The following is a 56350-nucleotide window of genomic DNA, read 5'->3' on the forward strand; positions in this document are numbered from 1 at the left end:
TTGATTTTTGGCACGCTGTTGAGTTCTCAAGGAACGGACGCTTCCTTTGTACTCACCCTCTCGGGCTTTCCTCCGGGCTTCTGTTCTGCTGTCTTGCGTTTCCGACTCTATCAGACTCTTTCGTGTCCGACTTCCTCGGTGCTTTCCAGGTCTTCGCTTTCGCGCTTTCCCTTTCCGGCGGTTCCGACTCTATCAGACTCTTTCGGGCCTGACTGCCAGTCAGCGGCCTCCCGCGAAGCGGAAGTTGTTGCTTTGCTTTCCGGGCTGTTGGGCCCTTCCGGCGAGTGAGACAGTAGCGGATTCCTTGCCCCCGAACCTAATCGGCGGCTGCGTCCTCGGACACGGATTCCTCATTCGCAAATACGCATGAAAACGAGACGACGAAGTGCGTCGTTTCGTTCGAATGTGTAGTGCGGGATGGCTGTCCGGGGACCGACCGGAGTCGGCGCTCACTTCGGACAACTCGAAGAACCTTACGGATCTGGGACACCTGTGTCAACCCCCGGCTGACCGGCCGGAGGGCGGGCCGTGCGGGGCGGGGAAACCTCACGAAACCTCACGACGTCTTCACCCCGTTCCCTCTACCCTCGACCCATGACTACGCATGCGCTCACGCTCAGCCTTCGCTGGTGGGCCGCCTGACGGCGGCCGACCTCCACGCGAGCACGCATGCGCTCACGGCCGCCGCTTCGGCGGCCGTTTCTGTTTCTCCCCTCCCGGGAGTGGCTCGGTCGCCCGACGCGGTGGCTCCGACACCACCACTCACACAAGGGAGAGCAGGACATGACGAGGGTCTTCAGCGGGATCACGCCGTCCGGACATCTGACGCTGGGCAACTACCTGGGGGCCATCCGGCAGTGGGTCGCGGCCGAGCAGCCGTCCGGGGACGCGCTGTTCTGCGTCGTGGACCTGCACGCGCTGACCACCGAGCACGATCCGGCGCGGGTGGGGCGGCTCAGCCGGCAGGCCGCGACGCTGTTCCTCGCCGCCGGGCTGGATCCGCAGCGGTGCACCCTCTTCGTGCAGAGCCACGTCGACGAGCACACCCGGCTGTCCTACCTCCTGGAGTGCACGGCCACCGACGGGGAGCTGCGGCGGATGATCCAGTACCGGGAGAAGGCGGCGAAGGCCGAGGCCTCCGGGCAGGGCGTACGTCTGTCACTGCTGACGTACCCCGTGCTGATGGCCGCCGACATCCTGGCCTACGGGGCGGACGAGGTGCCGGTGGGTGAGGACCAGCGGCAGCACGTCGAGCTGACGCGGGACCTGGCGGTGCGGTTCAACCAGCGGTACGGGCACACCTTCACCGTGCCCAAGGCCACGGTCCCGGCGGTTGCCGCGCGGGTCATGGACCTCCAGGCCCCCACCTCGAAGATGGGGAAGTCCGCCGAGAACGGCGCCGGGATCGTCTACCTGCTCGACGAGCCGGCGGTGATCACCAAGAAGGTGATGCGGGCCGTGACGGACAGCGGGGACGGCGGCGTGGTCTACGACCGGGCCGCCCGGCCCGGGGTGGCGAACCTGCTGGACGTCCTCGCCGCCTGTACGGGCGGGGAGCCGGAGAAGCTCGCCGATCAGTACGCCCAGTACGGGCCGCTGAAGCGGGACGTCGCCGAGGCGGTGGTGGAGCTGCTGCGGCCGCTGCAGGAACGGCATGCGGAGCTGGCGGCCGATCCGGGCGAGGTGGAACGGGTGCTGCGGGAAGGGGCCGGGCGGGCCCGGGCCGTGGCGCGGCCGGTGGTGGACCGGGCGTACCGGGCCATCGGGCTGCTGGCGCCTTGAAGGAGGGGCGGGGGGAGGGGGCGGACCCCCGTCCCCCCGTCCGTCTTCCGTCTCGGGTCAGCTGTTGCCGCCGGCGAGTTCGCGGCTGCGGTCGCGGGCGGCTTCGAGGGCTGCGATCAGGGCGGCGCGCACGCCGTGCTTCTCCAGCTCGACGATGGCGTTGATCGTCGTACCGGCTGGGGAGGTGACGGCCTCGCGGAGCTTGACCGGGTGCTCGCCGCTGTCGCGGAGCATCACGGCGGCGCCGATCGCGGCCTGGACGATCAGGTCGTGGGCCTGTGCGCGGGGCAGGCCGAGGAGGATGCCGGCGTCGGTCATCGCCTCGACGAGGTAGTAGAAGTACGCGGGCCCGGAGCCGGAGAGGGCGGTGGCCGCGTCCTGCTGGGACTCGGGGACGCGCAGGGTCTTGCCGACGCCGCCGAAGATCTCCTCCGTGTGGGCGAGGTGTTCGGCGGTGGCGTGGCTGCCGGCCGAGATGACGGACATGGCCTCGTCGACGAGGGCGGGGGTGTTCGTCATGACGCGGACGACGGGGGTGCCGGGGGCGAGCCGTTCCTCGAAGAAGGAGGTGGGGATGCCCGCGGCCCCGCTGATGACCAGGCGGTCGGCCGGGACGTGCGGGGCGAGCTCTTCGAGGAGCTTGCCCATGTCCTGCGGCTTGACGGTGAGGATGAGGGTGTCGGCGCGCTTGGCGGCTTCGGCGTTGGAGACGGACTCGACGCCGTAGCGGGTGCTGAGCTCCTCGGCGCGTTCGGCGCGGCGGGCGGTGACGAGGAGCTTCGAGGCGGGCCGGCCGCCGCGGATCATTCCGCTGAGCAGCGCCTCGCCGATCTTGCCGGTACCGAGGACTGCGACTGTCTGGGTCATGCCCGATTCACCTCGCCGAACTGTTGTGGCTGTTCTTGCGCCTGGGCGGCGTACACGTCCACATCCTTGCACCCGGGCCGGGAACCGGGCGGGAGTGTCCGGAGTGCGGTCAAGGGGTGCGGCGGCGGAGGGTGGCCGCGCCCAGGGCGAGTACGAGCACGGCGCAGGCGGCGACGATCACGGCGTCGCGGACGAAGTCGGCGGTCATGTCGGTGTGGGTGAGGACCTGGGTCATGCCGTCGACGGCGTAGGACATGGGCAGGACGTCCGAGATGCCCTCGAGGACCGGGTGCATGGTGCTGCGGGCCGCGAAGAGGCCGCAGAGGAGCAGTTGGGGGAAGATCACCGCCGGCATGAACTGGACGGCCTGGAACTCGGAGGCGGCGAAGGCCGAGACGAACAGGCCGAGGGCCGTGCCGAGGAGGGCGTCGAGCAGGGCGACGAGCAGGAGCAGCCAGGGCGACCCGACGACGTCGAGGCCGAGCAGCCAGAGGGCGAGGCCGGTGGCGAGGAGCGACTGGACCACGGCGACGGCGCCGAAGGCGAGGGCGTAGCCCGCGATGAGGTCGCCCTTGCCCAGCGGCATGGCGAGGAGGCGCTCGAGGGTGCCGGAGGTGCGCTCGCGGAGGGTCGCGATGGAGGTCACCAGGAACATGGTGATGAGGGGGAAGATCCCGAGGAGCGACGCGCCGATGCTGTCGAAGGTGCGGGGGCTGCCGTCGAAGACGAAGCGCAGCAGGGTCAGCATCAGGACGGGGACCAGGAGCATCAGCGCGATCGAGCGGGGGTCGTGCCGGAGCTGGCGCAGGACGCGGGCGGCGGTGGCGAGGGTGCGGGCGCCGTTCATCGCTGGGTCTCCCTTGCGAGTGCGTTGGCTTCGTCGACGAGGCGGAGGAAGCCTTCTTCGACGGTGTCGGATCCGGTACGGGTGCGCAGTGCGTCGGGGGTGTCCTGCGCGAGGATGCGGCCGTCGCGCATGAGGAGCAGGTCGTGGCAGCGCTCGGCCTCGTCCATGACGTGGGAGGAGACGAGGATCGTGGCGCCGCGGGTGGCTGCGATGTCGTGGAAGAGGTTCCACAGGTCGCGGCGCAGGACGGGGTCGAGGCCGACGGTGGGTTCGTCGAGGACGAGCAGCTCGGGGGTGCCGAGCAGGGCGACGGCGAGGGAGACGCGGCTGCGCTGGCCGCCGGAGAGGTTTCCGGCGAGGGCGCCGGCGCGGGTGGTGAGGTCGACGTCGGTGATGGCGCGGTGTACGGCGTCGGCCCGGCGGTCCGCGGCCGCGCGGCCGGGGTCGAGGATCGCGGCGAAGTAGTCGAGGTTCTGCCGGACGGTGAGGTCGTCGTAGACGGACGGCGCCTGGGTGACGTAGCCGATGCGGGAGCGGAGCTCGGGGTGGCCGGCGGGGCGGCCGAGGACGTCGAGGGTGCCGGTGACGTGGGCCTGGGTGCCGACGACGGCGCGCATGAGGGTGGACTTCCCGCAGCCGGAGGGGCCGAGGAGGCCGGTGATGCGGCCGCGGGGGACGTCGAAGGCGATGCCGTCGATGACGGTGCGCGGGGTACGGCCGGTGCCGCGGCGGACGGTGAGGGCGGTGGCCCGGATGGCAGGGTCGGGCGCCCCGGCCCCCTCGGGCGGGTTATTCATCATGTGATGAATAATGCTCCTGGCGGTGCCGGGGCGTCAATCGGCCGGGGGTGAGCGCTCGGGGCGGGCCGGGGGCACGCGGGCCCTGGGGCCCGGGAGCCTGGGCCCGCTACTTCTTGCGCTTGGGGCGGCGCGCGGCGGGATTGCCCGTGCGGGAGCTGCGGCGGCGCTCGAATTCGGTCCTGGCGCGCTCGTACTCGGTGCGGCGGAGCTTCTCGCCGGGGGCCTCGGTGAGGGAGCGCAGGAAGTACGCGATGAGGGAGCCGATGAAACCGATCGCCTTCAGGCCCTTGAGGGCGGCCTCGTCGGAGGACGGGGCGGGGCGACGGCCGAAGGACTCCCAGGTCTTGGCGAAGGCGATGGCGCTGGCGATCGCGAAGAGGACGACGACGGAGATGCTGAGGAACGGGCCGACGTCGCCGATCTCCAGGCCCTCGTAGGCGAGGCGGAGCAGGTAGGCGCCGACGGCCGCGGTGACGAGCGAGCCGACGGCCACGCCGGCGCGGCGCAGCGCGTAGCCGCCGTCGTGGTTCACCCAGGTGGTGCCGAAGAAGCGGATCGCCTCGGGCTCGGGGCCGGCGGGCGCCGCCGGGGCCGGGGCCTGCGCGGCCGGCTCGACGGGGGTGCTCTGGTCTCGCTGGTCGTCGCTCACACCAGCGATTATCCCCCGCCGGGCCGGTCCGGCCGGGTGCGTCTCACGTGTCAGACGGGCCGGGCCGGGGCCCGGGGGCCCCGGGTCCGTCAGGCGCAGCGGCCGGCGACGTAGCCGTCACTGCCCGTCTTCACGTAGGCGTCCGAGACGAACCGGCCGTTGCCGATGCAGTCCCACAGGTCGGTGGTGCCGTACGGACCGCTGACGGTCGTGCCGGGGCCCTGGCAGCGGATGGTGACGTAGCCGCCGGCGGGCAGCACGTCGACGATCGAGTAGTTGGTACCCGGACCGCTGCGGACGTTGACGCGGTAGCCGGGCGCGAGCGGGTACGTCGTCAGACCCTCGGCAGCGATCTGGATCTGGCTTGAATCGTTCTCGGCGGACATGCGGAACTCCCCCCTTGGGTGTTGCACTGCGCAACGCGCGCAGGGTAGCAAGCCCTTGGGTGCTCGCAGGGGCCATCGACTAGGCTCCGGCAGGGGTGGTGAGCGGTGCAGTCACTGTGCGCGGACTACGCGGGGTTTCCGGAGTATGCCGGGCAGTACCGGCTCGAGTCCGTGCTCGGCTCCGGCGGCATGGGTGTCGTCCACCTGGCCACCTCCAGTTCGGGGCTGAAACTCGCCGTCAAGGTCGTGCACGCGCAGCATGCGGTGGATCCCGAGTTCCGGGCGCGGTTCCGGCAGGAGGTCGCGGCGGCCCGGCAGGTGAGCGGGGCCTTCACCGCTCCCGTGGTGGATGCCGATCCCGATGCCGAACGGCCGTGGATGGCCACCCTGTTCATCGACGCCCCGACGCTCTCCGAGCGGGTACGGGAGCGGGTGCTGGACCCCGTCGAACTGACCCGGCTCGCGGCCGGGCTGGCGGAGGCCCTGCGGGACATCCACCGGGCCGGTGTCGTGCACCGGGACCTCAAGCCGAGCAACGTGCTGATGGCCCCGGACGGGGTGCGCGTCATCGACTTCGGCATCTCGCGCCCGGCCGACAGCGATCTGCGGACCGAGACGGGGAAGCTGATCGGCACGCCACCGTTCATGGCGCCCGAGCAGTTCCAGCGGCCCCGGGACGTGGGGACGGCCGCGGACGTGTTCGCGCTGGGCGCGGTGCTCGTGCACGCGGCGACGGGGCGCGGGCCGTTCGACTCCGACTCCCACTACCTCGTGGCGTACCAGGTCGTGCACGCCGAGCCCGACCTGACGGGGCTGCCCTCCCGGCTCGTCCCGATCGTGTCCCGCTGCCTGGCGAAGGATCCCGCCGAGCGGCCGACCGCCGACGCGCTGATCTCGGAGATGCGGGCCATCGCCTACCCGACGGCGGAGGACACGCAGGCCTTCATCCCCCGGCCGCGCCGGCCCGTCACGGACGAGGAGATCACGCACCGGCGGGAGCGGGAGCAGGTCGCCCCGGAGGCCGGGGGCGTCGGAAGGCGACGCCGGCCGGCGCTGCTGGGAGCGGGGCTCGGGCTGCTGCTCATGGCGGGTGCCGTCGGGGGCTATCTGCAGTTCGGGCCGGACGCCGAGGCTTCGGGCCGGGTCGGGGCTGCGGATTCCGGGGCGCCGGCGGCACCGGGGAAGAGCTTCGCGCCGTGGGCCGTGTCCCTGGTCGGGCACCCCGTGTCGTGCTCGGCCGAGGGCGGGGCCCTGTACTGCTCCGGGCAGGGGCTGGCCGCCGGGCGGCTGGACCCGGCGGACGGCTCGGTGCTCTGGACCGTACGCGCAGCCCCGCCGGACTCGGGAATGGCGACGGCGGCCGGTGTCCCCCTGCACGCCGGCGGAGTGGTCCTGGCCGTGGCGCCCGGCAGCGAGCTGCTCCGGGCACTGGATCCGGGGACGGGTGCCGAGCGCTGGCGGCGGAAGGTGCCGGGCGGCACGAGCGTGGTGACCGCGGGCCCGCACGCGCTGACGGTGACGGCCGGCGGAAGCCTCACCGCCCTCGACCCGGCGACCGGCGCCCCGCGCTGGACGAAGCAGGTCGGCGGGTCGGGCTCCGTCTGGTGGGGCGGCCCGGGGCAGGCGGGCGCGCCCGCGCTCTACGTGTCGACGCCGGAAGCCGACGGCAGGTCGTCCCGGGTCGCCGAGGTGGACCCGGCGACCGGGGCCGCTCGCTGGCAGGTCCGGAGCGCCGGAAGGCTCCGGCCGGTCGGCACGGCGGGCGGTGCCCTGTACCTGCTGGAGAACGACGCCGGTACCAGGACGGGCGGGATCGTACGGGTGGACGGCGGGACCCATGCGGTGCACCGGTTGCGGCTGACGACTCCGCTCGACGAGGTGGACGCGTCGGTGGGCCCGGACGGCACGGTGTACGTCTTCGAGGTGAGGGGCGGTCTCGTCGCCGTCGGCGCCGACAAGGAGCAGTGGCGTCTGGAGACCGGTGTCGCCGCCGCCTCCAGGCCGGTGTTCGCGGACGGGCGGCTGTTCCTGACCGCGTCGGACGGGAGGCTCCTGGCCGTCGACGCGAAGGCGGGGCAGCTGGTGGGGCAGACGAAGGCGCGGATGGGCGGCGGCGGAGGCGGCGTCAGTGCGACGCTCCCCGCGCCCGTGGTGACCGGGGGGCGGGTTTGTGCGTCTGCGCCCGACGGGACCGTGTTCGCCGTGGATGCGGCGAACCCCGCCGGGTGGTGATGCGCCCGGCGGGGTTCGGAGGGGGTGCGGCGGGTCAGCCCAGGCGGGTGACGTCGCGGACCGCGCCCTTGTCGGCGCTGGTGGCCATCGCGGCGTACGCGCGCAGGGCCGCCGAGACCGTGCGGTCGCGGTCCTTCGGGGCGTAGACGCCGCCCAGGGCCTCGTGGCGGGCCGCCAGCGTGGCCTCGTCCACCAGGAGCTCGATCGAGCGGTTCGGGATGTCGATGCGGATCCGGTCGCCGTCCTCCACGACCGCGATGGTGCCGCCCGAGGCCGCCTCCGGGGAGGCGTGGCCGATGGAGAGGCCGGAGGTGCCGCCGGAGAAGCGGCCGTCCGTCACCAGCGCGCAAACCTTGCCGAGGCCGCGGCCCTTGAGGAAGGAGGTCGGGTAGAGCATCTCCTGCATGCCGGGGCCGCCGCGCGGGCCCTCGTAGCGGATGACGACGACGTCGCCCGCCTTGATCTCCTTGCGGAGGATCTTGTCGACGGCCTCGTCCTGCGACTCGCAGACGACCGCCGGGCCCTCGAACGTCCAGATCGACTCGTCGACGCCGGCCGTCTTGACCACGCAGCCGTCGACGGCGAGGTTGCCCTTGAGGACGGCCAGGCCGCCGTCCTTGGAGTACGCGTGCTGGACGGAGCGGATGCAGCCGCCCTCGGCGTCGAGGTCGAGGCTCTCCCAGCGCTCGGACTGGGAGAAGGCGGTGGCGGAGCGGACGCAGCCGGGGGCGGCGTGCCACAGCTCCATGGCCTCCTCGGAGGCGGTGCCGGAGCGGGCGTCCCACTTCGCCAGCCAGTCCTCCAGGTTGGCGGAGTGGACGGAGGTGACGTCCTTGTTCAGGAGGCCGCCGCGGTGCAGCTCGCCGAGGATGGCGGGGATGCCGCCGGCCCGGTGGATGTCCTCCATGTAGTACGTGCCGCCGGGCGCCACGTTCGGCGCGACCTTCGCCAGGCAGGGGACGCGGCGCGAGACGGCGTCGATGTCCTTGAGGTCGTAGTCCAGACCGGCTTCCTGGGCCGCGGCCAGCAGGTGCAGGATCGTGTTCGTGGAGCCGCCCATGGCGATGTCGAGGGCCATGGCGTTCTCGAAGGCCTCGCGGGAGGCGATGTTGCGGGGCAGGACGGAGGCGTCGTCCTGCTCGTAGTACCGCTTGGTGATCTCGACGACCGTACGGCCGGCCTCCTCGTACAGGGCGCGGCGGGCGGTGTGCGTGGCGAGCGTCGAGCCGTTGCCGGGGAGGGCCAGGCCGATGGCCTCGGCGAGGCAGTTCATCGAGTTGGCGGTGAACATGCCGGAACAGCTGCCGCAGGTGGGACAGGCGTTCTCCTCGATGCGCAGCACGTCCTCGTCGGAGACGTTCTCGTTCGCCGCGTCGACCATGGCGTCGATCAGGTCGAGCTTGCGGACGGTGCCGTCCACCAGCGTCGCCTGGCCGGCCTCCATCGGGCCGCCGGAGACGAACACGACCGGGATGTTGAGGCGCATGGCGGCCATCAGCATGCCGGGGGTGATCTTGTCGCAGTTCGAGATGCAGATCAGGGCGTCGGCGCAGTGCGCCTCGACCATGTACTCCACGCTGTCCGCGATCAGGTCGCGGGAGGGCAGGGAGTAGAGCATGCCGGCGTGGCCCATGGCGATGCCGTCGTCGACCGCGATGGTGTTGAACTCGCGCGGGATGGCACCGGCGGCGCGGATGGCGTCGGAGACGATGCGCCCGACCGGCGCCAGGTGCGTGTGCCCGGGGACGAACTCGGTGAACGAGTTGGCGACCGCGATGATCGGCTTGCCGATGTCCTCGCTCGCTACGCCCGAAGCACGCATTAGGGCGCGTGCGCCCGCCATGTTGCGGCCGTGGGTGACGGTGCGGGACCTCAGCTCGGGCATGGTTCACTCCCCATGAGTGCGGCTGTACGGTCAGCCGCGACTGCGGATATGGCTCAGCTACGAGGCTACGCCCCCTGCTCGCGATCCGGACTGCGCGTCCGGATCCCGGGACGAGAGGGTCACTCTTCGGGCAGGTTCACGCCTCGGTCAGGTACCGCTGCAGCGTCGGCGCCACCAGGGCCACGATGGCCTCCGGATCCGCCGAGGCCAGCGGCTCGACCCGCACCACGTACCGCAGGATCGCGATGCCGACCATGTGGGAGGCGGCCAGCTCCGCCCGGAAGGTCGGATCGGGTACGTCGAGCGCGACGGCGACCCGCTCCAGCACCCGGCGCAGCACCAGCCCGCGCAGCACCTTCGCGGCGGCTTCGTGGGTGAGCGCGGAGCGGATGACGGCGAGCAGCGGGACCCGCGTGACCGGGTTCTCCCACACCCCCAGGAAGTAGCGGGCGAGCCGCTCCCCGATGCCCTCCGGCCCCTCGCCCAGGATCGCGGGGACCACCAGGGCGGGCTCCATGCTCACCTCGATGGCGGCGGCGAAGAGGTCTTCCTTGCTGCCGAAGTAGTGGTGCACCAGGGCCGGGTCCACGCCGGCCACCTTGGCGATGCCGCGCACGGACGTCTTGTCGTACCCGCGTTCCGCGAACACCTCCCGGGCGGCGAGCCGGATGCGCTCCTGGGTGCCCGGACCGTCGTCCGCCTCGTCCTGCCGCGGGCGGCCGGGGCCGCGCCGCCGCTTCACCGGTTCGCTCACGGCCGCCGGGCCTCGTGCCGCCGGTGCTGGGTCGCGAGGTGCAGCCGGGTGAAGGCGAGCGCTTCGGCGAGGTCGGCCTCCCGCTCCGCCGAGGACATGGCCCGCCGCGTGTTCACCTCGATGACCACGTGCCCGTCGAACGACGTCCTGGCCAGCCGCTCGAGCAGCTCCGCGCAGGGCTGCGTACCGCGCCCCGGGACCAGGTGCTCGTCCTTCGCCGAACCGTTTCCGTCGGCGAGGTGCACGTGGGCCAGCCGGTCGCCCATCCGGTCGATCATCGCGGTGGCGTCGGTCCGCGCCGTGGCCGTGTGGGAAAGGTCGACGGTGAAATGCCGGTAGTCGTCCTTCGTCACGTCCCACTCGGGGGCGTAGGCGAGCATCTCGCGGTCCCGGTACCGCCACGGGTACATGTTCTCGACGGCGAACCGCACATCGGTCTCGTCGGCCATCCGCCAGATCCCGGCCACGAACTCCCGCGCGTACTGCCGCTGCCACCGGAAGGGCGGATGCACCACCACGGTCGACGCCCCCAGCCGCTCGGCGGCGGCCCGGGCCCGCTGGAGCTTCGTCCACGGATCCGTCGACCACACCCGCTGCGTGATCAGCAGGCACGGGGCGTGCACCGCCAGAATCGGCACCTGATGCTGCTCGGACAGCCGCCGCAGGGCGTCCACGTCCTGGCTGACCGGGTCCGTCCAGACCATCACCTCTACGCCGTCGTAGCCGAGGCGCGCGGCGATCTCGAAGGCGGTCGCCGTCGACTCCGGATAGACGGAGGCCGTGGAAAGGGCGACTTTCGCGGTCGGGACACGGACTGGTTCTGCCACGGAGACAGCGTAAGGGGCGGGCGCGGTGCCTTCCCTCCCCCCGGGGGCCCGGCGCGTACGGTGGAAGTACGGCCGAGGCATGGCCTGCGGCTGCTGCTTGATCCCGCACAGGAGGGAAAAGCAATGCCCGAGCACAGGGTCGGCACCCAGGAGGAATTCGACGAAGCCCGCCGGGAACTGCTCGTGGAGGAGAAGAAACTCACGCGCCAAGGCGACGAGCTCGCCCGCAAGCGCCGGGAGCTCCCCTGGGTCCCGGTCGAGAAGGACTACCTCTTCGAGACCGCCCGGGGCACCAAGCAGCTCGCGGACCTCTTCGACGGCCGCTCGCAACTCCTGGTCTACCACTTCATGTTCGGGCCGCCCTACGAGGCCGGCTGCCCGGTCTGCTCCTCGATCGCCGACACCCTCGACCCCAACGCGGTCCACCTCCGGGCCCGTGACGTCACCCTGATCTGCTCTTCCCGCGCCCCCGTCGACAAACTCCTCGCCTACCGCGACCGGATGGGCTGGAGCTTCGACTGGGTCTCCGCCGGCGGCAGCGACTTCCACCGCGACCTCGGATTCCAGTACACCGAGGAGGAGCTGCGACCGTTCCTCGAGGGCGAGATCCCGCCGACGGTGCACCAGATGGCGACCGCGACCGGCACCGACGTGCTGGGTTACGTCACCGAAGCCCCCGGAATGAGCTGCTACGCCCTGTCGGACGGCAGCGTCCACCGCACCTACACCACCACCGCGCGCGGCCTCGAACCCGCCATGGCCTACTACGGCCTCCTCGACCGTACCCCGCTGGGCCGCCACGAGGACGGCGAACAGACCCACTGGCTGCGCCGCCACGACGAGTACGGCGGCCAGGCCTGACGGACCTGACGGACCTGACGGACCTGACGGGCCTGACGGGCCTGACGGGCCTGACGGACCTGACGGGCCTGACGGACCTGACGGACGCTCGGGGCATCGGCGGGACTGGACCGGGGGCGAACGGTCCCGTGCGGCGGGGTGGGGCGGTGGGCGGGGTCCGAGTCGGCCGGAATCAGAGAGGGCTTGGGGCTTTCCCGTCAGTCCCATAGTCCTTCCGTGTCGAAACGGCCTGTCAAGGGCGCTCCTCCTTCGTCGTCGCGTCGCTTCGCGACGGCCTTCGGCCGCCCTTGACAGGCCGTCCCGCCCCGGAAAGACAAGGACTGCCGGGAAACCCCCAAAAGAACGGGCCGGGGGAGACGACGACAAACGGCCATCTCAGCGATGTCCAGCCCTGCTCCGGCCCCCACCCTCCCCTCGGGCCCTCCCAGGCCACCATCCGCACCGGGCAGTCGGCCACCCACCCCCAAACCTCGACCACAGGACCCCCAGCCCCGACAGGCGCGTCAAATCGCTACGCGCTCCTCATTTCTCGGCGTCTGCGGCCCGTCCGGGGCTGGTATCGCCCCAGATCGCTACGCGCTCCTCGATGACGGCGTCCGACCGCCGTCCTGGGCAGAAACAGCGGTCATGCCGAGCTGTACTCACGTCAGGCGGCCGGGCAGCCGAAAAGAGGAGTCAGATTGCCCCAATTGGGAGGATTTGGGGGTCGGTTCGTGGCGAGGCTTTCGCTCTGACCCGGATACAGCTCAGACAGTCCGAGGTTTCACGCCTTTCAGCCCCTCCGGCAGGCTGTTTCAACCCCCGCGGCCGTCCCCGTTACCCCTCCACCTGCCCGATCCGCCCGATCCGCCCGATCAGCCCCAGACGAGCCGCGGACGCCTTCGGCGAGAAGCGCGTAGCGATCTGTCGCGGCTCATGACCGGCCCCAGACGGGCCGCGGACGCCTTCGGCGAGAAGCGCGTAGCGATCTCACGCGCCCCCGCCGAAGCCGGGGCGGACATCCCTGACACGGGCGTCTCTCGTCTTCTGACCCGTCCCGTTCCCTTGGGGGTTTCCCGGCAGTCCTTTGTCTTTCCGGGGCGGGACGGTCGGTCAAGGGCGGCCGAAGGCCGTCGCGAAGCGACACGACCGAAGGGAGTGCCCTTGAGGGACCGGCCCGACACGGAAGGACGATGGGACTGACGGGAGACCCCCAGGCCTCTCTGATTCCGAGAGGCTCGACCCCCTCACCCTCGGCCCCGCCCCGCAGGACTACCCGGGCGCTCCCCCCGACGCCGAGGGGGCGGGTGGGCAACCACCGGCCCAGAGCGGGGTGCCAGGGGGGGTGAAGGCCCCGCACGCGCATGAACCTGTACACACCCCGCCCCACACCCGCGCCCCCTAAGCCCCCCTAAGCCCCCTAAGCCCCCGCCTCCGGCGTAGGCAGGTGGTCCAGGCGGCGCAGGATGACGCCCTCCCGCAGGGCCCACGGGCAGATTTCCAGGGCGTCCACGCCGAACAGGTCCATCGCGCCCTCCGCGACCAGCGCGCCCGCCAGGAGCTGGTTCGCCCGGCCTTCCGAGACGCCCGGGAGGGCCGCGCGCTGGGCCGTGGTCATCGCGGCCAGGCGCGGGACCCACTCCTCCAGGGACTTGCGGGTGAGGTCGCGCTGGACGTACAGGCCCTCCGCCGAGCGGGCCGCGCCCGTGATGCGGGCCAGCTGCTTGAAGGTCTTCGAGGTCGCCACGACGTGGTCCGGCGCGCCGAAGCGGCTGAACTCGCCGACCGTCCGGGCGATCTCCGCGCGCACGTGCCTGCGCAGGGAGCGGATGTCCAGCGGGTCCGGCGGGTCGCCGGGGAGCCAGCCCGCCGTGAGGCGGCCCGCGCCCAGCGGGAGGGAGACGGCGGCGTCCGGGTCCTCGTCGATGCCGAACGCGATCTCCAGGGAGCCGCCGCCGATGTCGAGGACCAGCAGCTTCCCCGCCGACCAGCCGAACCAGCGGCGTGCCGCGAGGAAGGTCAGCCGGGCCTCGTCGTCGCCGCTGAGCACGGGGAGCTCGATGCCGACCTCGGCCTTGACCCGCGCCAGGACCTCGTCCGCGTTCGTGGCCTCGCGCACGGCGCTGGTCGCGAACGGGAGGACGTCCTCGCAGCCCTTGTCCTCGGCAGCCTGCACCGCATCCGCCAGGACGGCGATCAGACGCTCTATGCCCTCGGGAGTGACGGCGCCACCCTCGTCGAGCAGCTCCGCCAGCCGCATCTCCACCTTGTGCGAATGCGCGGGCAGGGGGCGCGCGCCGGGGTGCGCGTCCACCACCAGCAGGTGGACCGTATTCGAACCCACATCCAGGACACCGAGTCTCATAGGGGGAAACGCTACTGCGGCGAACGCTCAGGGGTCTCCTAAGGGGCGTTTACGCTTGGGTTTGTGCCAAATATGAAGAAGGCCGACAAGACCCGGTCGAAGAAGGACGCGGGCAAGGGCAAGGCCAAGAGCAGCCCCAGCAGCAAGCACCAGACCGTAGCGGTCACCGACGCGGACGAGAAGGGCCTGGACTTCCCCCGGGCCTGGGTGGAGTTCCCCGACCCCGCCGATCCGGAACAGGTCTTCCGGTGCGACCTGACCTGGCTGACCTCCCGCTGGACCTGCATCTTCGGCAGCGGCTGCCAGGGCATCCAGGCGGGCCGGGCCGACGACGGCTGCTGCACGCTGGGCGCGCACTTCTCCGACGACGACGACGAGAAGCGGGTCGCCGAGCACGTGGCGCGGCTGACGCCGGAGCTGTGGCAGTTCCACGACGTCGGCAGCGAGACGGGCTGGACGCAGTTCGACGACGACGGGGAGAAGCAGACCCGCCGCTGGGACGGCGCCTGCATCTTCCTGAACCGGCCCGGTTTCGCGGCCGGGGCCGGCTGCTCGCTGCACATCCTCGCGCTGCGGGAGGGCAAGGAGCCGCTGGAGACCAAGCCGGACGTGTGCTGGCAGCTGCCGATCCGCCGTACGTACGACTGGATCGACCGGCCGGACGACACCCGCGTGCTCCAGGTGTCCATCGGCGAGTACGACCGCCGCGGCTGGGGCCCCGGCGGCCACGACCTGCACTGGTGGTGCACGTCGGCCACCTCGGCGCACGGCGCGGGCAAGCCGGTGTACGAGTCGTACAAGGCGGAGCTGACCGAGCTGATGGGCAAGGAGGGGTACGCGGCCCTGGTGGAGCTGTGCGAGGCGCGGCTTGCCTCGCTGCTGCCGATGGCTCCGCACCCGGCGGACCCCGCCTAGGCGGAGCGGCCGCTCACGGCGCCCCGACCGGCACCCACCCACCGGCGCCCACTCACCCGGCGCCCACCACCCCGCCCCCGCGCCCGCTCGCGCCCCCGCTCACGGCCCCGGTGCCGGTCCCGGGGAGGCCGTTGCGCCCGGCCCCGGCCCGGTCGCCGTCGGCTCGGGCGTCGGGGTCGGGGATCCCGGCGGGCTCTCGGACGGCGTCGGGGTCTCGGGCGGCGTCGGGGTCGGGGTGGGCGTCGGCCGCGGGGTCTCGGACTGCGCGGGGGTCGGCGTCGGCGTCGGGGTGGGCTGCGGCGCCGGGCGGCCCCGGCCCTGGATGGAGACCACGGTGCCGCCCGGGTCCACGCCCACCCGGGCCCTCCAGGCGCCCACGGGCTGGGCCTCCGGGTCCACGGCGATGGTCAGGGTGACCGATTCTCCTGGGGCCAGCGTGCCCGCCGTACGGCTCGCGCGCAGCCAGGGCGCGTCGGACCACAGCCGCCAGTCCACCGGGGCGCCCCCGGCGGCGGTGAGGGTGAGCACGGTGGTGCTGCCGTGCGAGGACGCGGCCACGGTGAGCCGCCCGGCGGTCCCGGCCCGGTCCACCGGGGGGCCGCTGCTGATCACCTCGACGGAGACGTCGGGGTCCGCGCTGCCCGGGGCGAAGCCGGATTCGCCGGTGGTGGCGGCGGTGTTCCCGGCGTTCTCGTACGCGGCCAGCGGGTGGCCGTCGGTACGGGCCGTCGGCAGTTCCGACTCGCTCGCGGAGATGCGGGCGGAGGTGCCGCCGATGGGCTCGGCCGTGCTGGGCGCCCCCCGGTAGGCCGCCCACAGCGCCAGCACCGGGGCCGCGACGACGGTGGCGACGACGGTGGTGGTCACGGCGCGGGCGCGCAGCCGGTCGCGGCGGGCGGCGCGGTCCTTGGGGTCCATCGGGAAGCCGGTCCGGTCGAAGCGCGGGCCCGGGCCGCGGCTGCGGCCGCTGCGGCCGGCGCTGAGCATCGCGGCGTGGACGGCGGTGCGGGGTGCCGGGACGAGCGGGAGGCCGACCGGGTCGATGCCGCCGGAGCCGGGCCAGGGGGCGCCCGCGCCCACGCGTTCGGCGACGCGGCGGCAGCGCGGGCAGTCGTCGACGTGGCGTACGAGTTCGGCGCGCAGGCTGCTGGAGAGGAGCACTCCCCCACCACCGAGCCCACCACCGAGGCCGCCCCCGGACCCGCTCCCGGACCCGCCGTACCCACCGCGGTACGAGCCCGCTCCCCCGGCCCCGCCGGCCCCGGCGTCGTCGCCGGTGAGGCGGGAGACCGCCGGGCAGTTGCCGGTTTCGACGACGGCGAGGGCGGCGCGGGTGCGTTCCACCTCGCAGGCGGCGCCGGTCAGCAGTTCGCGGGCGGCGGCGGGGGGCGTACCCAGGACGGCGGCGAGTTCGCTGACGCCGAGGCGGTGGCGGACGGCGAGTTCGAGGGCCTCGCGCTGTTCGGGTGTGGTGCCGGCGGCCTCGGGCCAGGCGAGCCGGGCCAGCTCGGTACGCCGGTAGGCGCTGACGTCAAGGGGGCGGTGAGCGGGCGTCGCGGGGTCCGGGCCCCCGTCACCACCCGGCGCACGGCCTTGCCGAGTGTGCTCCGGCGCGCGCCGGGCGGAATGCGCGCCCTGCCGCGTGCGCCGTTGCTCCGCGAGCCTGCGCAGGCAGCCCCAGCGGGCGAGGGCGTACAGCCAGGCCCGCCGGTCCCCCTCGTGGGGACAGCGGCCGGGGTGCCGCTCGGCCACGGCGAGGACGTCGCCGAGCACGTCGGTGGCGGTGTCGTGGTCGCACAGCACCGACAGGCAGTACGTGAACAGGCCGTCCAGGTAGGGCTCGTGCCGGAAGGCGGGCGGCTGCTCCGCGTCGAGAGGGGCGCGCCCGTGCGCCCGGTGTGCGCCGGTGCGCGGTGAGGGGTGTGCCTGGTGGCTGCTGTTCACCTGGCGACCGTAGGCGGCATGCCCGTGACGCCCTGGAAGCCTTCAGCACATTTAGCCCTTATGGGTGAACAGATCGGTACGGCACTGACAGCGGCCCTGACGGCTCCGGGCGCGCCCCCTGGACGGCCGCCCGGTCCCGCACCCGGGGCCCCGGTGTCGGCGCCGGGGGCTACCGTTGCGGCATGGCTGCCCGTACATCTCGTTCATCCGCCAAGGACCGGCCGTCCTACCGCTGCTCCGAGTGCGGCTGGACGACCGCGAAATGGCTCGGCCGGTGCCCCGAATGCCAGGCGTGGGGCACCGTCGAGGAGATGGGCGCGCCCGCCGTGCGGACCACCGCCGCCGGGCGGGTGTCGGCGGCCGCGCTGCCGATCGCGCAGGTCGATGGGCGGACGGCGGCCGCGCGCAGCACCGGCGTGGACGAGCTGGACCGCGTCCTCGGCGGCGGGCTCGTGCCGGGCGCCGTCGTGCTGCTCGCCGGGGAGCCGGGCGTCGGGAAGTCGACGCTGCTGCTGGACGTCGCGGCGAAGGCGGCGAGCGACGAGCACCGCACGCTGTACGTCACGGGCGAGGAGTCGGCGAGCCAGGTGCGGCTGCGCGCCGACCGGATCAATGCGCTGAGCGACCACCTGTACCTGGCGGCCGAGACCGATCTGTCCGCCGTGCTCGGGCACCTGGACGCGGTGAAGCCCTCCCTCCTCGTCCTGGACTCCGTACAGACCGTCGCCTCGCCCGAGATCGACGGCGCGCCCGGCGGGATGGCGCAGGTCCGCGAGGTGGCCGGCGCGCTGATCAGGGCCTCCAAGGAGCGCGCCATGTCCACGCTCCTCGTCGGCCACGTGACCAAGGAGGGGGCCATCGCCGGTCCCCGGCTGCTGGAGCACCTGGTCGATGTGGTGCTGAGCTTCGAGGGCGACCGGCACGCCCGGCTCCGGCTCGTGCGCGGGGTCAAGAACCGGTACGGCGCCACCGACGAGGTGGGCTGCTTCGAACTGCACGACGAGGGGATCACCGGGCTCGCCGACCCGAGCGGGCTGTTCCTGACCCGGCGCGCCGAGGCCGTTCCCGGTACCTGCCTGACGGTGACCCTGGAGGGCAAGCGCCCGCTGGTCGCCGAGGTGCAGGCGCTGACGGTGGATTCGCAGATCCCCTCCCCGCGGCGCACCACCTCGGGTCTGGAGACCTCGCGCGTCTCGATGATGCTGGCGGTGCTGGAGCAGCGCGGCCGGATCACGGCGCTCGGCAAGCGCGACATCTACAGCGCGACGGTGGGCGGGGTGAAGCTCACCGAACCGGCCGCCGACCTGGCGATCGCGCTCGCCCTGGCCTCCGCCGCCAGCGACGTCCCGCTCCCGAAGAACCTGGTGGCCATCGGGGAGGTCGGGCTGGCGGGCGAGGTGCGGCGCGTGACCGGCGTGCAGCGGCGGCTCGCGGAGGCGCACCGGCTCGGGTTCACGCACGCACTGGTGCCGGCCGATCCGGGGAAGGTGCCGGCCGGGATGAAGGTGATCGAGGTCGCCGACATGGGCGATGCGCTGCGGGTCCTGCCGCGCGGCAGGTCCCGTACGCCGGCGAAGGAGCGGGCCGCGGACTGAGGCACCGCCCGGCCACCGCTGACCGGCCAGCACCCGGCCACCACTACCCGCCACCGCCCGGCCACCGGCGCCCTGTCCCGTACGGACCCCCTGGTCAGGGCATCCGTACGGGGCCCCGCGGGGCCCTACCTGGCCAAGCCACGGCGGGCCCGCAGCGCGCGCCGGTAGACTTCTGGATGGTCCGCCCGGCCGGAGGCAGGCGGCGCAACCCGCGACCGGAGGAGTGCAGTGGCAGCCAAGGACGGGGCAGCAGCACCCGGGAAGTCCGGCGCGAGCTCCAAGCACGAGGCGTTGATGCGCGCCTCGCTGAGCGCGGTCGCCCCTGGTCAGCCGCTGCGTGACGGCCTCGAACGGATCGTCCGCGGCAACACCGGCGGGCTCATCGTCCTCGGCATGGACAAGACCGTCGACGCGATGTGCACCGGCGGTTTCGTCCTGGACGTGGAGTTCACCGCGACCCGGCTGCGCGAGCTGTGCAAGCTCGACGGCGCGCTCATCCTCGACAAGGACATCACCAAGATCCTGCGGGCCGGCGTGCAGCTGGTGCCGGACGCGTCGATCCCGACGGAGGAGACGGGCACCCGTCACCGGACCGCGGACCGCGTCTCGAAGCAGTGCGGTTTCCCCGTGGTGTCGGTCTCCCAGTCCATGCGGCTGATCGCGCTGTACGTGGACGGCGAGCGGCGCGTCCTGGAGGAGTCCGGGGCGATCCTGTCCCGCGCGAACCAGGCGCTGGCCACGCTGGAGCGGTACAAGCTCCGCCTCGACGAGGTCGCGGGCACGCTGTCGGCGCTGGAGATCGAGGACCTGGTCACGGTCCGCGACGTGACGGCGGTCGCGCAGCGGCTGGAAATGGTCCGCCGGATCGCGACCGAGATCGCCGAGTACGTGGTCGAACTGGGCACGGACGGGCGACTGCTGTCGCTCCAGCTGGACGAGCTGACGGTCGGTATCGAGCAGGAGCGGGAGCTGGTCATCCGGGACTACGTGCCGGAGCCGACGGCGAAGCGTTCCCGCACGGTGGACGAGGCGCTGTCCGAGCTGGACTCGCTGACGCACGCGGAGCTGCTGGAACTGCCGATCGTGGCGCGGGCGCTGGGTTACACCGGCTCGCCGGAGACCCTGGACTCGGCGGTGTCCCCGCGGGGCTACCGGCTGCTGGCGAAGATCCCCCGGCTGCCGGGGGCCATCATCGAGCGGCTGGTCGAGCACTTCGGCGGGCTGCAGAAGCTGCTGGCGGCCTCGGTGGACGACCTGCAGACGGTCGACGGCGTCGGCGAGGCGCGGGCGCGGAGTGTCCGCGAGGGGCTGTCCCGCCTGGCGGAGTCGTCCATCCTCGAGCGGTACGTCTAACCCTCCCGCCGCGGCCGCCTCCGCTTCGGCTTGCCCGCCGCTGCCGGAGCTACGCCCCGCACCCCGCGCCTCGGGCGCCGGAGGGCTGGATCGGCCATGCCTGTTCGGCCGCGCCGCTGCCGGGGCTCCGCCCGGCACAACCCAGCCCCTCCGGCGTTTGAGGAGCGGGTCCGGGCAGAGCCCGGGAAGCGGAGCCGCAGGCGGGTTCGGACAGCAGGGCCACGGGGTGCCCGGGGGCGGAGCCCCGGGGGCGGGGTACCGGGGGCGGGGTACCGGGGCGACGGCCCAGGGGTTGCGGGGTCCGGGCCGAGGCCCGGCGGGGTTAGTCCTGCTTCAGGACGAAGGAGGTTCGGGCCACCGGCATGCCCGGCGCCTTGACCTCGACCACGTACGTGTCCGGCACCGCAGACCCCGCCGGAGGCGAAGCGCACTGGTCGGGCGCGCTGAAGCGCCGGTCCCACTCCAGCGGCTGCTTCGTCTCGCCTCCCGCCGGGACCCGGAAGTACGCGTTGCCCGCGCCCGTCGGGCAGTCCGCCGAGGACCAGACCGCCTTGCTCGTGGTCGCCTGAAGGATGGTCAGGACCGCCTGCTTCGGGCCGAGATCGACCTTGCAGGTGCTGCCGGAGATGTTGCGGGTGACGAGTTCGAGGCGGGGCTTCTCGTTCGCCTCGTACTCGTTCTTCACGCTCTTGACCTCCCACTGCAGCGCACCCGGCGCGCACGTGATGAGCGGGGAGTCCGCCGGTACGGCCGCCGAGCCGCCGGAACCGGAAGCTCCGCCGGCGCCCTTGCCGGCGCCCGGGTCCCCGTTCTTGCCCGAGCCGCCCGTGCCGCCCGAACCGCCGCCCGTGCCGCCCTCGGAGCCTGCGGAGCCGCCGCCGGAGGACTCCGTACGGCCGCCCGGGGCGGTGCCGATCGCGGGTCCCGTGCCGGAGGGGCCGGGGGTGATGGTGGTGACGGTGTCGGGGCCCTTCTGGCCCTTGCCGTTCGTACTCGTCCTGCCCCCACCGGAACTGACGGTCCATACGGCGAGGAGCGCGAGGAGCGCGACGACGGACGCCAGCACAGCCCTCCGTCGCCAGTAGATGGAGGAGGGGAGCGGCCCGACCGGATTGCGCAGAGATCCCACGAACGGAACCTTACGAGAGTTCGCGGCCTGATCAGTGCCCCACATGCCGCGCGACAGGCTCGATTTGCCGATGATCATCCTGCGGGAGGAATCCCGGTGGGCCGGAATCGGCCAAGCATCTGACGCCGGGCTCACCTCCCCGTCGGTACCGTCCGTCACCATGGACAGCTCGGACCTCTACCGCCACATCACCGACTTCGCCCACTCCAGCCCCACCTGGATGCAGTCGGCGTTCGAGGTCTGGACCGAGTACGGACTCCTCCTCTTCGGGCTCCTCTTCATATCCGTCTGGTGGCGTTCGCGCGGGCGCACGGGCGGCCCCCGCCCGGTGGCGCTCGCCGTGCTCGCGCCACTGGCCACCGCGGTCGCGTACGTCGCCTCGGAGGCCCTGAAGTCGGCCGTGGACGAGGAACGTCCCTGCCGCGCCGTCGCCGGGGCTGCGGCTCCGCTCATCACGTGCCCCGCGCCCGGGGACTGGTCCTTCCCGAGCAACCACGCCGCCCTCGCCGGCGCCGCCGCGGTCGCGCTGGCCCTCGCCGTGCCCCGGCTGGCGCTCCTGACCGTGCCGCTCGCCCTGCTGATGGCCTTCTCCCGCGTCTACGTCGGCGTGCACTATCCGCACGACGTGGCGGTCGGGCTGCTCGTGGGCGGTTCGCTGGCCGCCGCCTTCGTCCTCGGACTCGCCGGTCCCGCCGGTGCGGTCGTCGCCGCCATGCGGGCGAGCCGGCTCCGCGCCGCTGTCTGGTTCACCGGTCCGGGCCCGGCGGCCTAGCCCGAAACGTGCCAGGATGCCGTCTGCCATGACTGCTTCCGCTTCCGCACCCCGCGCCGCATCCCAGACCGCCCCCCACGCGCTGCACTCCCCCGTCATCGCGTGGTTCGACGAGAACGCCCGCGACCTGCCCTGGCGCCGCCCCGAGGCCGGCCCCTGGGGGGTGATGGTCAGCGAGTTCATGCTCCAGCAGACCCCCGTCAGCCGGGTCCTGCCGGTCTACGAGCAGTGGATCGCCCGCTGGCCGCGCCCCGCCGACCTGGCCGCCGAGGCTCCCGGCGAGGCCGTACGGGCCTGGGGGCGGCTCGGCTACCCGCGCCGGGCCCTGCGGCTGCACGGCGCGGCCGTCGCGATAACGGAGCGGCACGGCGGCGACGTGCCGAGCGAGCACGCGCAGCTCCTCGCGCTGCCCGGGATCGGCGAGTACACGGCGGCCGCCGTGGCCTCCTTCGCGTACGGGCAGCGGCACGCCGTGCTCGACACGAACGTGCGGCGGGTCTTCGCGCGCACCGCCACCGGGGTCGAGTACCCGCCGAACGCGACCACGGCCGCCGAGCGGCGCCTGGCCCGGGAGCTGCTCCCGGAGGACGAGGAGACCGCGGCCCGCTGGGCGGCGGCCTCGATGGAGCTCGGCGCGCTGGTGTGCACGGCCAAGAACCCGGACTGCGCCCGCTGCCCGGTGGCCGGCCTGTGCGCCTGGCGGCTCGCCGGGAAGCCGGCGCACGAGGGACCGCCGCGGCGCGGGCAGACGTACGCGGGAACGGACCGGCAGGTGCGCGGCAGGCTGCTGGCCGTGCTCCGGGAGGCGGTCGGGCCCGTACCGCAGGCCGTGCTCGACACGGTCTGGGACGAGCCGGTGCAGCGGGCCCGGGCGTTGGACGGGCTGGTGTCGGACGGGCTGGTGGAGCCCCTCGCGGGATCCCTGTACCGGCTGCCGATGACGTGAGGCCGGCGGGCGGATGTGACGTGAGGCCGGCGGCCGGATGACCGCCGGGTGACCGCCGGGTGACGTGGTGGCGACGGGATCCGAAGGCCCGTCAACAGCCCGCCGCCACCACATTGGTAGCTGACTCAACCATTCCGTTTCTGCCGTGAAACCCCAGCTCACAGCCGCTGTTACACAACCTATGGGTGTCCGTGCGCCCACCGAGGTCTGGACCGCACAGTGCCGTGACAACCCGTCCGTACCTTCGGATCCGTAAGACAGCGGATGAGCGGGCGGACGGCAGCGGAGGCGGTTGAGATGGCGCACGGCGATGTACTCGAATTCGAAGAGTACGTACGCACCCGGCAGGACGCCCTGCTGCGCAGTGCCCGGCGCCTCGTCCCGGACCCGACGGACGCGCAGGACCTCCTGCAGACCGCGCTCGTCCGCACCTACGGCCGCTGGGACGGCATCGCGGACAAGTCGCTGGCCGACGCCTACCTCCGCCGGGTCATGATCAACACCCGTACCGAGTGGTGGCGCGCCCGCAAGCTGGAAGAGGTCCCCACCGAGCAGCTGCCCGACGCCTCCGTCGAGGACGGCTCCGACCAGCGCGCCGACCGCGCGCTGCTCATGGACATCCTCAAGGTGCTCGCGCCCAAACAGCGCAGCGTGGTCGTGCTGCGACACTGGGAGCAGATGAGCACCGAGGAGACCGCTGCCGCGCTCGGGATGTCTGCCGGTACGGTGAAGAGCACACTGCACCGCGCGCTGGCCCGTCTCCGCCAGGAACTGGAGAGCCGGGATCTGGACATGCGCGCGCTGGAGCGCGGTGACCACACCATCCGGTACGAGGGGCGTGAGCGGTGCGCGGCCTGAACGGCCACAACAGGGGTCCGACGGGCTTGCCCGGGAGTTCTCTGGTCCTGATGTCGGCGGGGGCGATCGTCCTCGTCGGCACTGCCGTGTTCGCGGTCGGCTGCTCCACCGGAGGCACCGGCCTGCGCGACGGCGGCCCCGCCCGCAGTGACGCCGTGGCCAAGGCCGGCACGGCGGAGCCCGCGGCGTCCACCTCGCCCACGGCGCCCGAGGCCTCCTCGTCCAGGGACGTGGAGGACCCCTCCTCGCCGTCCGCCGCCCCGTTCGGCCAGGCCCTGAAGAAGGTCGACCCCGTCAAGCTGCTGATGGCGGACCCCAAGGTCAGCGCCGCGGTCAAGCGGGACCTCAAGCCCTGCTCGGCCAACGAGTACCCGGTGGACGTGAGCTACGGGAAGGTCACCGGGAGCCCGGTCGTCGACATCGTCGTGAACGTCCTTTCCTGCGCCGATGCGCTCGGCCGCGGCTCGTACGTGTACCGCTCCGAGGGCGGCAAGTACGAGAATGTGTTCTCGGACGAGCAGCCGCCCCTGTACGCGGAGATCGACCGGGGCGACCTGGTGGTCACGAAGCAGGTGTACGCGAAGAGCGACGCGCTCGCGTATCCGTCGGGGGAGGACGTGATCACGTACCACTGGAACGGGCAGAAGTTCACCGAGCAGGACCGGGTCCACTCGGAGTACAGCAACGTGGTCGACGGCGGGGCCCAGCCTGCCCCGGCACAGACCCAGAAGAACTGAGGCGAGGCTTCCGCATGGCCGAGACCCATGTCCTGTTCGTCGAGGACGACGACGTCATCCGTGAGGCCACGACCCTGGCGCTGGAGCGCGACGGGTTCATGGTCACGGCCATGCCCGACGGGCTGTCCGGCCTGGAGTCCTTCCGGGCCAACCGGCCCGACATCGCCCTGCTCGACGTGATGGTCCCCGGCATGGACGGCGTGAGCCTGTGCCGCCGCATCCGCGACGAGTCCACCGTCCCCGTGATCATGCTGTCGGCGCGCGCCGACTCCATCGACGTGGTGCTGGGCCTGGAGGCGGGCGCCGACGACTACGTCACCAAGCCCTTCGACGGGTCCGTGCTCGTCGCCCGCATCCGCGCCGTGCTGCGCCGCTTCGACCACTCCGGCGGCGACCGGAACGGCGGGCCGGCCAACGATGCCGACGGCCCGGACGGGGAGCGCGGGGTGCTGTCCTTCGGTGACCTGGAGGTCGACACCGAGGGCATGGAGGTGCGGAAGGCGGGCGCCCCGGTGGCCCTGACCCCCACCGAGATGCGGCTGCTGCTGGAGTTCTCCTCCGCGCCCGGCACCGTGCTGTCGCGCGACCGCCTGCTGGAGCGGGTCTGGGACTACGACTGGGGCGGCGACACCCGCGTCGTCGACGTCCACGTCCAGCGGCTGCGCACCAAGATCGGGCAGGACCGGATCGAGACGGTCCGGGGCTTCGGATACAAACTCAAGGCATGAGACGGTTCACCCTCCGGACGGGGATCCGCTGGAAGATCACCCTCGCCATCGCGGCCGTCGGCGCGCTCACCGCCGTCGCACTGAGCCTCGTGGTGCACAGTGCTGCCCGGGTTTCGATGCTGGAGAGCGCCCGTGAGGTGCAGCTGGACCGCGTCCAGTTCATCTCCCGCAACACCGACTCGGGGCGCCGGCCCATGATGGGCGCCAAGGTCAACGACCCCGAGCTGCCCGCGCAGTTGCGCGAGAAGGCGCGGTCCGGGCGGCGCGGCACCTTCGTGCAGGAGAACCCGCACGGGCTGCCGGAGGTGTGGGCGGCCGTACCGCTCGGGAACGGGCAGGTGCTGTCGCTGCACACGCAGTTCCGGGAGAGCGCCAACATGGTGCGCGACCTGGACCGGGCCCTCGTCGTCGGCTCCCTCGCCGTGGTCATCGGCGGCTCGGCGCTCGGCGTGCTCATCGGCGGGCAGATCTCGCGCAGGCTGCGCAAGGCCGCGGCGGCCGCGCAGCGGGTCGCGCACGGGGACCCGGAGGTGCGGGTGCGGGACGCGGTCGGGGGCGTCGTACGCGACGAGACCGACGACCTCGCGCGGGCCGTCGATGCCATGGCCGATGCGCTCCAGCAGCGGCTGGAGGCCGAGCGGCGGGTCACCGCGGACATCGCGCACGAGCTGCGCACCCCGGTGACGGGCCTGCTCACGGCGGCGGAACTACTGCCTCCGGGACGGCCGACGGAGCTGGTGCGGGACCGGGCGCAGGCGCTGCGCGCGCTCGTCGAGGACGTACTGGAGGTGGCCCGGCTGGACAGTGCGTCCGAGCGGGCCGAGCTCCAGGACGTGGCGCTGGGCGAGTTCGTGAGCCGCCGGGTGAAGGCGCTGATGCCGGAGGCTTCGGTGCGGGTGGTCGCGGACGAGATCGTCAGCACCGACCCGCGCCGGCTCGAGCGGATCCTGGGGAACCTGCTGGCCAACGCCGCCCGTTACGGGCAGCCGCCGATCCAGGTCGACGTGGAGGGCCGGGTCGTCCGGGTCCGCGACCACGGGCCGGGCTTCCCGGAGGCCCTCCTGCGCGAGGGCCCGAGCCGGTTCCGCACGGGTTCGACGGACCGGGCGGGGGTCGGCCACGGTCTCGGGCTGACCATCGCGGAGGGGCAGGCGCGGGTCCTGGGCGCGCGGCTGACGTTCCGCAACGTGGCGGGCTCGGCCGGCAGTCCGCCCGGGTCGGCGGCGGGGGCGGTGGCCGTCCTGTGGCTCCCGGAACACGCCCCGACGGCGACGGGCAGCTTCCCGGTGATCCAGCTCCCGTAGGGCGCCGCGGCGCCGCGGGACGGCTGCGCCGCGCCCCTGGCCCCGCCGGCCCGGCCGCGCCCCCAGCCCGTCCGGCGTTTGAGGACCGGGGTCCGGGGCGGAGCCCCCCACGCGGCGGAGACGCAGATTCGGTACGCCGGGAAGGGGCGGGGCGGGGGAAGGCCCCGCGCAGCGGCCCGTACGCGCAGGGGCCGCCGGGGCCGGGTGCGGGGGGCTGCGGGAAGCACCGGCGCCACCCCGGCGCGGTGCCACGGCGGCGTCGGAATCCGGCCGTGGTGCCCTGGCACTACGCCCGTACGGGTCAGTGACTTAGCATCCCAGGCATGACCGACGGCACGAATCCTCCCAGCAACCCGCAGCCCGAGCCCGCCCCGGGGAGCGGCGGTTACGGGTTCCCGCCGGGGCCCCCCGCGCCAGGCGGCTACGGGTTCCCGCCCGCGCAGCCCGGTGGTTACGGGTTCCCGCCCGCGCAGGGCGGTGGCTACGGCTACCCGCCGCCGGGCGGGGGATTCGGTGCCGCGCAGCCGTTCTCGCCGGAGCCGGGCGGCGGCGCCGGCGGTCAGTGGCCCGCGGGGCCCGACGAGTTGCACGTGGCCTCCGGGTCGCAGCCGGACTGGGACGCGATGGCGGACCGGGCCGCCGCGGAGCGGCGGCGGAAGCGGCTGTGGATGCTGGGCGGCGGCGTGACCGTACTGGCGCTGCTGGCCGGCGGGGGAACGTTCCTGCTGCTGAACCGCGGCGGCGACGACGGCAAGAAGGACGTGGTCTCGGACCAGCCCTCCGCGTCCGCCTCCGCCGATCCGAGCGGCCCCGCGGACAACTCGCCCACCGTCGCGGGTGATCCGTCCACCCTCCGCGACGGCGGCGGCAAGGCCGACGTCAAGCTGGGTCCCGACGCGGCGATCGGCCCTTACGGCAAGCGGTTCGAGCTCCGCCTGAAGGGCAACGAGAACTCGTACGGGCAGACGGCCGCGCAGATCGTGGACACGTCCAAGAGCTTCACCCTCGCGGTCCGCGCCTACAACTCCGCGACGAAGGGCCCGCGGATGGCCATGAGCCAGGGCGACGGGGACTCGTTCTCGTTCGAGCTGGGTCTGGACGAGGTGAACGGCAAGCAGGCCTGGGTGTTCCGCGTGCAGACGGGCGACAAGGGCGACGCGTCGACCGTCAAGACCATCGCGGCCGAGGGGGTCAAGACCCTCAAGGAGTCGACCGTGCTGACCGCGTCCTACGACGCGGAGAAGAAGACGATCACGCTCTACGTGGAGGGCAAGAAGGCCGCCGAGACCCAGGTCCCCGGCATCTGGCAGGGCAGTGGCCCCCTCCAGCTGGGACGGGCCCGGCACGCGAAGGGCTGGGCCGCCCCCTGGCAGGGGACCATGGTCAACATACGGACCTACAGCATGGCCTTCACGCCCGAGCAGGCGTCCACGTACAACGCGGGCAAGACCGACGCGGCGGTCAAGAAGACCATGTCCCACTCATGGCTGACCGGCTGATCAGAGGGTGACGCCCGCGTTGCGCAGGAAGGCCACCGGGTTCACGGCCGAGCCGTAGTTCGGCGTGGTGCGGATCTCGAAGTGCAGGTGCGGGCCGCTGGAGTTGCCGGTGTTGCCGGACAGGGCGATCCGCTGGCCCTTGGCGACCTTCTGGCCGATCTTGACCTGGATCTTCGAGAGGTGCGCGTACTGCGAGTACGTGTTGTTGCCGTGCTTGATCACGATGGCGTTGCCGTAGGCCGGGCCGTCGCCGCCGCCGTTGGGGCCGGCCTTGACGACGGTGCCCGCCGCGGCGGCGTCGACCGGGGTGCCGGACGGGACGGCGAAGTCCTGGCCGGAGTGCTTGTGGGCCCACATGCCGCCGGCCTGGGCGAAGGTCGCGGACAGCGTGTACTTCGCGACGGGCTTCTCCCACGCGGCCTTGCTGGTCTGCGTCGTGTCGGCGAACGCGGCGCCCGTCCCGGCTCCCAGGGCCAGCACGGCGCCGAGAGCGGTGGCGGTGACGGCGGTACGGGTACGACGGGTGTTGACGCGCTTCGCGAACATGAATGAGACCTCCGGGGCCGGGGACAAGGGCTGACTTCTCGCCGCTACGGGCATGAAGTGACCCGGCACGATGAAGTGCGTACCGGGCTGGCCCGACATTGGTAACCCGAGCTCCCGAACTTCCCCAAACCTCCCCATTACTACCCGGTCTCGTAGCGGACGCGGGGATCTCCGGCCTGTTGACGCCGTCCCGGCTGGGGGGATGGCGGGACAAAACGGGCGCCAAAATCTACGAGAGTTCCTAGTAGGTCCGATTTGCCCTGTGCGGCTTGTCACCGGGGAGGGACCTTCGACTGGCCGGTCCGGGACCTGCGGAGTGCAACGCGTCACTAGGCTCCGACGTCGTGGACTTATCGATGGTGGGAATCCGTCTGGCGTCGGGGGCCGTCACCCCGCTGATCAAGAAGCTCTTCCGCACGGAAGGTCCGGGCGCGGGCCTGGTGGACGATCCACCCCGGCTCACGCCGCGGGTCGCCCTCCACGAGAAGGGCACCCTGGACGCGGACGCCCTGCACGCCCTCGCCGAGGAACTGGTGGCCCGGGCCGTCCGGGCCCCCGGCGACCTCCGCCTCCCGCCCGACGAGCGGGCCGGCGTGGCCACGGCCCTCGCGGGCACCCTGCACGCGCTGGGCGACATCACGATGGACGACGTACTGGCCGTCCGCCTCGACCCGGCGGCCCTCGCCCGGCGGCTGCGGGCGGCCGCGCCGTACCTGGGGCTGTCGCGGGACGCCGAGCTGTTCTACGGGGCCCTGCTGGAGGTGACCTGCCTGCACGTCCTGCACTTCTTCACGACGCGGGACACCTTCGTCGCGGCCACCCTGGTCGAGCAGACGCGCATGCTCGACCGGATCACCCGGGCCCTGGAGAACCCGGCGCCCCCGCCCTCCGGCGACGACGCCGCGTTCGAGCGGGACTACCTGCGGTACGTCCTGCGGGCGCACGGCACGCTCACCCTGTACGGCGTCGACCTGGCCCACGACAGGGCGCGGTGGCCGCTGGACGTGGCCTACATCAGCCTGGAGGCCACCGCCCCGACCGCCCTCGGCCCGGAGGACGTCCGCAGCAACCCGCAGCGGCCCCGCGACGTCCCCGGCCACCCCGGGGCCGCCGACGAGGTGCTCACCCGCACCCCCTGCGCCCTGCTCCGCGGCGAGGCCGGGTCGGGCAAGACCACGCTGGTCCAGTGGCTGGCCGTCTCCGCGGCCCGGGGCGGCCAGGACGGGCGGATCCCCTTCGTGCTGCCCCTGCGGACCCTGGTCCGGGGCGGCGAGCGGCTCCCGCAGCTGAAGGAGTTCCTCACGGCCGTGGGCTCCCCGCTGGCCGGGGAGCAGCCACCGGGCTGGGAGGGCAGGGTCCTGAGGGCCCGCCGCGGGCTGCTGCTCGTCGACGGCCTCGACGAGGTCCCCGAGGCCGACCGGGCCCGGGCCCGGGAGTGGCTGGAGGGGCTGATCGGCGCCTACCCGGGCAACCGCTGGCTGGTCACCTCCCGGCCGTCGGCCGTACGGCAGGACTGGCTCTCGGCCGCCGGCTTCCAGGAGCTGGTCCTCTCCCCCATGAACCGCACCGAGGTGGCGGCGTTCGTGGAGCGCTGGCACGAGGCGGCCCGGATCGGGGACCCCGTCTGGGACGACGACCTCGACGACCGCCGCGACCAGCTGCTGGACTCCGTGCGCACCAAGCCGGACCTGGCCCGGCTGGCGACGAACCCGCTGCTGTGCGGGCTGATCTGCGCCCTGCACCGGGAACGGCGGGGGTTCCTGCCCTCGGGCCGCAAGGAGCTGTACACGGCCGCCCTGTCGATGCTGCTGCACCGCCGCGACCACGAGCGGCAGCTGCTGATGCCGGAGCTCGCCGAGGAGCCGCAGCTCCAGCTGCTGCAGCGGCTCGCGTACTGGCTGATCCGCAACGGCCGCACCGAGATGGACCAGGACCGGGCCAGGGCCCTGATCGAGGGGGCGCTGCCCTCCGTCCCGGAGGCGGCGCGGGTGCTGGGCGATGCCCGGGCCGTCTTCAAGCACTTCCTGGACCGGACCGGGCTGCTGCGCGCTCCGACTGCGGAGACCGTCGAGTTCGTCCACCGCACCTTCCAGGACTTCCTCGGGGCCCGGGCGGCCCTGGACGAGCACGGTCTCGGGGAGCTGGCCTCGCACGCCGGGGACGACCAGTGGGCCGACGTCATCCGCATGGCGGTGGCCCAGGGCCGCCCCCGGGAGCGGAGGGATCTGATCCGCACCCTGCTGGCCCAGGGCTCCGAGCGGGCGCTGCTGCTCGCCCTGGCCTCCCTGGAGTTCGCGGCGGAGCTGGACCCCGCGCTGCGGGCGGACGTGGAGGCGCAGGCCGCCCGCCTCGTGCCGCCGTCCGACGTCTCCACCGCCCGGGTCCTGGGCCGGATCGGCCCGCTGGTCCTCGACCTGCTGCCGGGGCCCCGGGAGGCGGCCACGGAGACGGAGGCCCACCTCGCCGTGGTCACCGCCGGCGCGGTCGCCTCCGACCTCGCCATCCCGTTCCTGGCCCGCTACTGCGACCATCCCTCGGCGACCGTGCGCGAGACGCTGGTGCAGCTGTGGCCCAGGTTCGAGATCGACCGGTACGTCGCCGAGGTCATCTCCCACATCGATCCCCCGCCGCAGCAGATCATCGTGACCTCCGAGGCCCAGCTGGAGGCTCTCGGCGCGTTCACCCCCCGCGGGCTGTGGGTGACGGGCGACCTCTCGCACCGGGCGCTGACCGACTGCCTGCGGCGGGTCCGGGTCGAGCGGCTGACCGTCTTCGAGAACGGCGTGCTGACGGATGTGGACTTCCTGCGCGGACAGAGCGCGCTGAAGTCGGTCGGCATCTCCCGGTGCGACGCGCTGCTCGATCTCGGCGGGCTCGAAGGACTCCCCGTGGAGGAAGCCCTGATAGCCCTGGCCGACGCCCCGCCCGTGGGCGCCGTGACGCGCAGCTGGCGCAACCTGCGCTACCTCACCCTGGACGGCGTGTACGCCGAGTGGTCCCTCGACGACCTCGCCCCCGGGGTGTCGCTGCACTCTCTGCGGCTCGCGCAGCCCACCCCGTCCCTGGAGCTCCTGGTCCGCCACGAGGAGCTGCGGAGCCTGTCCCTGGCCCATGCCCCGGACCGGGCCGGCTGGGAGGCGATCGGGCGCCTGAAGCAGGTGGAGCACCTGGAGCTGCCGGCCTCCGTCCGCGAGGACATCCCGGATTCGGTACGGATGCCCTCGGTGCGGGACCTCGTACTGACCTCCCCGGGTCCGCAGCGGCTCGCCGGGCACCGCGACTGGGTCGCCCGCCACTTCCCCCGCGCCAACCTCGGCTGACCACGGGCACGGAAGGACGGAAACGCGGAAACGCAGAAAAGGGGCGGCCCCGGAACCTTCCGGTCCCGGGGCCGCCCCTTGGTACTGCTCTCGCGTTACGCGCCCTTCGACAGGTCCGGGCCGGAGCCCGTGGCCTCGATCGGGGGGAGGTCCGGCAGAGCCGACTTCTCCTCGCCGCGGAAGGTGAACTTGGCTTCCTCGCCCTCACCCTCCTTGCCGACGACCACGATGTGGCCGGGACGCAGCTCGCCGAAGAGGATCTTCTCCGACAGCACGTCCTCGATCTCGCGCTGGATGGTCCGGCGCAGCGGACGGGCACCCAGGATCGGGTCGTAGCCGCGCTTGGCGAGCAGGAGCTTCGCGTCACCGCTCAGCTCGATGCCCATGTCGCGGTCCTTGAGGCGCTCGTCGACCTTGGCGATCATCAGGTCGACGATCTGGATGATGTCTTCCTCGGTGAGCTGGTGGAAGACGACCGTGTCGTCGACACGGTTCAGGAACTCGGGCCGGAAGTGCTGCTTGAGCTCTTCGTTGACCTTCGCCTTCATCCGCTCGTAGCCGGTCTTCGTGTCGCCCTGGGCCGCGAAGCCCAGGTTGAAGCCCTTCGAGATGTCCCGGGTACCCAGGTTGGTCGTCATGATGATGACCGTGTTCTTGAAGTCCACGACCCGGCCCTGGGAGTCGGTCAGGCGACCGTCCTCCAGGATCTGGAGAAGGGAATTGAAGATATCCGGGTGGGCCTTCTCGACCTCGTCGAAGAGGACGACGGAGAACGGCTTCCGGCGCACCTTCTCGGTGAGCTGGCCGCCCTCTTCGTAGCCCACGTAACCGGGGGGCGAACCGAAGAGACGGGAAACCGTGTGCTTCTCGCTGAACTCCGACATGTCGAGGGAGATCAGCGCGTCCTCGTCGCCGAAGAGGAATTCGGCGAGCGTCTTGGAGAGCTCGGTCTTACCGACACCGGACGGGCCGGCGAAGATGAACGAGCCACCCGGGCGCTTCGGGTCCTTCAGACCCGCACGGGTACGGCGGATCGCCTGGGAGAGCGCCTTGATGGCGTCCTTCTGGCCGATGACGCGGCGGTGGAGCTCGTCCTCCATGCGGAGCAGTCGCGAGGACTCCTCCTCGGTGAGCTTGAAGACGGGAATGCCGGTCGCGGTCGCGAGGACCTCGGCGATGAGCTCGCCGTCGACCTCGGCGACGACGTCCATGTCGCCGGCCTTCCATTCCTTCTCGCGCTTGGTCTTCGCCGCCAGCAGCTGCTTCTCCTTGTCACGGAGAGAAGCCGCCTTCTCGAAGTCCTGGGAGTCGATGGCCGACTCCTTGTCGCGGCGCACGGCCGCGATCTTCTCGTCGAACTCGCGGAGGTCCGGCGGCGCGGTCATCCGGCGGATGCGCATCCGGGAGCCGGCCTCGTCGATCAGGTCGATCGCCTTGTCCGGGAGGAAGCGGTCCGAGATGTACCGGTCGGCCAGCGTCGCCGCCTGGACGAGGGCCTCGTCCGTGATGGAGACGCGGTGGTGGGCCTCGTAGCGGTCGCGCAGGCCCTTGAGGATCTCGATCGTGTGGGGGAGGGAAGGCTCCGCCACCTGGATCGGCTGGAAGCGGCGCTCGAGGGCCGCGTCCTTCTCGAGGTGCTTGCGGTACTCGTCCAGCGTCGTGGCACCGATGGTCTGGAGCTCACCACGGGCCAGCATGGGCTTGAGGATGCTGGCGGCGTCGATCGCGCCCTCGGCGGCACCCGCACCCACGAGGGTGTGGAGCTCGTCGATGAACAGGATGATGTCGCCGCGGGTGCGGATCTCCTTGAGCACCTTCTTCAGGCGCTCTTCGAAGTCACCGCGGTAGCGGGAACCGGCGACCAGGGCACCCAGGTCGAGCGTGTAGAGGTGCTTGTCCTTGAGGGTCTCGGGGACCTCGCCCTTGACGATCGCCTGGGCCAGGCCCTCGACGACGGCGGTCTTGCCGACGCCGGGCTCGCCGATGAGGACGGGGTTGTTCTTCGTCCGGCGGGACAGCACCTGCATGACCCGCTCGATCTCCTTCTCGCGCCCGATGACCGGGTCGAGCTTGGATTCGCGGGCAGCCTGGGTGAGGTTGCGGCCGAACTGGTCGAGGACCAGCGAGGTCGAGGGCGTGCCCTCGGCCGGGCCGCCTGCCGTGGCCGACTCCTTGCCGCCCCCGGTGTAACCGGAGAGCAGCTGGATGACCTGCTGCCGGACTCGGTTGAGATCGGCGCCCAGCTTCACGAGGACCTGGGCGGCGACGCCCTCGCCCTCGCGGATCAGGCCGAGCAGGATGTGCTCGGTGCCGATGTAGTTGTGGCCGAGCTGGAGGGCCTCGCGGAGCGACAGCTCCAGGACCTTCTTCGCCCGCGGGGTGAAGGGGATGTGGCCGGACGGGGCCTGCTGCCCCTGACCGATGATCTCCTCGACCTGCTGGCGAACAGCCTCGAGCGAAATCCCGAGGCTCTCCAGGGCCTTAGCGGCGACACCCTCACCCTCGTGGATCAGACCCAGAAGGATGTGCTCGGTGCCGATGTAGTTGTGGTTGAGCATCCGGGCTTCTTCCTGAGCCAGGACGACAACCCGCCGCGCGCGGTCGGTGAACCTCTCGAACATCGTTTATCGCTCCTCAGAGCGGTCGGGCAGTTCGGGGTCGGTCCCCGCCCTGTCCTTCCGCATGCTAGTCCCGTGGGGCGGGACAGCTCATTCCAACTGCCGACATCCGTCCACGGCTCACCCCCACGTCGGTGAGGAAAACCGGCTGTTAGAGCCGACTACTGCTCCAACTCGATGGTGCGAGACGATGTTCCCGCAGGCCAGGCAGATACCCGTCATGCGTGTACGCCGATGGCGAACGGAAGCCGTTCAAATCAGCGTGTCGCCCCGATCCACTAGGAATGTCTTACCCGTAAGGACTGACACTCCATGCCACTGGCACCGGTTCCCTCCGCTAAGGGCGAACACGGTTCCGTCCCGAATGCGGGACTCCGGCCTCATGGATGTTTACGTTCCGCATCACCGCGAGTGCAGTGTGTCACGCCGACCGTAACCCGGGGCGGTTTCGGGAGTTGCTCCGGACATGGCCGCAACTGTCCCGCAGACCGCCGTGCCGACCCCCGTGCCGAACGCCCCGCAGGCCGCCGCCCAGGCCGTCCCGGGGCCGCGGATGCCATCCGGGGAGGAGACGTGCGCGGGCTGGTACGAGCGGGTGCTCGGCTGGACCGTCCTGGGCACCGCGCCCGCCCGGCTCGCCACGGGGACCCGGTTCGACGCCCTGGAGCTGCCGTCCGATGCGGGGGCGGCGCTGCTGCGCAGGCCGGTGCCCACGGGTCCGGTCGCGCTGGCGGGGCACCGGATGTACTTCCTGGTGGCCGCGGGGGGCGCGGAGGAGCTGGACGGGCTGCTCGACTGGCTGGAGTGGGGCGGGGTCGCCCTGGATCTCGCGGCCCTGGGTACGGATGGCCGGATGACCGCCCCGGCTCCCCCGGGGACGCCCCTGGGGAAAAGCCCTCGGGGGGCCGCCGTGTGGCTGCGACCCCCCGAGCAGGGGTGTGAGGCACTGCTGCCGGCCCTGCCCGGTCCGGGGCGGGCCGCCGGGCCCGCTCGCGGGCCCGATCTCGTACGTCTGGTGGCGGCGGCGGCGACGGAATGCCACCGGGCGCGCCTGAGGCGGCGTACGCCCCTACGGGAAGCCGCGGGTCAGCGGTTCTCGTAGGCCTCGCGGATGTCGGCCGGGACGCGGCCGCGGTCGTTGACGTTCAGCCCCTGGGCCTTGGCCCAGGCGCGGATCTCGGCGGTGTCCGTGCTGCCGGCCGTCGCGGCGGCGCGGGCCTTGGCGCCACGGGCCGCGGTGGCCCGGCCACCGGTACGGCGGCCGCCCTTGGTGTACGGGTCGAGCAGGCCGCGGAGCTTTTCAGCGTTGGCGGTGGTGAGGTCGATCTCGTAGGTCTTGCCATCCAGAGCGAACGTCACAGTCTCGTCCGCCTCGCCACCGTCGAGGTCGTCGACAAGAAGGACCTGAACCTTCTGTGCCACCGGGATTTCCTTTCATCGAAAAGCAGTACGCGGAAAGGAAACCGCTTTTGCCTGGAAAACACAAACCCCCGGGGAGAGGTTCAGGACCGCAACGAGGCGGGAAACGTGCGCGATTCGGACATAGGCCACAGGCGGGCGGCGCACGGGAAAAACCGCGGTGATCGTTCAGAGGTGCAGAAGCATCCGACTGTTGCCCAAGGTGTTCGGCTTCACTCGTTCGAGACCGAGGAACTCGGCGACACCCTCGTCATAGGAACGAAGCAGCTCCATGTAGACATCCGTCTCGACCGGCGTCTCGCCGATCTCGACGAACCCGTGCTTGCGGAAGAAGTCCACTTCGAAGGTCAGGCAGAAAACCCGGCTCACGCCGACGTCGCGGGCCGTGCGCAACAACTGCTCCAGTACGCGATGGCCGACGCCGGCGCCCTTCAACTCCCGGTCCACCGCGAGAGTGCGCACTTCGGCGAGGTCTTCCCACATCACGTGGAGAGCGCCGCAGCCGACGACCTGGGCGTCCGAGACGCGTTCCGCGACCCAGAACTCCTGGATGTCCTCGTAAAGGACGACCGGCGCTTTGTCGAGGAGGATCCGCTGCTGCACGTACTGGTCCAGCAGGCGGCGCACCGCGCGGACATCACCGGTGCGGGCACGGCGGATCGTCACTGTTTCTGCATGCGCGGCGGATGCGGCGGAAAACTCTCCCATGCGACGGGACGCTATCGCCCCGGCTCCCCCGGCCGCTCGCCGGAGTCCCCTTCGGCTTCGGGTGCTGCGGCGGTCTCGTCGTCGTGCTGGACGATGCGCACGGCGTCGCGGAGGGCTTCGCGCTGTTCCGCCGACATCATGCCGAAGAAGGCCACGAGCGCGGCGGCCGGGTTGTCGCTCGTGGACCAGGCTTCGTTCATCAGTGCGGCCGAGTAGGCGGCGCGGGTGGAGACCGCCGTATATCGATAGGCGCGGCCTTCGGCTTCCCGGCGGACCCAGCCCTTCTGATGAAGATTGTCCATAACGGTCATGACCGTGGTGTAGGCGATGGACCGTTCCTGCTGGAGGTCTTCCAGTACTTCCCGAACGGTGACCGGGCGGTTCCACTGCCACACCCGCGTCATGACGGCGTCTTCGAGTTCTCCCAAGGGGCGAGGCACAACAGCACGATAGTGCGGCTTGTGCGGAATTGCCCGACTATTCGGGGAGCAACGCGCAAGAAAGTCGGGCGCACGGCCGGTGGGGCCGTACGCCCGTCGCCCCTCGGGGGAGCCCTACTTCTGCTGCTGGGCGGCTGCGGCGCGGGAGATCACCGCGTCGACCGCGGCGTCCTCCTTGGCCTTGTTCGCGCCGCCCTGGGTCTTCACGATCGTCCTGACGAGGGCGATGAAGAACGCGGCCATCACGGCGGGGGGCACGAGCGCGGAGACGTAGTCCATGCGGACAGCGTAGCCAGTGCTGCGGCCGGAAAGGTCTGCCGGGTCGCGGTGTCCGGTGCGGTGCATCGCAAGGCGGAGGGCCACGTCTCGTACTGGACGTACGTGCGTGGTCCGACAACGCGGCGAGGTGCCGTGCCGGGCGCCGTGACCCGGTGAACCCGTCCGGTCACAGCACTAGCCGGCGGCGCGGTCGGCCGCCGGGGGCGGGGTGGGCTTGCGCCGTGGCGGGAAGACCTCGCCGGGCGTCGGGATCGGCTTCTCCGGCCGCGCGGGCTCCTTCGGCCGGGGCTCGGGGGAAGGCCGCTGGTCCTGGCCCCCGGCCAGCGCCAGCAGCCGGGTGCGGGGGGCCGGGGCCGTCGACAGCCGGCGCCGTACGGAGCGCTCCGCGATGCCCTGCGCCCGGGCCAGCAGCGCCGCGGCGACCGGGTTGGCCCGCAGGGCGCGCAGGGCGGCGAGGTCGTCGGGGACCGGCTCGTAGCCGCCCGCCAGGGCGTCCTGGAGCAGTTCCAGGTACCCGGGGAGGCTGCCGGGCAGAGCGCCCCGGTAGCGGGCCAGGTCCGCCAGGAGGAACGCTCTGAGCCGGCCCGCCTCCTGCACCGCATCGTCCACCGACTGCGCGAGGCGCAGGCAGTCCTGGACCTCCGGGGCCGTGAGGGGGGCCGTGGAGGGCTGGAGGGCGTGGGCGAGCGAGCGCCTGAGCACGAGCAGTTCGGCAGCGCTGAACGCCATGCCGCCGCGGGATCCGTAGGGCGTGGGCATGGGCCGAAGATACGCGCTAATCGGACAAAATCCCCTCAAGCGGGAGGGGTGCGGCGCGGCGGTTCTAGCCGTTTTCCTTCACCGCGCGGAGGAAATCGGCCCAGGCGGCCTGGGTCGTGGCGAGCACCAGGTGGGCCGGGTCGGCGCGGTCCGCGACGCGGACGAGGGAGCCGGGGGTGGCGGAGACGTAGACGCAGGCGTCCCCTTCGCCGCAGAACGAGGACTTCTGCCAGGTGCTTGCCGCGGGCTGCACGGTCATGGTGTCTCCTCCGGTCCCGGGAATTCCCATCGGAGGGACGGTAACCCCGTGGCCGGAGTTCGCCGGTCGTTTTCGCGGAATTCGGTGATTCGTGTGCGGGGCGGGGTGGGCGGGTGTACCTCTGCGCGGAGCCGGCCCCGCCCCGCCCCTTCTCCGTTTCCCGGGCCTCCGCCCCGGACCCCGAGGCGCGGACGCCCTACAGCCGGGCCGTGAAGTCCGCGACCGCCTCGGCCACGTCCGCCGCCGTCCAGGACAGGCCCGGGGCGGCGATCGTGAGCTCCGTCGCCGAGATGCCGGGGACGGCCGTCGGGGACCACTGGCGGAACAGGACCCGGCCCGTCTCCTCCGCCGTGCGCAGGCCCGTCTCCGTCAGGTGCGCGGATTCGAAGGGCAGGCAGACCTGGAACTGGTGGGTGTGCGGGACCTCCGGGTGGACCCGGGACCAGGCGATGCCCGAAGCGGCCAGCGCCGGGCCCAGGGCGCCCGCCACCAGGCGGGCGTGGCGCACGTACTCCGGCAGCCGGGGCAGCTCGCGCTCCAGGCCCCTCAGCGCGGACAGAGCCGCCGGGAACTGGCGGAAGACGCGGCCGCCGTACCGGTGGCGCCAGACCCTGGTCTCCTCGACGAAGTCCGCCGCTCCCGCCAGGCAGGCCCCGCTGAGCCCGCCGAGGGACTTGTAGAAGGACACGTACACCGAGTCGGCCAGGGCGGCGATCTCCGGGAGCGGGCGGCCGAAGTGGACCGTGGACTCCCAGAGCCGGGCCCCGTCGAAGTGGACCACGGCCTCCCGTTCGCGGGCGGCCTCCACCACGTCCTCCAGCTCCTCCCAGGTGGGCAGGAGGAAACCCGCGTCGCGCAGGGGCAGCTCCAGCATCAGCGTGCCGAAGGGCTCCGGATGGGAGGCGACCTCCGCGGCCGTGGGGTGGCGGGGGTCCGCCGTCGGGTGGACCACCCGCAGACCGGAGACGGCCGACAGGGCCTCCTCCTCCCACCGCTCCGGGTGGCTCATCGGGTGCAGGGCCACCACCGGGTTCCCGGTGCGGCCCGCCCAGCAGCGCAGGGCGATCTGCTGGGCCATGGTGCCGGAGGGGAAGAACGCCGCGTCCTCGGTGCCGAGGAGCTCCGCGACCCGGCGCTCCAGGGCTGCGACCACCCCGTCGCCGTAGAGGTCCGCCTGCTCGTCCGGGTCGTGGGGGGCGTCCGTCAGCTGCGCCAGCAGCCCGCCCAGGGTGGCCTCGCGCGGGCTCCGGGCCAGCGTGCGCTCCGCCGCCCGCCAGGCCGCCACCAGCCGCCGCTCGTACTCCGTGTCCCCGCTCTGATCGGTCATGGGCCCGATCATCGCCGACCGGGCGGCCCGGTCCCCAGGGGCCGGTGCCGGGCGCCGTGAGGCGGTGAAGCTTTCCGGTCAGGGCACTAGCATGGCGGCGTATCGTCCGGTACCCCCCGCGGACTGGAACGGAAGGCCCTTCCCGCGTGAATCCATCACAGCAGCCGCGCCCTGCCCGGCTCGCCGTCGGCGTCGTCGGAGCCGGCCGGGTCGGCCCCGCGCTGGCCCGTGCGCTCCAGCAGGCCGGGCACCGGCCCGTCGCCGTGTCCGGAGTCTCCGACGCGTCCGTCCGCCGGGCCGCCCGGATGCTGCCCGACGTGCCGCTCGTACCGCCCGCACAGGTGCTGGAGCTGGCCGACCTGGTGCTGCTCACCGTGCCCGACGACGCGCTGCCGGGCCTCGTGCAGGGGCTGGCCGAGACGGGCGCGGTCCGGCCCGGACAGCTCCTCGTGCACACCTCCGGCCGGTACGGGACCTCCGTGCTCGACCCGGCCCGCCGGGCGGGGGCGCTGCCGCTGGCCCTGCACCCCGCGATGACCTTCACCGGCACCGAGGTCGACGTGCAGCGCCTGGCCGGCTGCTCGTTCGGCGTCACCGCCCCCGAGGAGCTGCGGCTCGCGGCGGAGGCCCTGGTCATCGAGATGGGCGGGGAGCCCGAGTGGATCGCGGAGGAGAACCGACCGCTCTACCACGCGGCTCTGGCCCTCGGCGCGAACCACCTGGTCACCCTGGTCGCCCAGTCGATGGAGCTGCTGGCCAAGGCCGGGGTCGAGCACCCCGACCGGATGCTCGGCCCGCTGCTCGGCGCGGCCCTGGACAACGCGCTGCGCTCCGGGGACGCCGCCCTGACCGGGCCGGTGGCCCGCGGCGACGCCGGTACGGTCGCCGCGCACGTCTCGGAGCTGCGCAGGCACGCGCCGGGCACGGTCGCCGGGTACCTGGCGATGGCCCGTACGACCGCGGACCGGGCCCTCGCCCACGGTCTGCTCAAGCCCGAACTCGCCGAGGACCTGCTCGGCGTACTCGCCGACGCGGAGCCGGAAGGGGACAGCGCCCCATGAGCGAACTGCTGCTCGACACCGCCGAGGAGCTCCGGAAGCTCCCGCGCAACGGCCGCCGGGCCGTGGTGATGACCATGGGCGCCCTGCACGAGGGCCACGCCACCCTGATCCGCGCCGCCCGCGAACTGGCCGGGCCGCAGGGGCAGGTCGTCGTCACCGTCTTCGTCAACCCCCTGCAGTTCGGGGCGGGCGAGGACCTGGACCGCTACCCGCGCACCCTCGACGCCGACCTCGCGATCGCCGAAGGGGCGGGCGCCGACGCGGTGTTCGCGCCCGCCGTCGACGAGGTGTACCCGGGCGGCGACCCGCAGGTGCGGATCAGCGCCGGTCCGATGGGCGGGCGCCTCGAAGGGAGCACCCGTCCGGGGCACTTCGACGGGATGCTGACCGTCGTCGCCAAGCTGCTCCACCTGACCGCTCCCGACCTGGCGCTCTTCGGTCAGAAGGACGCGCAGCAACTGGCCCTGATCCGGCGGATGGTGACGGACCTGAACTTCCCGGTGGAGGTGGTCGGCGTACCGACCGTCCGCGAGGACGACGGGCTCGCCCTGTCGTCCCGCAACCGCTACCTCTCCCCCGTCGAGCGGCACACCGCCCTGGCCCTGTCCCGCGCCCTGTTCGCGGGGCAGGACCGGCTCGCCGCGCAGGCGGCGCTGCGGGCCCGCGCCGAGGCCGCCCCGGCCAGCGACGAGCGGGCCACGGCCCTGGCCCGGCTGGGCGAGATCCGCGCCTCCGCCGACGCGCACGCCGTCTCGGCGGCGGGCGACGCCGGGCTGCCGGACGCGGTACGGGCCGCCGCGCGGCACGTCCTGGAGGAGGCGGGCCGGCACGAGCCGCCCCTCGTCCTGGACTACCTGGCCCTGGTGGACCCGCGGGACTTCACCGACGTCGGGCCCGATTTCACCGGGCAGGCCGTGCTGGCCGTCGCGGCGAAGGTGGGCGCCACCAGGCTGATCGACAACATCCCATTGGAGTTCGGAGCACACACGTGAGCACCCCAGGCAGAGCCGTCCCGTCGGGCGGCGCAGAAGCGGGCGCGGGGACCGGCGCGGACACGGGCGCGGGCACCGGCATACGGCTGCACGCGCCGGCCCCCGGCTGGGCCGTCGACGCCGACGTCGTGGTCGTCGGTTCGGGCGTCGCGGGGCTGACCGCGGCGCTGCGCTGCGCCGCGGCGGGCCGCCGTACGGTCGTGGTCACCAAGGCCCGGCTCGACGACGGGTCCACCCGCTGGGCCCAGGGCGGCATCGCCGCGGCCCTCGGCGAGGGGGACACCCCCGAGCAGCACCTCGACGACACGCTGGTCGCGGGCGCGGGGCTGTGCGACGAGGACGCCGTACGGCTGCTCGTCACCGAGGGGCCGGGCGCGGTGCGCCGGCTGATCGCGGCGGGCGCCGTCTTCGACACCTCCGCGCAGACCGGGGAGATAGAGCTGACCCGGGAGGGCGGCCACCACCGGCGCCGGATCGCGCACGCGGGCGGCGACGCCACCGGCGCGGAGATCTCCCGGGCGCTCGTCGAGGCCGTGCACGCGGCCGGCATAGAGACGGTCGAGAACGCACTCGTCCTGGACCTGCTCCAGGACGCGGAGGGCCGGACGGCCGGGGTGACCCTGCACGTCATGGGCGAGGGCCAGCACGACGGCGTCGGCGCCGTCCACGCGCCCGCCGTGATCCTCGCGACCGGCGGCATGGGCCAGGTCTTCTCCGCGACGACCAACCCGTCGGTGTCCACGGGTGACGGGGTGGCGCTCGCCCTGCGGGCCGGGGCCGAGGTCTCCGACCTGGAGTTCGTGCAGTTCCACCCGACGGTGCTGTTCCTCGGCCCGGACGCCGAGGGCCAGCAGCCGCTCGTCTCGGAGGCGGTCCGTGGCGAGGGCGCGTACCTCGTCGACGCGGACGGCGTGCGGTTCATGGTCGGCCAGCACGAGCTGGCCGAGCTGGCGCCGCGCGACATCGTCGCCAAGGGCATCACGCGCCGCATGCTGGAGCAGGGCGCCCAGCACATGTACCTGGACGCCCGGCACTTCGGCGCCGAGATGTGGGAGCAGCGCTTCCCCACCATCCTGGCCGCCTGCCGCTCGCACGGCATCGACCCGGTGACCGAGCCGATCCCCGTCGCACCCGCCGCGCACTACGCGTCCGGGGGCGTACGGACCGACCTGCACGGCCGGACCACCGTCCCCGGCCTGTACGCCTGCGGCGAGGTCGCCTGCACGGGCGTGCACGGGGCGAACCGGCTGGCCTCCAACTCCCTGCTGGAGGGGCTGGTCTTCGCCGAGCGCATCGCCGAGGACATCACCCGGCACGCCCCCTCGGGCAGCGGCCCGGGCGTCCCGGTCCCCGCGACGGGGCCGCTGCAGCCCGCCGAGGCCCGCTACGAGATCCAGCGGATCATGACGGAGGGCGCGGGCGTGCTGCGCTCCGCCGAGTCGCTGCGCACGGCGGCCGAGTCCCTCGAAGCGCTGTACGCGACCGCGCTGGGCGAGCTCGAGGCGCACGGCAAGACCGCCGAACCGGGTGTGGACACCTGGGAGGCCACGAACCTGCTGTGCGTGGCGCGGGTGCTGGTCGCCGCCGCCGAGCGGCGGGTGGAGACCCGCGGCTGCCACTGGCGCGAGGACCACCCCGACCGGGACGACGCCGCCTGGCGCCGCCACCTCGTGGTGCGGCTGTCCCGGGCCGAGCGGCGGGCCCTGGTCGTCACCCCCACCGACTCCGCGGACTTCCCGTCCGTGCGGGTCCCCCTGAACACCGCGAACACCGCCGATACCGCGAACACCGCGAACCCCCCGAGCCTGGAGCAGTGACCGTGAGCACCCCCGAACTTCCCCTGATCGACCAGAACGACGGCGGCTGCGGCGACGACTGCGCCTGCGGCGACGGCGAGGAGACCGGCCTGGACCCGGCGCTGGCCCAGCTGCTGGTGGACGCGGGCCTCGACCCCATCGAGGTCGAGGACATCGCCCACATGGCGCTCTCCGAGGACCTCGACGGCGGCGTCGACGTGACCACCGTGGCCACCGTCCCCGAGGACGCCGAGGCCGTCGCCGACTTCGTCGCCCGCGAGAACGGCGTCGTGGCGGGGCTGCGCATCGCCGAGGCCGTGTTCTCCGTGGTCTGCACGGAGGCCTTCGAGGTGGAGCGGCACGCGGAGGACGGCGACTCCGTCGAGGCCGGGCAGCTGCTGCTGTCCGTCCGCTCCCGCACCCGCGACCTGCTGACGGCGGAGCGCAGCGCGCTGAACATCCTGTGCCGCCTCTCGGGCATCGCGACCGCCACCCGCCGCTGGGCGGACGTCCTCGACGGCACGTCGGCGAAGGTCCGCGACACCCGCAAGACCACCCCCGGGCTGCGCGCCCTGGAGAAGTACGCGGTGCGCTGCGGCGGCGGCGTCAACCACCGCATGTCGCTGTCGGACGCGGCGCTGGTGAAGGACAACCACGTGGTGGCCGCCGGCGGCGTCGCCCAGGCCTTCAAGGCAGTGCGGGAGGCCTTCCCGGAGGTCCCGATCGAGGTCGAGGTCGACAACCTGGAGCAGATCGGCGAGGTCCTGGAGGCGGGCGCGGACCTGATCCTGCTGGACAACTTCACGGTGGACCAGACCGCCGAGGCCGTGGCCCTGGTCGCGGGCCGCGCGGTGCTGGAGTCCTCGGGCCGCCTGACGCTGGACACCGCCCGGGCGTACGCCGAGACCGGCGTGGACTACCTGGCGGTCGGCGGGCTGACCCACTCCTCGCCGATCCTGGACATCGGCCTCGACCTGCGCGCGGCGGTGTAACCGGTGCTCCTCACCATCGACGTAGGCAACACCCACACGGTCCTGGGCCTGTTCGACGGTGACGAGATCGTCGAGCACTGGCGCATCTCGACCGACCCGCGGCGCACGGCCGACGAGATGGCCGTGCTGATGCAGGGCCTGATGGGCATGCACCCGATGCTCGGCAGCGAGCTGGGCGACGGGATCCACGGCATCGCGATCTGCTCGACGGTGCCGGCGGTCCTGCACGAGCTCCGCGAAGTGACCCGCCGCTACTACGGCGACGTGCCCGCGGTGATCGTGGAGCCCGGCACGAAGACGGGCGTGCCGATCCTGATGGACAACCCGAAGGAGGTCGGCGCGGACCGCATCGTGAACGCGGTCGCGGTCGTCGAGCTCTACGGGGGCCCGGCGATCGTGGTCGACCTCGGTACGGCGACCACGTTCGACGCGGTGTCCGCGAAGGGCGAGTACGTGGGCGGGGTGATCTCCCCCGGCATCGAGATCTCGATGGAGGCGCTCGGCGTCCGCGGCGCACAGCTCCGCAAGATCGAACTGGCCCGGCCGCGGAACGTGGTCGGCAAGTCCACGGTCGAGGCGATGCAGTCGGGCGTGGTCTACGGCTTCGCGGGGCAGGTCGACGGGATCGTGACCCGGATGGCCAGGGAACTGGCCGGGCCGTCGGGCAACCCGGACGACGTGCGGGTGATCGCCACGGGCGGTCTGGCGCCGATCGTCCTCGGGGAGTCCTCGGTGATCGACGACCACGAGCCGTGGCTGACGCTGATCGGTCTCCGCCTGGTGTACGAACGCAACGCGCCGAGCTTCGCCTGAGCCGGCGCCCCCGCGGGGCCGGGCCGCCGGGCCGCTGCGGGGCTCGGACGGGGCCCGGGCCTGGCTGCCGGCCGCGGTCCGGGCTCAGCTCGTCGGCCGCGGCCGGGTGAGGAGTCTGCGGACCGCCGCCCGCCAGGGGTGCCCTGCCGGGCGGCCGTCCAGGACGGCCTGGAACTGCTCGTACGTGCGGGCGGCGCGGACGACGGCGACGTCGTCGCGGCCGGGCGGGGGCGGCGGGGGGTCACCGTGCTGTGACGCCCGGTAGGTGTCGATGAGGTACTGCTCGATGGCGGTCATCCCTCCACCCTGCGCCTGCCGGGGCCGACCCGCACGACGATTGACGCCCGTCGTCAATCGGGGCGTCGTCGGCGTGGCCGCTGCGCGGGGCCTCTCCCCCACCCCGCCCCTTCCCGAACCGGGGCTCCGCCCCGGACCCCCGCTCCTCGAACGCCGGAGGGGCTGGAACATCCAGCCCCTCCGGCGGGCAAACCCGGCCTCGCCGGCGTTTGAGGCGCGGGGTCCGGGGGCGGAGCCCCCGCAGCGGCGGCGCGGGCGAACCACCCGGCCGGACCCGCCGCGCTGCGGCAGCACCGCCGGGCCGCCGGGGAGAATGGGCCGATGAGCGTCACCATCGACATCGCAGGCCTCCCCGCGGAGCGGATCTCCTTCTCGCCCTCGCCCCTCGCAGAGCTCTGCATGGCGCTGCACGCGCTCTCCCAGCCCGCCCATCACCCCGCCCTCGCCTCCTGGACCACCGCCACCACCGCCGCGCTCGATCCGGGCCTCGCGGACCGGCTGCTGGAGGCGGACTTCATGTGGCGCAGTTCCTTCTCGGACGTCTTCATGCCGTTCGCCGGCGTCCCCGGCGGGACCGGGCTGCCCGCCGCGACCCTGGCCGAGGAGCTCGACGTACTCGACCGGCTCGACGACGAGCGGTTCGTGATGGCCGCCCTGGAGCACTGCTGGCTCGCGCTGTACGACGAGGGCCTGCCCTCCCCGCTCACGGACTCCCGGGCCCGGGCCAGGGCCCTGGAGACGGCCGCCGCCCGCGGCCCCCGCCCGCTGGACTTCTCGCTGCGCCTGCTGGACGACCCGGCCGGGGTGCGGGTGTGGGTGCGACGGCTCCTGGAGGACTGCGACGAGGCCTTCTTCGCCGAGACCTGGCGTCGGGTCGAGCCCGGCCAGAGCGCGGACGCCCGGCGCAAGACCGAGGTGCTGCGCCACAAGGGGCTGCCGGCCGCGCTGAAGGAGGTCTCGTCGGCGCTGAGCGTGGACGAGGGCCTCACCACCATCACCGCCGACAAGATGGTCAACGGTTCGGCCACCGCCACCGATCGGCGAATAGGCCCCGGGCTGGTCTTCGTACCGACCAACTTCGGCTGGCCGCACCTGCTCGTGCTGCACGCACCGGGCTGGCGTCCGGTGGTCCACTACCCGCTCGGCACCCCCGGACCGGTCTCCGCTCCGGGCTCGGTGGAGCTGCTCGAGCGGCGGATGGAGGCTCTGGCCCATCCGATGCGCAGGAGACTGTGCCGGAGCCTGGCGCGGGCCCCGTACACGACCAGCGAGTTGGCGGCCGTGTGCGGCATCACCGCGCCGGAGGTGTCGCGGCACCTTTCCGTCCTGAAAAAGGCGGGTCTGCTGCATACGCGCCGTCAAGGCCGGTACGCCCAGCATCAGTTGGATCTGGCAGCCGTGGCGCGCATCGGTACGGACTTCATCGAGGGGATCCTCCGCTAGGGCTCCCATCAGGACTCGAAGCGGGACCGGTCGCCGATATACGGAATTCATAAACCGGAATCAGTGAAAACTCTGGCGAGAGTGACCCGTTGCTGCTTAACGTGCGTCCACCGCTCCTCCCTGCTCGCACTTATGCCGTGGAAGGACCCTGCATGCCCTCACGCCGTATAGCCGCAGCAACCGCCGCCCTGGCCGCTGCGGCCCTCGTCTCCCCGCTGGTGCTCGCCGGTCCGGCCGGTGCCACGAGCCCCGCGAGCGATGCCGCCAGGGGTGACGCACTGGCCAGGAAACTGGTGAAGGACTCGACGGGCAAAGGTGCCTACAACCACCTGAAGGTGCTCCAGTCGATCGCCGACTACAACAACGGGACCCGGGTGGCCGGTTCCAAGGGCCACGAGCAGTCCGCGAAGTACATCGAAGCCGTGATGAAGGCGGCCGGGTACAAGGTCACGAAGAACGAGTTCGACTTCGTGTACGTCGAGGCCATCGCCGAGAAGCTCACGGTGAACGGCGCGAATGCGCACGACGTCCCGATCCACCTGATGACGTACACCACGAGCACCCCGGCGGGCGGTGTGACCGCCCAGGTCGCCGCCGCCCCGGTCGACGCGGACGGGACGAACGGCTGCGAGCCGGGCGACTTCGCCGCCGGCGCCTTCACCGGCAAGATCGCCCTGATCAAGCGCGGCGGCTGCACCTTCGCGGCGAAGCAGGCCAACGCGGCGGCGGCGGGCGCGGTCGGCGCGGTCATATACAACAACACCGAGGGCGCCCTGAACGGCACCCTCGGCGACCCGAACGTGGGCAAGGTCCCGACCGGCGGCATCACCCAGGCCGAGGGCCAGAAGCTCGCCGCCGAGGTCGCGGCCGGGCCGGTCGAGGTCACCCTCGACATCCGGCAGCTGCGCGAGAACCGCAAGACGTACAACGTCATCGCGGAGACCCAGGGCGGCGACGCGGACAACACCGTCTTCCTCGGCGCGCACCTCGACTCGGTCGCGGCCGGCCCGGGCATCAACGACAACGGTTCCGGCTCGGCCGGCATCCTCCAGGTCGCACAGCGCCTCGCGAGCAGCCAGAACAAGATCAAGAACAAGGTCAAGTTCGCCTGGTGGTCGGCGGAGGAGTTCGGCCTGCTCGGCTCGGAGGCGTACGTCGACGGGCTGACGGAGGCGCAGAAGAAGCAGATCAAGCTCTACCTGAACTTCGACATGATCGCCTCGCCGAACTCCGCGTACTTCGTCTACGACGGCGACGACTCGGACAAGACCGGCGCGGGCCCCGGCCCGGAGGGCTCCGCCCAGCTGGAGAAGGGGATCACCGACTTCCTCGACTCCAACAACATCCCCCACGAGGGCACGGACTTCTCCGGGCGCTCGGACTACGGCCCCTTCATCGCGGTGGGCATCCCGTCCGGCGGTACGTTCACGGGCGCCGAGGGCATCATGACGGCCGAGCAGGCCGCCAAGTTCGGCGGCAAGGCGGGCGTCGCCTACGACGAGAACTACCACGCCAAGGGTGACACCCTCGCGAACATCGACCAGAAGGCGCTCGACATCAACGTCGACGTCATCGCGAACGCGGTCGGCCACTACGCCTTCGACCTGGCGCCCCTGTCGAAGCCGGTCGTCTCCGTGCCGAGCACCGGCACGGGCAGCGGCGGCGGCCTGCACGCGGGCCACGACGACGTCGTCGAGTAGGAGCGGCTGACAGAGCAGTGAACGAGGGGCCGGCATCCCGCCAGGGATGCCGGCCCTCCCTCATGTCATGCCCCGGGCCACGGCTCGACGCCGCCCGCCGGCTGGACCAGCCAGCCGAAGTCGCCCAGCCCGCCGCGGGCGGTCAGTTCCGCGGCCTCGCCCGCGGAGGCCAGGGCACGGACGTAGCCGGCCGGATCCGTGGAGGCCAGGGCCAGCGGGGGGCGGGCTCCCGAGACGCCGAGGTCGGTCAGCGCCTCGCGCTGGGTCAGCAGTACCGCGCCGGGGCCCGCGCAGGAGTCCAGGGCCACGTGGGCGGTGACGTCGCAGCTGCCGTCCGGGACGGGCCGGACCTCCCGGCCCGCACGAAAGCCCGTCAGGGTCCCGTACGGGGGCCTCGCCTCCCGGGTGTGGGCGTAGTCCACCGCCACCGCCAGGCCCCGCTCCACGGTGGCCGCGGCGGCCGCCCAGGCCTCGTCGCGGGCCCGCCCGATCTCCGCCCGGCCGGTCCGCTCCGCGCCGGGCCACCAGCGCTCCAGCCAGGCCCGGTCGGCGGCGTCGAGGGGGCCGCCCGGGGACTCCGTACCGTCGCCCGCGACCAGGACGTAGCGCCCGTCCTCGGCGATCTCCAGCGGGACGTTGTCCAGCCACTCGTTGGCGAAGAGGAGGCCCGCCGTCCGCTCGGGCGGCCGCGCCACCCACCGGATCCGCGGGTCGAGCCCGGCCGGCCGCTCCGCGCGCTCCACCGCGTACGGCCGCACCCGGGCGGCCACCCCGGCGGGCAGCGCGGCGAGGACCCCGGCCACCAGCTCGCCCCGGCCGGCCGCCATGTCGACGAGGTCCAGCTCCCGCGGGTGCCCGAGCTGCGCGTCCACCCGCAGCAGCAGCCGGGCCACGGCCCCCGCGTACAGCCCCGAGGCGTGCACGGAGGTGCGGAAGTGGCCGGCCGGACCCGGCCCGCCGGGACGCACGTAGAAGCCCCCGGGGCCGTACAGCGCGGTCTCCATCGCGGTCCGCCACCGGACCGGATCCTCGACTTCAGGCTGAGTGCTCATCGGGAAAAGGTTAAGTTCACCGTCCACCTTGGGGAGTACGCCCCCCTCGCGAGGTTCGCACCTCTGGTTGACTCCAGCACCTGTCGCCGTTCCCTACTCTGGGTTACGTGCAGCGCCTCTACGACTTCCTCCGCAGACACCCGACGGGCGTCGACAGCTTCTGGGCTGTCCTCCTCTTCGGGGCCTCGATGCTGGACGTGGCGGTCGACGGCTCCGTGAGCTCACCCATGAAGTTCGCGACCGTCCCCGCGGTGCTCGCACTGAGCACCGTCGTGGCACTGCGCCGCAAGTGGACGCAGGCGATGTTCTGGCTCGCCCTGGGCGCCGGGGTCTACCAGCTGGTCCTGGGCGTCACCGCGGGGCTCTGGGACCTCGCCATGTTCGTCATCCTCTTCACGGTCGCCGCGAGCGACGTCCCCCGGTGGGTCTCCCGCACCGCCCTGGGCTGGGGCGTGGCGGCGGCCCCGCTCTACTTCGTGCGGTTCGGGGTGGACAAGGGGGCGAACGACGTCGACAACGTCCTCTTCGCCGTCTTCATGATCGTCCCCTTCGTTCTCGCCTGGGTGCTGGGCGACTCCCTGCGCACCCGCCGGGCCTATTACGCCCAGCTCATCGAGCGCAACCAGCGGCTGGAGAAGGAGCGCGAGGCCCAGTCGAAGGTGGCGGTGGCCGCCGAGCGCGCCCGGATCGCCCGCGAGCTGCACGACGTGGTCGCGCACAACGTCTCGGTGATGGTGGTCCAGGCCGACGGAGCGGCGTACGTCATGGACGTCGCCCCCGAGCAGGCCAAGGAGGCCCTCCAGACGATCTCCGGGACGGGCCGCCAGGCACTGGCCGAGATGCGCCGGCTGCTGGGCGTCCTGCGCACGGGCGAGCCGCAGGAGTCCGAGGACTACGTGCCGCAGCCGGACGTCGAGCAGATCGAGGTCCTGGTCGAGCAGGTGCGGGCGGCCGGGCTCGCGGTGGACTTCGAGGTCGAGGGCGCACCGCGGCGGCTGCCGAGCGGCGTGGAACTGACGGCGTACCGGATCGTGCAGGAGGCGCTGACGAACACGCGCAAGCACGGCGGCCCGGACGCGAAGGCGAGCGTGCGGCTGGTCTACTTCGACGACGGGCTCGGCCTGCTCGTCGAGGACGACGGGCGCGGCGCGGCGCACGAGTTGTACGAGGACGGCGGCGCCGACGGCGCCGGGCACGGGCTGATCGGCATGCGCGAACGGATCGGTATGGTCGGCGGAACCCTGGACGCGGGGCCGCGGCCGGGCGGAGGCTTCCGGATCAGCGCACTGCTCCCACTGAAGAAGCAATGACGAGGACGAGGTAACCGATGTCCATCCGCGTGATGCTGGTAGACGACCAGGTGCTGCTGCGCACCGGTTTCCGGATGGTGCTGGCCGCACAGCCGGACATGGAGGTCGTCGCCGAGGCGGGCGACGGCCTGGAGGCCCTGGAGGTGCTGCGGGCCACGAAGGTGGACGTGGTGCTGATGGACGTCCGCATGCCCAGGCTCGACGGGGTCGAGGCGACGCGGCGGATCTGCGAGCCGGAGGAGCACCCGAAGGTCATCATCCTGACCACCTTCGACCTGGACGAGTACGCCTTCTCGGGGCTGAAGGCCGGGGCGAGCGGCTTCATGCTGAAGGACGTCCCGCCGGCCGAGCTGCTCGCGGCGATCCGCTCGGTGCACAGCGGGGACGCGGTGGTCGCCCCGTCCACGACGCGACGGCTGCTGGACCGGTTCGCGCCGATGCTGCCGACGACCACGCAGGAGCCGCAGAACAAGGAGGTCGAGCGGCTGACGGAGCGCGAGCGCGAGGTCATGCTGCTGGTGGCGCAGGGGCTGTCGAACGGTGAGATCGCGGGCCGTCTCGTCCTGTCGGAGGCCACGGTGAAGACGCACGTGGGCCGGATCCTGACGAAGCTGAACCTGCGCGACCGCGTGCAGGTGGTGGTCCTTGCGTACGAGACGGGCCTGGTCCGCGCGGGCGGCGGCGGCGCCGCGTAGGGCTCCTGTACGGGTCTCCCCGCCCGGGCCGTCCGGGCGCCGGGCGGGGAGGACGGGCGGGTCAGCGCGTGATGAACTCGCAGCCGCCCACGACGACGTCGAGCGAGGCGCTGTCGGCCACCAGGATGTCGAAGCCGGTGCCGCATTCGACCCGGTCGTAGCCGCCGTTGCGGCTGACGATGGTGTCGTTGCCGCCCCTTCCGCTGAAGGTGGTGGCCGACGGCGCGGAGTTCCAGCCGTCGCGGTCGGTGAGCCGGTCGTTGCCGTCGCCGCCGATGATCGTGTCCTGGCCCTCTCCGCCGTCGATGTCGCTCGGGATCGAGCTCTTGTTCTCGGCCCGGTCGTCCCGGTCGCCGAGGGACGCCTGGATCCGGGTCACACCGGTGCCGCAGCGCACGGAGTGGGTCGTCACCTGCTGGCAGCCGGGGCCGGCGGTGAGCGTGCTCGCCGAATCCGTGACGAGGAGGTAGCCGGGCGCGGTGTCGAACGTGACGTTGTTGACCTCCCCCGCGAGGGCGGAGAAGAGCACGGTGCTGCCGTTGCGGATCACGTAGGACGGGGACGCGGACGCGGGGGCTGCGAGCGCCATCGACAGGGCGAACGCGGTCAGGGCGGGGGCGGCGATGCGGAGGTACGGGTTCATGGGTGTGCATTCCCTCTGGGTTGCGGGTCGCCGGATCGGGTCGAGGATCCGTCGCCCCGTTCGCTACCCGAAGTCACCGATGAGTCCGTGTGATCATCGGAGAGTTACCTCCTGTGCCACGCGCAACCCCCCGTCCGGCCCCGGCCGCCTTACGTCATCCAGCGGTCCGGGCGGGCCGAGGCGCGGGAGGTCCGGGCGCGGGCGGCCTGGGCGGCCAGCAGCCCGGCGGCCTCGTCCGCCGCGCGCAGCCGGGCCGTGACCGTGCCGTTCGCGCCGGTGTCCACGTGGACGTCGGCGAGGCCGCGGGCGCGTTCCCAGGGGCCCTGGGTCAGCCGGACGCTCTGCACCTTGGCGTGCGGGACGATGTCCGTACGCCGGCACAGTCGGCCGTGCCGGGCGGCGAACACGTCCGGGGAGACGGCCAGGGCGTACCCCTTCCACCACACCGGCACGACCCAGCGGGCGGCCGCCCGCGGCGAGCCGTCGAAGGAGAGCTCCGCCAGGTCCACCCCCGGCAGGATGCGCGCGATCACGGCGTGGGCGGCGTCCCGCGGGGCCACGGGTACCAGCAGCCCGTTCTTCGAGCCGGCCACGGCCAGCTCCACGCGGACCCAGCCGCGCCGCCGCCACAGCAGCGGCTCGACGATCCGTACGCTCTGGACGCGCCCGGGCGGGACCGTCTCGTGGGCCCGGTCCAGCAGTCCGTGGTCCAGGCGCAGCCCGTCCGGGGATTCGGCGACCGTCCAGTCGTAGTCGGTGAGGAACCGGCCCGCGCTGCCCTGCCAGACCGCGCCGGCCATCGGGAGCAGGACGACGAGGGACGCCCAGGGGCTGGGGCTGAACGTGAACACGAGCACCAGCGCGGTGAGCCCGCCGACCAGCGTCGCCGAGAAGCCGAGGCTCAGGACGAGGGAGAGCACGAGCTCGCGCGGCCGGACCCGCAGCAGCTCCCGCTCGGGGGCCTCTCCGAGCCGAACCGCCTCCTCGGGGGCGAAGCCGGCGGCCCGGGCGAGGAGTTCGGCGCGCAGGGCGACGGCCTCCTTCTCCCCGAGGAAGGCCAGCTCGTCCTTGTCCTCGGTGCCGATCACGTCGAGCCGCAGGGAGGCGACGCCGGTCAGCCGGGCGAGCAGCGGCCGGGTGACGTCGACCGCCTGGATCCGGTCGAGCCGGATGTGCGCGGTGCGGCGGAAGAGCAGCCCGCTGCGGATGCGCAGCTCGGTGTCGGTGATGGCGTAGTGGGTGAACCACCAGCTCAGCAGCCCGTACACACCGAAGACCAGGACCAGGCCGAGCACGCCCGTCACCCGGAGCAGGGCGGACAGCTCACCGATCCACTCCTGTGCGCGCTCGCCCTGCTGGGCTATCACGCCGACGGTCGCCGCGATCGGCACCCAGGCCCGCCGCAGCGGGGTGAACGGGTGCAGCCGCCTGCCTGCGGCGGGCCCGGCGGTGGGGGCGGGGGGCTGTGGGGGCTCGTTCGCCGGGCCGGAGGTCACAGGCCCGCCGACCTTGCCTCGCCGAGCTCCGTCAGGCGGTCCCGCAGCCGTTCCGCCTCGGCCGGGGCCAGGCCCGGGATCTTGGCGTCGGTGGCCGCGGCCGCCGTGTGCAGCTGTACCGAGGCCAGCCCGAAGCGCCGCTCCAGCGGGCCCGAGGTCACCTCGACCAGCTGCATCCGCCCGTACGGGACCACGGTCTCCTCCCGCCACAGCACCCCCCGGCTGATCAGCAGGTCGTCCGCGCGCTCCGCGTACCGCCAGGACCGCCAGTTCCGGCCCAGCAGCACCCACCCCCAGACCGCGGCGGCCACCCACACCAGCGCGAGGCCCGCCCATGCCGGGCCCGCGAGCAGGCCCAGCAGGACACCCGTCGCCACGGCGAAGAGCACCGTCCAGACCGCCAGCAGCACCCGCCGCAGTACGAGCAGCCCACCCGGCAGTCCCACCCACCCGGGCGACGCCGTCTCACCCACTGTCCCCGTATCCATGCCCACACCCTAGGGCTGAGACAATGCCCGCATGACGGAGACCACGGTCGGTATCGGCGGCGCGGCGGAAAGCACCGACATGGTGCTCAACATCGGGCCCCAGCACCCTTCCACGCACGGTGTGCTGCGCCTGCGCCTCGTCCTGGACGGGGAGCGGATCGTCAGCGCCGACCCCGTCGTCGGCTACATGCACCGCGGCGCCGAGAAGCTCTTCGAGGCCCGCGACTACCGGCAGATCGTGATGCTCGCGAACCGCCACGACTGGCTGTCCGCGTTCTCCAACGAGCTCGGCGTGGTCATGGCCGTCGAGCGGATGCTGGGCATGGAGGTCCCCGAGCGCGCGGTGTGGATGCGCACGCTGCTGGCCGAGCTGAACCGGGTGCTGAACCACCTGATGTTCCTCGGCTCCTACCCCCTCGAGCTGGGCGGGATCACCCCGATCTTCCACGCGTTCCGCGAGCGCGAGGAGCTCCAGGCCGTCATGGAGGAGATCTCCGGCGGCCGCATGCACTACATGTTCAACCGCGTCGGCGGCCTCAAGGAGGACCTCCCGGCCGGCTGGCTGGGCCGCGCCCGCGAGGCCATCGCCGACGTCCGCACCCGCATGGACGTCTACGACAAGCTGGTCCACGGCAACGAGATCTTCCGCGGCCGCACGCGCGGCGTCGGCGTCCTGTCCCGGGAGGCGGTGCACGCGTACGGGGTCTCCGGCCCGATCGCCCGCGCCTCCGGCGTCGACTTCGACCTGCGCCGCGACGAGCCGTACCTGGCCTACGGCGAGCTCCAGGACGTCCTGAAGGTGGTCACCCGCACCGAGGGCGACTGCCTGGCCCGTTTCGAGGTGCTGCTCGACCAGACCCACAACGCCCTCGACCTGGCCGTGGCCTGCCTGGACCGGATGGCCGAGCTGCCGCCCGGCCCGATCAACCAGCGCCTGCCGAAGGTGCTGAAGGCGCCCGAGGGCGAGACGTACGCCTGGACCGAGAACCCCCTCGGGATCAACGGCTACTACCTGGTCTCGAAGGGCGAGAAGACCCCGTACCGGCTGAAGCTGCGCAGCGCCTCCTACAACAACATCCAGGCCCTGTCGGTGCTGCTGCCCGGGCAGCTCGTCGCGGACATGGTGTCGATCCTCGGCTCCCTGTTCTTCGTCGTCGGCGACATCGACAAGTAGCCCTGAAACAGGGGAAATCGGCGCGCACCTGGAGCGGGTCGCCTACGACGACAAGACCCCCTGGAGGGGGAGGGCCCGGGCTGGAGCTTCCTCAGCCTTCGGCATGCACGCGCCCCGGGTCGACCGGGCGCACGCGGTGTGGCTCGCCTCTCAGCAAGCAAAAGTAGACATATAAGCGGACTTTAAGGGGTGTTGGGCGCCTAGGCTGGGCCGATGACCAATGGCACCTTCGCCGGCTACCTTCGGCGACTCGGCATCACCGGCCAGCACGCGCCGTCCGTGGAGGGGCTGTTCGCCCTCCAGCGCGCCCACCTCGAGCGCGTCGCGTACGAGAACATCGACATCCAGCTGGGCCGGCCGCCCGGCATCGACCCCGAGCTGTCGGCCCGCCGGTTCGGCGCCGGGCGAGGCGGCTACTGCTTCCACCTCAACGGCGGTTTCGCCGCCCTGCTGGAGTCCCTCGGCTACGACGTCACCCTGCACGTCGGCGGGGTGGACGAGGACCCTGCCGCGCGGGCGGCGAACGGGAACCACCTCGCGCTGACCGTACGCGTCGACGGCGAGGCCTACTTCGTCGACGCCGGGCTGGGCGACGGCCCGCACGAACCGCTGCCGCTGCGCGAGGGCACGTACGAGCAGGGCGGGTTCGCCTACCGCATGGAGCCGCTCGACGGGCCGGAGCCGGGCTGGACCTACCACAACCCCGGTG

General features: G+C 72.7%; 51 protein-coding genes (1 of these 51 cut by a window edge). 26 read left to right on the top strand and 25 right to left on the bottom strand.

What is annotated here, in order from left to right:
• The first annotated feature begins 783 nt into the window (after positions 1 to 783).
• Positions 784 to 1782, top strand: a complete 999-nt coding sequence (trpS, locus tag ACIGFK_RS10460) for a tryptophan--tRNA ligase (protein ID WP_386473623.1) — start codon at positions 784 to 786, stop codon at positions 1780 to 1782.
• A gap of 57 nt (positions 1783 to 1839) precedes the next feature.
• On the opposite strand, the gene proC is transcribed toward trpS, so the two are convergent.
• From proC to ACIGFK_RS10485, 5 genes are all read right to left on the bottom strand, one after another.
• Complete coding sequence (proC, locus tag ACIGFK_RS10465) at positions 1840 to 2649, bottom strand: pyrroline-5-carboxylate reductase (protein WP_376661315.1); 810 nt, start codon at positions 2647 to 2649, stop codon at positions 1840 to 1842.
• Between the two features lie 109 nt (positions 2650 to 2758).
• A complete protein-coding gene (locus ACIGFK_RS10470) occupies positions 2759 to 3496 on the bottom strand; it encodes an ABC transporter permease (protein WP_376661316.1) in 738 nt (245 codons plus the stop codon).
• On the bottom strand, positions 3493 to 4296 hold the full coding sequence (locus ACIGFK_RS10475) for an ABC transporter ATP-binding protein (protein WP_376661317.1): 804 nt from the start codon (positions 4294 to 4296) through the stop codon (positions 3493 to 3495). The genes ACIGFK_RS10470 and ACIGFK_RS10475 overlap by 4 nt, the downstream gene beginning before the upstream one ends.
• 106 nt (positions 4297 to 4402) lie before the next feature.
• Positions 4403 to 4945: a hypothetical protein gene (locus tag ACIGFK_RS10480; RefSeq protein ID WP_376661318.1), complete on the bottom strand. Its 543-nt coding sequence runs from the start codon at positions 4943 to 4945 to the stop codon at positions 4403 to 4405.
• A gap of 89 nt (positions 4946 to 5034) precedes the next feature.
• Positions 5035 to 5331 carry a peptidase gene (locus ACIGFK_RS10485; RefSeq protein ID WP_376661319.1) on the bottom strand — a complete coding sequence of 99 codons (297 nt, stop codon included), beginning with the start codon at positions 5329 to 5331 and terminating at the stop codon, positions 5035 to 5037.
• 105 nt (positions 5332 to 5436) lie between these two features.
• Between ACIGFK_RS10485 and ACIGFK_RS10490 the strand changes: the two genes are divergently transcribed.
• A complete protein-coding gene (locus ACIGFK_RS10490; RefSeq protein ID WP_376661320.1) occupies positions 5437 to 7563 on the top strand; it encodes a serine/threonine-protein kinase in 2127 nt (708 codons plus the stop codon).
• Positions 7564 to 7597: 34 nt separating this feature from the next.
• Here ACIGFK_RS10490 and ilvD read toward each other — a convergent pair whose 3' ends face one another.
• From ilvD to ACIGFK_RS10505, 3 genes are all read right to left on the bottom strand, one after another.
• The gene (ilvD, locus tag ACIGFK_RS10495; RefSeq protein WP_376661321.1) at positions 7598 to 9448 is read right to left on the bottom strand and encodes a dihydroxy-acid dehydratase; all 1851 of its coding nucleotides are present in this window, start codon (positions 9446 to 9448) and stop codon (positions 7598 to 7600) included.
• A 136-nt stretch (positions 9449 to 9584) separates the two neighbouring features.
• A complete protein-coding gene (locus ACIGFK_RS10500) occupies positions 9585 to 10202 on the bottom strand; it encodes a TetR family transcriptional regulator (RefSeq protein WP_376661322.1) in 618 nt (205 codons plus the stop codon).
• Positions 10199 to 11029, bottom strand: a complete 831-nt coding sequence (locus ACIGFK_RS10505; RefSeq protein WP_376661323.1) for a sugar phosphate isomerase/epimerase family protein — start codon at positions 11027 to 11029, stop codon at positions 10199 to 10201. Before ACIGFK_RS10505 ends, ACIGFK_RS10500 begins: the two co-directional genes overlap by 4 nt.
• A gap of 123 nt (positions 11030 to 11152) precedes the next feature.
• Here ACIGFK_RS10505 and ACIGFK_RS10510 point away from each other — a divergent pair, with 123 nt between their 5' ends.
• Entirely contained in the window at positions 11153 to 11890 is a 738-nt protein-coding gene (locus ACIGFK_RS10510) for a DUF899 domain-containing protein (protein WP_400051238.1), read from the top strand.
• A 1399-nt stretch (positions 11891 to 13289) separates the two neighbouring features.
• Here the strand turns inward: ACIGFK_RS10510 and ACIGFK_RS10515 are convergent.
• Positions 13290 to 14234: a Ppx/GppA family phosphatase gene (locus tag ACIGFK_RS10515; RefSeq protein ID WP_376660295.1), complete on the bottom strand. Its 945-nt coding sequence runs from the start codon at positions 14232 to 14234 to the stop codon at positions 13290 to 13292.
• A gap of 63 nt (positions 14235 to 14297) precedes the next feature.
• Here ACIGFK_RS10515 and ACIGFK_RS10520 point away from each other — a divergent pair, with 63 nt between their 5' ends.
• Positions 14298 to 15149, top strand: coding sequence for a hypothetical protein (locus ACIGFK_RS10520; RefSeq protein ID WP_376660296.1), 852 nt, complete (start codon positions 14298 to 14300; stop codon positions 15147 to 15149).
• A 99-nt stretch (positions 15150 to 15248) separates the two neighbouring features.
• Here ACIGFK_RS10520 and ACIGFK_RS10525 read toward each other — a convergent pair whose 3' ends face one another.
• Positions 15249 to 17093, bottom strand: coding sequence for a hypothetical protein (locus ACIGFK_RS10525; RefSeq protein ID WP_400051241.1), 1845 nt, complete (start codon positions 17091 to 17093; stop codon positions 15249 to 15251).
• Between the two features lie 182 nt (positions 17094 to 17275).
• Between ACIGFK_RS10525 and radA the strand changes: the two genes are divergently transcribed.
• Both radA and disA read left to right on the top strand, forming a co-directional pair.
• Entirely contained in the window at positions 17276 to 18688 is a 1413-nt protein-coding gene (gene radA / locus ACIGFK_RS10530) for a DNA repair protein RadA (RefSeq protein ID WP_376660298.1), read from the top strand.
• A gap of 228 nt (positions 18689 to 18916) precedes the next feature.
• On the top strand, positions 18917 to 20041 hold the full coding sequence (disA, locus tag ACIGFK_RS10535; protein WP_376660299.1) for a DNA integrity scanning diadenylate cyclase DisA: 1125 nt from the start codon (positions 18917 to 18919) through the stop codon (positions 20039 to 20041).
• A gap of 322 nt (positions 20042 to 20363) precedes the next feature.
• Here disA and ACIGFK_RS10540 read toward each other — a convergent pair whose 3' ends face one another.
• On the bottom strand, positions 20364 to 21170 hold the full coding sequence (locus ACIGFK_RS10540) for a hypothetical protein (RefSeq protein WP_376660300.1): 807 nt from the start codon (positions 21168 to 21170) through the stop codon (positions 20364 to 20366).
• A 160-nt stretch (positions 21171 to 21330) separates the two neighbouring features.
• Between ACIGFK_RS10540 and ACIGFK_RS10545 the strand changes: the two genes are divergently transcribed.
• From ACIGFK_RS10545 to ACIGFK_RS10575, 7 genes are all read left to right on the top strand, one after another.
• Positions 21331 to 21942, top strand: coding sequence for a phosphatase PAP2 family protein (locus ACIGFK_RS10545; protein WP_376660301.1), 612 nt, complete (start codon positions 21331 to 21333; stop codon positions 21940 to 21942).
• Between the two features lie 28 nt (positions 21943 to 21970).
• Positions 21971 to 22888: an A/G-specific adenine glycosylase gene (locus ACIGFK_RS10550; RefSeq protein ID WP_376660302.1), complete on the top strand. Its 918-nt coding sequence runs from the start codon at positions 21971 to 21973 to the stop codon at positions 22886 to 22888.
• Between the two features lie 297 nt (positions 22889 to 23185).
• Positions 23186 to 23746, top strand: a complete 561-nt coding sequence (locus ACIGFK_RS10555) for a SigE family RNA polymerase sigma factor (protein ID WP_376660303.1) — start codon at positions 23186 to 23188, stop codon at positions 23744 to 23746.
• Positions 23734 to 24483 carry a hypothetical protein gene (locus ACIGFK_RS10560; RefSeq protein ID WP_386464344.1) on the top strand — a complete coding sequence of 250 codons (750 nt, stop codon included), beginning with the start codon at positions 23734 to 23736 and terminating at the stop codon, positions 24481 to 24483. Before ACIGFK_RS10555 ends, ACIGFK_RS10560 begins: the two co-directional genes overlap by 13 nt.
• Positions 24484 to 24497: 14 nt before the next feature.
• Positions 24498 to 25211 (top strand): two-component system response regulator CseB, encoded by a 714-nt coding sequence (cseB, locus tag ACIGFK_RS10565; protein ID WP_376660305.1) that lies wholly within the window; start codon positions 24498 to 24500, stop codon positions 25209 to 25211.
• A complete protein-coding gene (gene cseC / locus ACIGFK_RS10570) occupies positions 25208 to 26515 on the top strand; it encodes a two-component system sensor histidine kinase CseC (protein WP_376660306.1) in 1308 nt (435 codons plus the stop codon). The genes cseB and cseC overlap by 4 nt, the downstream gene beginning before the upstream one ends.
• Before the next feature lie 323 nt (positions 26516 to 26838).
• Positions 26839 to 28014, top strand: a complete 1176-nt coding sequence (locus tag ACIGFK_RS10575) for a LamG-like jellyroll fold domain-containing protein (RefSeq protein WP_376660307.1) — start codon at positions 26839 to 26841, stop codon at positions 28012 to 28014.
• Here ACIGFK_RS10575 and ACIGFK_RS10580 read toward each other — a convergent pair whose 3' ends face one another.
• A complete protein-coding gene (locus tag ACIGFK_RS10580) occupies positions 28015 to 28560 on the bottom strand; it encodes a M23 family metallopeptidase (RefSeq protein WP_376660308.1) in 546 nt (181 codons plus the stop codon).
• A 356-nt stretch (positions 28561 to 28916) separates the two neighbouring features.
• Here ACIGFK_RS10580 and ACIGFK_RS10585 point away from each other — a divergent pair, with 356 nt between their 5' ends.
• On the top strand, positions 28917 to 31880 hold the full coding sequence (locus tag ACIGFK_RS10585; protein WP_376660309.1) for an NACHT domain-containing protein: 2964 nt from the start codon (positions 28917 to 28919) through the stop codon (positions 31878 to 31880).
• 95 nt (positions 31881 to 31975) lie between these two features.
• Here ACIGFK_RS10585 and ACIGFK_RS10590 read toward each other — a convergent pair whose 3' ends face one another.
• On the bottom strand, positions 31976 to 34501 hold the full coding sequence (locus ACIGFK_RS10590) for an ATP-dependent Clp protease ATP-binding subunit (RefSeq protein WP_183066669.1): 2526 nt from the start codon (positions 34499 to 34501) through the stop codon (positions 31976 to 31978).
• Positions 34502 to 34964: 463 nt separating this feature from the next.
• Here ACIGFK_RS10590 and ACIGFK_RS10595 point away from each other — a divergent pair, with 463 nt between their 5' ends.
• The gene (locus ACIGFK_RS10595; protein ID WP_400051246.1) at positions 34965 to 35600 is read left to right on the top strand and encodes an SCO3374 family protein; all 636 of its coding nucleotides are present in this window, start codon (positions 34965 to 34967) and stop codon (positions 35598 to 35600) included.
• Here ACIGFK_RS10595 and ACIGFK_RS10600 read toward each other — a convergent pair.
• From ACIGFK_RS10600 to ACIGFK_RS10630, 7 genes are all read right to left on the bottom strand, one after another.
• Complete coding sequence (locus tag ACIGFK_RS10600; RefSeq protein WP_376661095.1) at positions 35585 to 35920, bottom strand: Lsr2 family protein; 336 nt, start codon at positions 35918 to 35920, stop codon at positions 35585 to 35587. The two genes, ACIGFK_RS10595 and ACIGFK_RS10600, sit on opposite strands and share 16 nt — an antisense overlap.
• Before the next feature lie 165 nt (positions 35921 to 36085).
• Positions 36086 to 36625: an amino-acid N-acetyltransferase gene (locus ACIGFK_RS10605; protein ID WP_376661094.1), complete on the bottom strand. Its 540-nt coding sequence runs from the start codon at positions 36623 to 36625 to the stop codon at positions 36086 to 36088.
• A gap of 11 nt (positions 36626 to 36636) precedes the next feature.
• Positions 36637 to 37065 (bottom strand): BlaI/MecI/CopY family transcriptional regulator, encoded by a 429-nt coding sequence (locus tag ACIGFK_RS10610; protein WP_376661093.1) that lies wholly within the window; start codon positions 37063 to 37065, stop codon positions 36637 to 36639.
• 114 nt (positions 37066 to 37179) lie between these two features.
• Positions 37180 to 37344, bottom strand: coding sequence for a hypothetical protein (locus ACIGFK_RS10615; RefSeq protein ID WP_376661092.1), 165 nt, complete (start codon positions 37342 to 37344; stop codon positions 37180 to 37182).
• A 174-nt stretch (positions 37345 to 37518) separates the two neighbouring features.
• Complete coding sequence (locus ACIGFK_RS10620) at positions 37519 to 38103, bottom strand: hypothetical protein (protein WP_400051248.1); 585 nt, start codon at positions 38101 to 38103, stop codon at positions 37519 to 37521.
• Between the two features lie 64 nt (positions 38104 to 38167).
• Positions 38168 to 38362: a DUF397 domain-containing protein gene (locus tag ACIGFK_RS10625; protein WP_376661090.1), complete on the bottom strand. Its 195-nt coding sequence runs from the start codon at positions 38360 to 38362 to the stop codon at positions 38168 to 38170.
• Between the two features lie 196 nt (positions 38363 to 38558).
• The gene (locus ACIGFK_RS10630; RefSeq protein WP_386464359.1) at positions 38559 to 39689 is read right to left on the bottom strand and encodes a threonine aldolase family protein; all 1131 of its coding nucleotides are present in this window, start codon (positions 39687 to 39689) and stop codon (positions 38559 to 38561) included.
• Positions 39690 to 39835: 146 nt separating this feature from the next.
• Here ACIGFK_RS10630 and ACIGFK_RS10635 point away from each other — a divergent pair, with 146 nt between their 5' ends.
• The 5 genes from ACIGFK_RS10635 to ACIGFK_RS10655 all read left to right on the top strand — a co-directional run bounded on the left by ACIGFK_RS10635 (position 39836) and on the right by ACIGFK_RS10655 (position 45343).
• Complete coding sequence (locus tag ACIGFK_RS10635) at positions 39836 to 40750, top strand: Rossmann-like and DUF2520 domain-containing protein (RefSeq protein ID WP_376661088.1); 915 nt, start codon at positions 39836 to 39838, stop codon at positions 40748 to 40750.
• On the top strand, positions 40747 to 41742 hold the full coding sequence (gene panC / locus ACIGFK_RS10640; protein ID WP_376661087.1) for a pantoate--beta-alanine ligase: 996 nt from the start codon (positions 40747 to 40749) through the stop codon (positions 41740 to 41742). Before ACIGFK_RS10635 ends, panC begins: the two co-directional genes overlap by 4 nt.
• A gap of 80 nt (positions 41743 to 41822) precedes the next feature.
• A complete protein-coding gene (locus ACIGFK_RS10645; protein WP_376661097.1) occupies positions 41823 to 43559 on the top strand; it encodes an L-aspartate oxidase in 1737 nt (578 codons plus the stop codon).
• A gap of 2 nt (positions 43560 to 43561) precedes the next feature.
• Positions 43562 to 44530: a carboxylating nicotinate-nucleotide diphosphorylase gene (nadC, locus tag ACIGFK_RS10650; RefSeq protein ID WP_386464364.1), complete on the top strand. Its 969-nt coding sequence runs from the start codon at positions 43562 to 43564 to the stop codon at positions 44528 to 44530.
• 3 nt (positions 44531 to 44533) lie between these two features.
• Positions 44534 to 45343 carry a type III pantothenate kinase gene (locus tag ACIGFK_RS10655; protein ID WP_376661085.1) on the top strand — a complete coding sequence of 270 codons (810 nt, stop codon included), beginning with the start codon at positions 44534 to 44536 and terminating at the stop codon, positions 45341 to 45343.
• Positions 45344 to 45427: 84 nt separating this feature from the next.
• Here the strand turns inward: ACIGFK_RS10655 and ACIGFK_RS10660 are convergent, their stop codons facing one another.
• Entirely contained in the window at positions 45428 to 45640 is a 213-nt protein-coding gene (locus ACIGFK_RS10660) for a hypothetical protein (RefSeq protein ID WP_376661084.1), read from the bottom strand.
• A 321-nt stretch (positions 45641 to 45961) separates the two neighbouring features.
• On the opposite strand from ACIGFK_RS10660, the gene ACIGFK_RS10665 reads away from it, so the two are divergent.
• Together ACIGFK_RS10665 and ACIGFK_RS10670 are read left to right on the top strand one after the other, a co-directional pair.
• The gene (locus ACIGFK_RS10665) at positions 45962 to 47083 is read left to right on the top strand and encodes a DUF5937 family protein (RefSeq protein WP_400051252.1); all 1122 of its coding nucleotides are present in this window, start codon (positions 45962 to 45964) and stop codon (positions 47081 to 47083) included.
• A 152-nt stretch (positions 47084 to 47235) separates the two neighbouring features.
• A complete protein-coding gene (locus ACIGFK_RS10670) occupies positions 47236 to 48783 on the top strand; it encodes a M28 family metallopeptidase (RefSeq protein ID WP_376662409.1) in 1548 nt (515 codons plus the stop codon).
• 65 nt (positions 48784 to 48848) lie between these two features.
• On the opposite strand, the gene ACIGFK_RS10675 is transcribed toward ACIGFK_RS10670, so the two are convergent.
• Entirely contained in the window at positions 48849 to 49835 is a 987-nt protein-coding gene (locus ACIGFK_RS10675) for an SAM-dependent methyltransferase (protein WP_376660461.1), read from the bottom strand.
• Positions 49836 to 49942: 107 nt separating this feature from the next.
• Between ACIGFK_RS10675 and ACIGFK_RS10680 the strand changes: the two genes are divergently transcribed.
• Both ACIGFK_RS10680 and ACIGFK_RS10685 read left to right on the top strand, forming a co-directional pair.
• Positions 49943 to 51145 (top strand): sensor histidine kinase, encoded by a 1203-nt coding sequence (locus ACIGFK_RS10680; RefSeq protein ID WP_400051255.1) that lies wholly within the window; start codon positions 49943 to 49945, stop codon positions 51143 to 51145.
• 17 nt (positions 51146 to 51162) lie between these two features.
• Positions 51163 to 51840, top strand: coding sequence for a response regulator (locus ACIGFK_RS10685; protein WP_376660459.1), 678 nt, complete (start codon positions 51163 to 51165; stop codon positions 51838 to 51840).
• Between the two features lie 61 nt (positions 51841 to 51901).
• Here ACIGFK_RS10685 and ACIGFK_RS10690 read toward each other — a convergent pair whose 3' ends face one another.
• From ACIGFK_RS10690 to ACIGFK_RS10700, 3 genes are all read right to left on the bottom strand, one after another.
• Positions 51902 to 52483, bottom strand: a complete 582-nt coding sequence (locus ACIGFK_RS10690) for a hypothetical protein (RefSeq protein WP_376660458.1) — start codon at positions 52481 to 52483, stop codon at positions 51902 to 51904.
• Between the two features lie 149 nt (positions 52484 to 52632).
• A complete protein-coding gene (locus tag ACIGFK_RS10695) occupies positions 52633 to 53979 on the bottom strand; it encodes a PH domain-containing protein (protein WP_400051258.1) in 1347 nt (448 codons plus the stop codon).
• Complete coding sequence (locus ACIGFK_RS10700) at positions 53976 to 54467, bottom strand: PH domain-containing protein (protein ID WP_376660456.1); 492 nt, start codon at positions 54465 to 54467, stop codon at positions 53976 to 53978. The genes ACIGFK_RS10695 and ACIGFK_RS10700 overlap by 4 nt, the downstream gene beginning before the upstream one ends.
• 31 nt (positions 54468 to 54498) lie before the next feature.
• On the opposite strand from ACIGFK_RS10700, the gene ACIGFK_RS10705 reads away from it, so the two are divergent.
• On the top strand, positions 54499 to 55641 hold the full coding sequence (locus tag ACIGFK_RS10705) for an NADH-quinone oxidoreductase subunit D (RefSeq protein ID WP_376660455.1): 1143 nt from the start codon (positions 54499 to 54501) through the stop codon (positions 55639 to 55641).
• A gap of 213 nt (positions 55642 to 55854) precedes the next feature.
• Positions 55855 to 56350, top strand: partial view of an arylamine N-acetyltransferase gene (locus tag ACIGFK_RS10710; RefSeq protein WP_376660454.1) — the 5' portion only. The gene runs 347 nt beyond the window's last position; the window shows 496 of its 843 coding nt (coding positions 1-496); it begins with the start codon at positions 55855 to 55857; the stop codon falls past the right edge of the window.

It is taken from the genome of Streptomyces sp. NPDC085524 (assembly GCF_044541755.1).
Taxonomy (GTDB): Bacteria; Actinomycetota; Actinomycetes; order Streptomycetales; family Streptomycetaceae; genus Streptomyces.

Excerpts from the sequence above, each read along its gene's own strand:
- ACIGFK_RS10705 (WP_376660455.1), top strand. The coding sequence starts at position 54,499 with ATGACGGAGACCACGGTCGGTATCGGCGGCGCGGCGGAAAGCACCGAC.
- ACIGFK_RS10545 (WP_376660301.1), top strand. The coding sequence starts at position 21,331 with ATGGACAGCTCGGACCTCTACCGCCACATCACCGACTTCGCCCACTCC.
- ACIGFK_RS10595 (WP_400051246.1), top strand. The coding sequence starts at position 34,965 with ATGGCCGCAACTGTCCCGCAGACCGCCGTGCCGACCCCCGTGCCGAAC.
- ACIGFK_RS10670 (WP_376662409.1), top strand. The coding sequence starts at position 47,236 with ATGCCCTCACGCCGTATAGCCGCAGCAACCGCCGCCCTGGCCGCTGCG.
- ilvD (WP_376661321.1), bottom strand. The coding sequence starts at position 9,448 with ATGCCCGAGCTGAGGTCCCGCACCGTCACCCACGGCCGCAACATGGCG.
- ACIGFK_RS10470 (WP_376661316.1), bottom strand. The coding sequence starts at position 3,496 with ATGAACGGCGCCCGCACCCTCGCCACCGCCGCCCGCGTCCTGCGCCAG.
- ACIGFK_RS10550 (WP_376660302.1), top strand. The coding sequence starts at position 21,971 with ATGACTGCTTCCGCTTCCGCACCCCGCGCCGCATCCCAGACCGCCCCC.
- ACIGFK_RS10555 (WP_376660303.1), top strand. The coding sequence starts at position 23,186 with ATGGCGCACGGCGATGTACTCGAATTCGAAGAGTACGTACGCACCCGG.
- ACIGFK_RS10475 (WP_376661317.1), bottom strand. The coding sequence starts at position 4,296 with ATGATGAATAACCCGCCCGAGGGGGCCGGGGCGCCCGACCCTGCCATC.
- ACIGFK_RS10485 (WP_376661319.1), bottom strand. The coding sequence starts at position 5,331 with ATGTCCGCCGAGAACGATTCAAGCCAGATCCAGATCGCTGCCGAGGGT.
- radA (WP_376660298.1), top strand. The coding sequence starts at position 17,276 with ATGGCTGCCCGTACATCTCGTTCATCCGCCAAGGACCGGCCGTCCTAC.
- ACIGFK_RS10605 (WP_376661094.1), bottom strand. The coding sequence starts at position 36,625 with ATGGGAGAGTTTTCCGCCGCATCCGCCGCGCATGCAGAAACAGTGACG.
- ACIGFK_RS10580 (WP_376660308.1), bottom strand. The coding sequence starts at position 28,560 with ATGTTCGCGAAGCGCGTCAACACCCGTCGTACCCGTACCGCCGTCACC.
- trpS (WP_386473623.1), top strand. The coding sequence starts at position 784 with ATGACGAGGGTCTTCAGCGGGATCACGCCGTCCGGACATCTGACGCTG.
- ACIGFK_RS10665 (WP_400051252.1), top strand. The coding sequence starts at position 45,962 with ATGAGCGTCACCATCGACATCGCAGGCCTCCCCGCGGAGCGGATCTCC.
- ACIGFK_RS10510 (WP_400051238.1), top strand. The coding sequence starts at position 11,153 with ATGCCCGAGCACAGGGTCGGCACCCAGGAGGAATTCGACGAAGCCCGC.
- ACIGFK_RS10675 (WP_376660461.1), bottom strand. The coding sequence starts at position 49,835 with ATGAGCACTCAGCCTGAAGTCGAGGATCCGGTCCGGTGGCGGACCGCG.
- ACIGFK_RS10585 (WP_376660309.1), top strand. The coding sequence starts at position 28,917 with ATGGTGGGAATCCGTCTGGCGTCGGGGGCCGTCACCCCGCTGATCAAG.
- ACIGFK_RS10515 (WP_376660295.1), bottom strand. The coding sequence starts at position 14,234 with ATGAGACTCGGTGTCCTGGATGTGGGTTCGAATACGGTCCACCTGCTG.
- proC (WP_376661315.1), bottom strand. The coding sequence starts at position 2,649 with ATGACCCAGACAGTCGCAGTCCTCGGTACCGGCAAGATCGGCGAGGCG.
- ACIGFK_RS10690 (WP_376660458.1), bottom strand. The coding sequence starts at position 52,483 with ATGAACCCGTACCTCCGCATCGCCGCCCCCGCCCTGACCGCGTTCGCC.
- panC (WP_376661087.1), top strand. The coding sequence starts at position 40,747 with ATGAGCGAACTGCTGCTCGACACCGCCGAGGAGCTCCGGAAGCTCCCG.
- ACIGFK_RS10685 (WP_376660459.1), top strand. The coding sequence starts at position 51,163 with ATGTCCATCCGCGTGATGCTGGTAGACGACCAGGTGCTGCTGCGCACC.
- ACIGFK_RS10630 (WP_386464359.1), bottom strand. The coding sequence starts at position 39,689 with ATGACCGATCAGAGCGGGGACACGGAGTACGAGCGGCGGCTGGTGGCG.
- ACIGFK_RS10625 (WP_376661090.1), bottom strand. The coding sequence starts at position 38,362 with ATGACCGTGCAGCCCGCGGCAAGCACCTGGCAGAAGTCCTCGTTCTGC.
- ACIGFK_RS10660 (WP_376661084.1), bottom strand. The coding sequence starts at position 45,640 with ATGACCGCCATCGAGCAGTACCTCATCGACACCTACCGGGCGTCACAG.
- ACIGFK_RS10620 (WP_400051248.1), bottom strand. The coding sequence starts at position 38,103 with ATGCCCACGCCCTACGGATCCCGCGGCGGCATGGCGTTCAGCGCTGCC.
- ACIGFK_RS10590 (WP_183066669.1), bottom strand. The coding sequence starts at position 34,501 with ATGTTCGAGAGGTTCACCGACCGCGCGCGGCGGGTTGTCGTCCTGGCT.
- cseB (WP_376660305.1), top strand. The coding sequence starts at position 24,498 with ATGGCCGAGACCCATGTCCTGTTCGTCGAGGACGACGACGTCATCCGT.
- cseC (WP_376660306.1), top strand. The coding sequence starts at position 25,208 with ATGAGACGGTTCACCCTCCGGACGGGGATCCGCTGGAAGATCACCCTC.
- ACIGFK_RS10615 (WP_376661092.1), bottom strand. The coding sequence starts at position 37,344 with ATGGACTACGTCTCCGCGCTCGTGCCCCCCGCCGTGATGGCCGCGTTC.
- ACIGFK_RS10700 (WP_376660456.1), bottom strand. The coding sequence starts at position 54,467 with ATGGATACGGGGACAGTGGGTGAGACGGCGTCGCCCGGGTGGGTGGGA.
- ACIGFK_RS10575 (WP_376660307.1), top strand. The coding sequence starts at position 26,839 with ATGACCGACGGCACGAATCCTCCCAGCAACCCGCAGCCCGAGCCCGCC.